Origin of the sequence: Alteromonas lipotrueae, from assembly GCF_019249255.1 — a bacterium.
Lineage (GTDB): Bacteria > Pseudomonadota > Gammaproteobacteria > Enterobacterales > Alteromonadaceae > Alteromonas > Alteromonas lipotrueae.
In genome coordinates, this window is the sequence record NZ_JAESDJ010000001.1 from 692,059 (window position 1) to 749,729 (window position 57,671).

Here is a 57,671-nt window from a genome sequence, read left to right on the forward strand (position 1 = left end):
AGGCGACAGGATTTTTCCTACTTCATCCATCAACAACGTAGCTTCTGGATTAACGTTTGATACTAATTGCCAAATGGTTTGCGCACCAAAGTCAGACTCGGTTGCCAAAACATGGTTTTTTAAGTTTGCATCATGCTGTTTAGCATAGGCGAATGCCCCAAGTAGACCTACTTCTTCTGCACCAAACATCACCACACGAATTGTGCGCTTGGGGCGAGTTGGTAAGTTAGCAATTAAGGCGGCAGCTGCGGTTGTGATGGCAATACCTGCACCATCGTCAACTGCGCCAGTACCTAAATCCCAACTGTCTAAATGGCCTCCAATAAGTACGATTTCTTCAGGTTTTTCACTTCCAACTAAATCAAGAATAACGTTCCCGCTTTTTACTTCGCCTTTCCACTTTGATTCTGAGTGCAATGAAATACTCATAGGCTTGCTTAAATTATGTAAGCGGCGAAGATGGTCAGCATCAGGATTTGAAATAGCGATAACAGGAATGTTCGCCCAGTTATCACCATCGCTACTCATCATTCCAGTGTGTGGAAACCGATGTGAGTCTGAACCAACAGAGCGAACAACCAATGCGCTAGCGCCTGCACGTTGCGCATGTTGCCAACCAATTCTACGACGTTGATTAGCTTGGCCATAGCCCGCGCCCGTTTGGCTTTTAACCATTTTGTCGCCATCGACAAAAGCAACCTTTCCACTCAGACTTCCATCCTTAACACCTGATAACGCGTGAATGTCTCTAAAATACACAACATCGGCATTTATATTTTCTTTTGTCGGTGCTCCGCCGCCTAACGCTGTGCCGTATAAATCTTGTTGGTAAGGTGAGGTTAACGAAATATGTAAGTGGCCTCTATCCCAAAAAGGCATTGTAAACGGCTCAATACGAACTTCATCGAAGCCTAAACGTTCTCCCAGTTTTACGCCCCAGTCTCTGGCACGCTCTTCCGCTTCAGAGCCGCCCAATCGAGGGCCTATCTCTGTCGTCAGCGAGGTTACGATTTCCATGCCTAAGTTACTTTCAAGTGCCGTTTCTATCAGGTCGTTAGCCGTTTGTTTTTGTTCGTTTGTTATAACGTTAGAAGCCGCCAGTATCGGAAAACTGAAAAAAACCACCACAGCGCTAAAAGTGAGATGTTTAAGTTGATGCATGTGTTCTCCATCAAGGATGTAGTTAGGTATATGACGGTGTTTACACCAATTGTCACTCTGTCAAACGAATGATAAAGGTAGATCGCTTTCTTTTTTGCTGCGAGTTCAATTAGCCAATAATACCGACATTGAGGCTTAATTGTGAATGTTAAACGCCAGACAGAAGAAGAAAGCCCTTACAGCGTCTTGTGCCTAAAGAATATGAAATTCACCTTATAAATACTACTTTTCGAATAAAATATAAGGTGTATATACAATTATTTACGCTATGTTAATGCATACAATGCTAATTTTATTTATCGAATTAAAACAATAAGAGCACACGCGCCATGAATAAGAAATATTTAACCAAGTCGGCTTTAACACTGGTAATAAGTACACTATTTACCACTCATTCAGCGTTTGCAGACGAAGCGGCAAGTAGTACTTTGTCTTTAAATGACGTATTTAATCTTGAGTACGCTGCTAACCCTGTAGTGACGCCTGATGGTAAACATGTTGTTTACGAGCGTCGCAGCATGGATATTATGACTGATTCAATGCGGCGCAATCTATGGTCAATAGCCTTAGATGGTAGTGCTCATTTACCTATTCTTTCTGACAGTAAAAATCACTTTAGCCCTGTGTTTTCACCTGACGGCGCTAAAATGGCTTATCTTTCAAGCAAAGAAGGTAAGGTTCAAGTTTATTTGAAAGATTTAGCATCAAGCAGCACAACCCGTGTAACCGACGTTGCAATGCGCCCTAGCAGCATGAGTTTTTCACCCGACGGTAAATATCTAGCTTTTGCTATGTTCACACCCACTAAAGCCAAACCGTTATTTAATTTAGATTTTAAACCTAAAGGGGCCAAGTGGGCCGAAAACCCTCAGTATATTGACCAAACCAATTTCCAACGAGATGGCATGGGAATGAAACGTCCCGGCAACATGCAAATATATGTTGTGCCAACCATTGGCGGTACACCAAGGCAAATTACTTCAGGTGAACACGATCACGCAGGTACCATTGCATGGTCTAAAAGCGGCCAACAGATAATCATCTCAGCAAACACAAGAGATGAAGCGGAATTCGATATGCTTAATAGCGATTTGTTTAGCATTGATATAAACACGTCAAAAGTGACAAATTTAACCGATATGAGTGGCCCTGAGCGCAGCCCTCATTTGAGTCCTAACGGTAAGAGAATCGCCTTTGTTGGTAATGAAGATAATGGCAAGTCAAATCAGCTAAGCCAGTTATACGTAATGAATCCAGATGGCACGAACATTACAAACCTAACAAGCAAGTTAGACCGCTCTGTCGGTGCCATTAAATGGGCAGATAACGGTAAGGGGTTATATTTTAGTTATGACGATATGGGTAAGAAAAATGTGGGCTATGTTAGTTTGTCAGGTGAAATATCCACAAAAACGGGTAGCGTAGGTGGCACTAGCTTAGGTAGGCCGTACACATCGGGCGATTATGATGTAACGTCTAAAGGCAGTGTTGTTTATACCGCGTCGCTAGGAAATCGCCCCGCTGAACTTGCGATAGTGACCAGTAAGGGAAAAGTTAAACAACTGACTGACTTAAATGGGGATGTGTTCGACCATAAAACAGTGAATAAGCCAGAATTGATGGCGCTAAAAAGCAGTGTAGATAATAGAGATTTACAGGCTTGGGTAGTCACCCCTCCCAATTTTGATCCTGCAAAAAAATACCCATTAATTTTAGAAATACACGGCGGCCCGCACACCGCGTATGGCCCAAGCTTTTCAACAGAAATACAGTTAATGGCAGCTGCTGGCTATGTGGTTTTATATGGCAACCCGCGAGGCTCTACATCTCAAGGTGAAGAGTTTGCTAATTTAATCGATAAAAATTATCCATCACAAGATTATGACGACCTTATGGATATGGTTGATGCTGCTATTGCCAAAGGTTATGTGGATGAGACGAACTTGTTTGTTACGGGAGGTTCTGGCGGCGGTACGCTGACCTCTTGGATCATCGGTAAAACGGATCGTTTTAAAGCCTCCGTAGTAGCAAAACCAGTTATAAACTGGACAAGCATGATTGGTACCTCTGATATCTATGCTTATATGAGCAAGTATTGGTTTACAGACTTACCTTGGAATGATTACGAGCAATATTGGAGCCGTTCGCCGTTATCATTAGTTGGGAATGTAACAACGCCAACCATGGTACTTACCGGTGAACTAGACGTACGTACGCCGATGTCTGAAAGCGAACAGTATTATGGCGCATTACGTCTACAGGGCGTCGATAGCGCACTGGTACGTATTCAAGGGGCTTATCATGGTATCGCTGCCAAACCTTCGAACCTTGCACGTAAAGTTGGCTACATTTTAGCGTGGTTTGATAAGTACAAAGACGACAAAAAGAGTGAAGAGAAAGAAGATTAGAAGTTTGTTTTATTAAAATATAGAAAAAAACTTAGCCCTATTTGCTGTTTGAGTAATAGGGCTTTTTACTTTTTTAACTTACCAAAACAGGTGTTCCAGATAACCCACTTCTAACAAACCCTTTTATTGCTTATTCAAAAATTCCAAAATATCTTTAGACACACGCTTCACATCTTCAACCATGGGCATGTGACCAAGATCTTCATAAATAAGGGTGTTTGAATTGAGCATCATTTTCCAGTGGGTGAAATCGTCTACCGGCAACAACTTATCGTTAAGACCCCATATCAGCATCGACTGAGAGTAATCGAATCGATAATCACGAGAATAAAAATCGCGTAAGTTGAAAAATTGAGTAAACATGTGCGTGTATTGCTCACGCTTATTAATAAATTCCCATGCCAGTGCACGTAAAATAATCCTTGGCACAAATGGCGGTTTTGCCATGATTACATCGTAAAAATTAAAAAAATCCTGTTCATTATTGTGTTCAAAAGGGTTTATATTGTTATTTATCATGTTTTGCGCGAACGGTGACTTAGCGCCAGCAGGATCGATTAAAACTGCTTTTTCAATACGGTCAGGCATTTCATCGAATAGTTTAGCTGCCATCATTCCGCCCATAGAATTACCCACTATGCTAAAACGCGTAATGTTCAATTGCGCTAATAGCGCCAATAACATCCGGCATTGGCTGGGTACAGAATAATCATCAGTGGGGCTGTAAGCCGTTTGGCCATGGCCTTTAAGATCCGGAATAATTAATTGATATTGAGAAGAGAACCTTTTGGCAAAGCGATTCCACACATACTTATCAGCACTGAATCCGTGTAAAAGCACCAGCGCAGGCTTATCATTAGAAAAGTGTTTCGTGTTGCTATGATAGAACACGTCTAGCCCATAAATAGAACGGCTTTCACAATGCAATCTAGCGAGTTTTGCTTCTACTTGATTAACAAAATCAAAAATTAATCGACTAATTAATATACGACGTCGCTTAGTCGATAAAATAATCATCAATCCTACAATGACAGCAGTAATCAATACAAAGATGATAAATAATTCCTAATGATTTATATATTTGCTTACAACCATGTGCAGATTTTTACTTTTAAATAGGAGTTTAATCGGAATCTAAAGCGTTGACTAGTAACACTATTCGGACGGAGAGTTTTCTAACAGGCGGGTAGCATTATGTTTAACTTCAATGTTTTTAGCCATGGTCGATTTAGTGCGGTTCTAGTACTCGAAAATAAGCGTGTCTACAGCAGTGTTAAGCTGGGCAAATGCTAATAAATCTATAACATAAATAACCTCAGAGATTAGTATCCGGCGTTTCTAGCCTCCGGGGTATTATCTTGAAGCATTGCGACTATCATTTTGACCGTGATTAGTAGGTTATTAACACCAATGACATTAGTCTCTACATAATCTTTTTGCCGCATCAAGTCTTGTTCGTCATACACCGCGCCATCATAAATGACCATCTTGATACTCTTGGTATTTTGGATGTCAGCCAAAGGATTTTTATCAAGCAAAATAACATCACCCATTTTGCCTATATCTACACTTCCCATTTTTAGCTGCCTTTGAAAATAGGTTGCTGGCAAAATTGTTGCTGATGCGAGTGCTTCGGCATTTGATAAGCCGGCTTTTGTCAATTGTTCTAATTCAGTATGAAGCGAAAAGCCCGGAAATGAGTAAGGATCATAGGTGTCTGTCCCTACGAGTATCTTAACCCCTTGTCGATGGGCTTGCCCCGTTAACTCAAGACCTCTACGGTAATATTGACTGAGTGTGTCTGCAGAGTACGCTTTCATGCCTTGGGCATCATCTGCCCAAAGATTTTGAACCATAAATGGAATATATTTGAGTTTTCCATCTGATAGGAATTCATTGTCGTGGCTAAATGCCTCATATCGTTTAGTAATGTGAGTTGGCACAAAATACGTGTTGTTTTGCACCATTGCGGCAACCAGTAAGTTAAATTTCTGCTGTTCGAATGTATCAAGAATTTCTATCTTCGTCGGTCGGCGAGTCTTTGCTACGCCGTTATTTGAGAATGTTTCGCTGTAATATTGACGCAAGAGGGGGGCCTTTGTGGACGCGTTATCAATGAATAAATGCGCGTGTTCAAAACTCCGTTGACCAGCATTGGATGCCAAAATTGGATCAATACTTAACGGATAGTGACCTGCAAATTGGACATCATGTCGCTCTGCCAATCCCGCTAGTTTGAGAAAACGAGGTTCTTTTATCTGACTGTATATTTTTATAAAGGCATTCGTACTTTCTGATGTTTTTAATACCACTTTTTCGACATCGCGACGGTCATAATTATCGCCTACGATATGATCAGCGGAACCGACAATTCTGGGGCCGAGTAATTCGTGATTATTGATTGATTCAGCCCATCGTCTTCTCTTTTCGACAATATTCATAATGCCTTGCATATCGCGCAAGTGCAGAACGCCATTGGCTATGTAAAGGGGCATTGTTATTTGTGGCGCTTCGTTAAAAGCAAGATGGGAATGCATGTCCCACAAGCCCGGCATCAAATACTGGTTATTACCAGCCACGATATAGCCATTGTCTTTTGGAAAACGAGACTCTGCTTCTCGAATGTTTGTAATGATCCCTGTTTCGATGATGACTTGTTTATGTTTCAGTATCGTTCCGCCAATCACATCGACGATATTGACGTTATCGATAATGATTAAATCTTGCTTTTCGTTTTGAACAAGTGGTGGCGCTAATGGGGTGAAATACAGAGCGGTAATCACCAATACACCGGTTACCAATATCGCAATAATTCCCAGGCTGATGCGTATAAATACAGAAGACAACGAGTTAACCAAGTAGTAAGTAATTGATATTTACAAACCTAAAACAGAACATTTTTCAGCACAAGATATTGAACAGTTTAAATGTTACAAAATATAATATTAGTTAGTCGACTTTGACTTCCTACATTCCGGAAAAGCCCTACCGATATCCGGAACCTTCATTAAACAACTTGAATCGAATACGATTAAATATTGTTCAGGCTATGTAAAGTGTATCTGACGCTTTTTAATAAGCGTTGGCTAGTAACGCTATTCGGACGAGAGGTTTTCTACCAGGCGGGCAGCATTGCGATAGACGTTTTTGGCAGGTAACTTATTACAATATCTCAGCTAGCTCTCTACTCACTCTCAGCGAGTTGTCTGACAGGTTAAGATCCTTGTGTAAGCTACTCAGCATATTCAGTTTTATCTTTAAACTCGCATAAGTCTTCAATAATACAAGCGCCACAGCGCGGCTTACGGGCTACACAAGTATAACGACCGTGCAGAATGAGCCAGTGGTGCACATCGACTTTAAATTCTTTAGGAACCACTTTTAGCAGCTTTTCTTCAACTTTCTCAACGGTTTTACCCATAGCCAATTTAGTGCGGTTACTTACGCGATAGATGTGGGTGTCTACAGCGATGGTAGGCCAGCCAAAGTATACGGATGCTAGATGAGGGAGAAGTGAACAAGCAAGCTTCAGTCAGGCGCTATGCTGACAAAGAAACCAGTAACATAGAGGTTTTAGATTTCGTGCATTCATTTATCGTAACCTTGAATGATCTAATGAGTTCATGGTTAAGTTCAATTGTCGACAATATCGTTGGTAATTTCTTTTAATTGCCTCTCTATTTAATTTATTCTTGTTTATTGTCGACAGTGTGTGTTTTAATTGTGTCACTTTAATTTGGGAGGTAGTTATGGGGGCTTATAATTTTTTTGGCACTGTTAATACGCTATTTATTTTCATAAGCCTATTTGGCGTTTTGTCACAAGTGAATATGATTTGGCTAAGAAAGCAGTATGTTTCAAGTGGCGGAGCAACAGAATTACTATCGATTAATCAATTCACCGTCAGTTACTTAGCTTATTTTTCATTCTTTATTTATGGTTACTCGATCGAGCCGTTTAATCACTATATTGTTTGGCCTCGATTGATCGCGACACTACTAGTGGGAACTATTTTGTATGAAATTTGGCTGGATAGAAAAACAAAATCATCTTTTTATGTGCTCTTGGTAGCTTTGCTCTTCTTATGTTTTGGCATTATTGGACTCTTTTGGGGTGAAACAATTGCAGATGAAGGTCGATATGTGTCGACAACTCTCATACTGACAATTTCATTATTAATGGCTCAAGGTTACTACCATCAAATAAAGTTAATTGTACAGTCTGGTAGTACCGGAGCCATAGATTTAAAAATGAGCCAGTTTATCTTTATGATGGATATTTCAACTATTGCTTTCGCTTTAACGATGGGCCTTAAAATGGGTTGGCCGTTAATGGTTCTTGCGATTACCAGTGGAATAACAAAAGTAGTAATAATGTATTTATTTAGGTGGGTGCAATTTAGTCCGCAGGCTCTAACTCGCCGAAAGGAATACAACAATGAGCCTAGCTAATCTAAAGTTTTACCTCTGTTCACTCAGTGTATTTAAGATAAGGTTTTCTAGAGGCATTACTTTGTCTATTAAGTGTTTTCATGGCATCTCGCAGTGAGCAAACTTTGCTTAATGTGCGTTACTCGGTCTTATCATTCAGGTATTGAGTTTACATTAGACACTGACATCCCTGTATTGAAAAAGATGGAACTAGCAAGAAGTGTGAAACAAAAAGTTTATAATACTCTACATTAACTTTATGAGAGCTAATGTTCGTTTTTCTTTTATACTAAAAACTAAAAAAAACTTATTCTGATTTATCCTTAAACTCACACAAATCTTCAATGATACAAGAGCCACAACGAGGCTTTCGCGCAACACAAGTATATCGCCCATGCAAAATAAGCCAGTGATGCACATCGACTTTAAACTCAGCAGGAACCACTTTTAGCAGCTTTTCTTCAACTTTCTCAACGGTTTTACCCATAGCCAATTTAGTGCGGTTACTTACGCGATAGATGTGGGTGTCTACAGCGATGGTAGGCCAGCCAAACGCGGTATTCAGTACTACGTTAGCCGTTTTACGGCCAACGCCTGGCAGAGCTTCTAAGGCTTCTCGGCTTTCGGGTACTTCACCATTATATTTTTCGACCAGAATTTCACTTAAGCGATGTACATTTTTGGCTTTTGAGTTGAATAAACCAATGGTTTTTATGTACTCCTTTAACCCATCTTCACCAAGAGCAGAGATAGCCTGAGCGGTATTGGCAATCGGAAAAAGTTTGTCAGTAGCTTTGTTTACGCCAACATCGGTAGATTGCGCCGACAAGGTGACCGCGACCAACAGCTCAAAGGGCGTGGAGAAATTAAGCTCAGTAGTAGGGTGGGGGTTATCGTCCCGAAGTCGGGTTAAGATTTCACGTCTTTTTGTGTTATTCATTTTTATTTAGCTCGTTCTTTTTCCACTCGGGCTTTTCCATTCAGGCTTTGCTATTCAGGCTTAGTCATATTCTCTGCAACTAGCCGCTTAGCATTTGTTATGCGTCGGCGGTAACACGTGCGCGAGTGGCTTTTTCTTTTACCGTAGTCTCGCGGGCCGCTATTCGAGCATCAATCATATTCTTAAAGGCAATTAACAGTCCCATGCCTAAGAACGCGCCGGGAGGCAAAATTGCAAGCAAGAAAGGAGAATCGGTTTCAAATAAGGTGAGTGTCCAGTTACTGGCAATGCTGCCGAATAGCCTGTCGGCACCTGCGAACAAGGTTCCAGCACCTAAAATTTCTCGCATACCGCCAAGCACAACAAGTACGAAGGTGAACCCTAATCCCATCACTAGGCCATCATACGCTGATGCGCCCGCACTGTTTTTAGAGGCAAAAGCTTCCGCTCTGCCGATGATGGCGCAGTTAGTAACAATCAATGGAATGAATATGCCCAGCGCAAGGTATAACTCGTAGGTAAAGGCGTTCATTAAAAGCTGCACTATGGTAACAAAAGCGGCAATAATCATAACAAATACAGGAATGCGTATTTCGTTTCGAACAATATTACGTACCAATGAAACGGTAACGTTACTGCCAATCAATACTAGCGTGGTAGCTAAGCCTAACCCTAGTCCATTTATAAAGGTGGCGGTTACCGCCAGCAAAGGGCATAAGCCCAGAAGTTGCACTAGGGCAGGGTTGTTTTTCCAAATACCTTGGAGGGTAAGGTCGCGATAATCTGTCATTCGCTTAACACCTCATTGGTTGGTAATACGTCATTTTCAATGCCGCACAAATTAGGGGCTGAAAATAAAGTTTGTTGGTTATCTTGCACGTAAAGCAGTGCATTTTTAACCGCGCTAACCACCGCTCGCGGCGTTATTGTGGCACCAGTGAATTGATCGAACTCACCGCCGTCTTTTTTCACTTGCCATACAGGCAAGGCACTTACTGAAAAGTGTTTTCCGGTGAATGACGTTATCCAATCGCTGATCGCCAATTCTATTTTATCACCCAACCCTGGGGTTTCTTTGTGTTCCAACACGCGAACACCAAGCACATTCATTTGCGTATCTACCCCAATGACCAGCGCAATATCACCGCTATAACCATCTGGTGCGGTAGCTTCAATGGCTAGAGCTGTAGGTTCGCCGTTTATCCGTGCTCGATAAACCGTATGAGGATCTTGGGTGCCTAAATTGGAGCTTACCACCGCCGTGCAATCAGCATAAAGCTCATTGTCATGTAACTCATGCGGCACCACTTCATTTAATATACTAAGCAATTTTTGCTTTTGTTGTTGTGCAATACGTTCGGCTGTACCGTTATAGGTGAGGGCGATGAGCGCAGTACCAATTATCGCAAACGCACTTAGCATCAAACCATTTTTTACTAGCGTCTCTTTTACCATTTACTCTACTCGCCTTGCTTTCTTAGTAACCTGATGCCCGTATGTACGGGGGCGGGTATAGTAATCAATCAGCGGCACAACCATATTCATAATAATGACTGCAAAAGCAATCGCGTCTGGGTAACCGCCAAAAACTCGAATGATAACCACCCAAAAGCCAATGGCTGCGCCATAAATTATGCGCCCTTTTGGTGTGGTTGACGCAGATACCGGGTCGGTGGCAATAAAGAATGCGCCTACCATCACTGCACCGTTAATGAGATGAAACAGCGGCGATGCATAATGATCGGCATCAATCATATAAAGCAATAATGCAAAAACTGCCACTGACGCCAACATGCTGCCTGGAATATGCCAGCTAATCACTCTTAACTTCACAAGCCACAGGCCGCCAAGTAAATAACTTAAACTTACCCATCCCCAACCTGCACCAGCAGATTGAAATAGCCCCGTGGAAAAAATAGGTCTGAGCAATGATTCTGAGTACGTAATACCCAAGGTTAAGTCAGTTTTTAGGGTGTCGAGCGGTGTGGCCATTGTTACACCGTCTGCCACAGTCCGTAACTGGGTAACATCGTAACCTGTGGTCGAAAAGTCGGTAAAAATAAGTGCCGCAGAGTCTAAGAAGCTAGGTGTTAAGCTAGCTAGGTGCTGCGGGGGTAACCATAAACTCATGGCGGCCGGGAATGAAATTAACAGTACTACATAGCCAATCATCGCTGGATTGAAAATGTTAAACCCTAAGCCACCGTATACTTGTTTGGCGACGGCAATGGCGAAAAATACGCCTGTAATCGTCATCCACCATGGCAGAGTAGGCGGAATGCTAATAGCAATTAGCAGGCCGGTTAGTATGGCGGAGTAGTCGGTTAACGTACGCTCGATAGGGCGTTTACGTAACCAGAGGATAACCCCTTCAAAAACGAGGGCGCTGGCGACCGCTAAAAAGGCTTGAATGAGTGTACCCCATCCAAAAAATACGGTTTGAGCAATAATACCAGGCACCATGGCATAAATGACCAAGCGCATGACCTGGCCAGTATCGCGCTTCACTCTTTGATAGGGAGAACTAGATAAGGTTAATTTCATGATTGATTGTTCTCACTTTCTGCCGCTGCTTTTTTTGCTTTAGCCTTAGCGACGGCCGCTGCAATACGGCGTTTTTTCTCAAGAGCAGGATCGTTTGCTTCTTCAGATAGTACTGATTGTGGAGCGGTTTGCTCGGCTTCGCTTGTAGGGGGAGATAACTCGGCTTTCTCTGATACCTTTACCTGCTCAGGCTCAACATCTTGACTAGCAGTGCCTGAATCATCAGTTTGCGTTTTCTGAATTTCAGCTAAACGTTTTTTCGCTTTAGCTTTTGCTACCGCCGCAGCTATTCTGGCTTTCTTGTCATCCGCGGTGTTCGTGGTTTCGTTGTTTGGCTCTTTTTCGGCGTTGTCAGCACTACTGTTTGGCCTTTCAAGAAGCTTTTCGTGTTCTGTATCAATACGGCTAGCTTTGGCTTCAACAGTAGCTTCAGCATCATCTGACGCTGTTTTAGGCGTTTTTAAATCGCCACGGTTCTGCTGTTTTTGTAATTCTGCTTTTTTAGCTTTTGCTTTAGCAATTGCGGCGGCTACCCGGGCTTTTTTCTCATCTTGCAGTTGCGTTGATGAAGCTGATTCAGAAACTTCTTCCTTTGCCTGACTATGTGGTAAATCGCTTCTAATTACTTCAGTGCTGCTTTTGTCTTGTTGTTGGCGTGCTGCTTTTTTGGCTTTTGCTCGCGCGATGGCGGCGGCAACTTGCGCTTTCTTATCGTCGGCAGCCGTGCTTACATTTTCAGTTTGGTTTTCAACTTGGGTTTCAGTCGCTTGTTGATCTGTCTGTGCTGTCGATTGAAATTCTGAAAAAACTTCATCAGCTTTAGCTGCTTCAGACGCCGATTCTTTATGCTTCTGGGCTTTTTTAGCTTTAGCGCGTGCTATGGCGGCGGCAACTTGCGCTTTTTTATCATCAGCGGGTGAGCTTGCGGTAGTGCATGTGCTAGTTGTGGCTGCAGATTTTGCGTCAACTACGCTTGTTCCGTCAGAATTAGCGCTCTGAAGGGCTGCTTTTTTCGCTTTGGCTCTGGCTAATGCAGCCGCGACTTTATCTTTAGAGCTATTTTGCTCTGTAGAAGGGGCTGGTGATGCAGATTGGCTATCGGAATTACTCTTTGCAGCAAGTCGTGCTTCTTTAGCGCGGCGGTGTTTCGCTTCACGCTCTTCTTTTTCCCGTTCCAGGCGCTCATTTCGCGCTTCAAAACGTTGTTTCGCTTTTTCTGCTTTATTCTTTTCGTCTCGCTGCAGTCGAATTTCCGATTTAGCTTGGCGATAATAATGTACTAAGGGTATTTCACTTGGGCATACATACGCACAAGCGCCACATTCGATACAGTCGAAAAGATCATACTCTTCAGCTTTGTCGTACTCTTTCGCTTTGGCGTGCCAAAACATTTGTTGTGGTAATAACGAAGCTGGGCATGCATCAGCACACGCACTACAACGAATGCACGGGCGTTCGGCGTTATCGTCTACTAGTTCTTTTTTGCTAGGTACTAACAAACAGTTGGTAGTTTTTACTACGGGTATGGTGGCATCCGCTAAGGCAAAGCCCATCATAGGGCCGCCCATAATGACTTTAGGCGACGTTTGCTTTTTAATTTGGTAATTGGCTTCGTCGAGCAAGTGTTTTACTGGTGTGCCAAGTAACGTACGAAAATTAGCGGGATTAGATACGGCGTCTCCGGTTACCGTGACAATACGTTCAATAAGTGGCTTACCATGTAAGATGGCGTCGGCAATGGCAAAGCAAGTCCCGACGTTAAACATCATTACGCCAATGTCTGCCGGAAGACCATTACGGGGCACTTCGCGGCCCGTAATAACTTGAATTAATTGTTTCTCACCGCCTGCAGGGTATTTTGTTTCAATCGGTACTACCCGATACGCGTCTTTGTCTTGGCAGGCAATATTAAGTGCTTGAATTGCTTCAGGCTTGTTATCTTCAACAGCAATAACAATCGCTTTAGGTTCGATAATGTGCGCTAGAATATCTAAGCCCTGGCGAATCTGCCACGCGTGTTCACGCATGAGGCGGTCATCTGCGGTAATGTATGGTTCGCACTCCACGCCATTTAGCACTAAGAACTCAACGGGTTTGCTCGTTGCGGTTTTAATATGGGTAGGAAAGCCAGCGCCCCCCATGCCTGAAATACCGGCTTGGCAAATGGCATCTACAATCGTATTTTTATTTACTGCGGTATAATCAGCTAACGGTGTAAGCTCGCCCCAGGTATCTTTACCATCGGGTTTAATGCTAACGCACATTTCCGTAAGGCCACTGGGATGGGCTACCACGTGAGGTGCTATAGCAACAATGTGCCCCGAAGTGGGTGCATGAACTGGCACAGCATAAGGTGTTGTAGCATTGGATAGCGGTTGGCCTTTGTAAACATAGTCACCTACGTTTACGCAGCATATGCCTTCTGAACCCACATGTTGACGTATAGGTAATGTAAGCAGGTCTGTCATTGATGGTTGCACAATGGCAGCTTTATTCGACAATCGCTTTTTATCATCAGGGTGCACGCCGCCAGGGAAAGAAAATAGTTTCCCGGAATTTAGGCGTTCAATAATGTTATCAAAATCTGGATAGTTCAACGCTTACGACACCATTTTAATTGGAATGTCACCTTTGGGTGATGAGGAAAAATCCCACTTCCATGTTGCTGTGGTTGGTGTAACAGGCACCATATCGATACAGTCTACGGGGCAGGGATCTACACATAAATCGCAGCCCGTACATTCTTCAACAATTACCGTATGCATATGCTTTGCTGCACCTAATATGGCGTCAACGGGGCATGCTTGAATACACTTGGTACAACCAATACATTCGTCTTCTCGAATGAAGGCGACTTTTTTTGTATCTTCTTCGCCGTGAGCCGCATCTAAAGGTTTTGGTTCTACCCCCATTAAATCGGCAAGTTTTTTTATTGTCGACTCACCACCAGGGGGGCATTTGTTAATTTCATCACCATTAGCAATGGCTTCTGCATAGGGTTTGCAGCCAGGGTAGCCACATTGGCCACATTGAGTTTGGGGCAATATTTCGTCAATTTGATCAACCAGTGGGTCGCCTTCCACCTTAAATCGAATACTGGCGTAACCTAGAATGAGACCGAACAGAAGTGCAAGCGCGCCTAAAGCGATGATGGCGTATGTCATGGTCATTATACTTTCACCAAACCGCTGAAGCCCATAAACGCCAGTGACATAAGGCCCGCCGTTATCATAGCAATTGACGCCCCTTTAAATGAAACGGGTACATCGGCGGCAGCTAAACGTTCTCGCATGGCCGCAAATAGAACAAGTACCAAGGAAAAACCAACAGCCGCACCAAAGCCATAAATAAGGCTTTCCATAAAGTTATGCTGCTCGGTAAGGTTCAGTAAAGCAACACCAAGCACAGCGCAATTGGTGGTAATAAGAGGAAGGAAAATACCTAATAAGCGGTAAAGGGTAGGGCTGGTTTTATGCACTACCATCTCCGTGAACTGAACCACAACAGCAATCACTAGAATAAACGCTAATGTTCGTAAGTAGCCAATACCTAAAGGCGCAAGTAGATAAGTCTCTACTAAGTAGCTTGTGGCCGAGGCTAGTGTTAATACAAACGTGGTGGCCATAGACATGCCCATGGCGGTTTCGAGTTTGCTCGACACACCCATAAAAGGGCATAAGCCAAGAAACTTCACCAGCACGAAGTTATTAACTAATACGGTACCAATTAATAGTAATAAAAATTCAGTCATGAAAATCGCAATTCCTACCAGGAATTAGTTGAGTCTTGGCTTAATGGCCGTACTCGAAATTGAAACAGGAATAATTTGTCTATTATCGCTTTTTAGGCGCAGATTAACAACTTGATTGAATTAGGGTTATTTAATGAATATATAAGCGGTATTAGAAAGAAAAACGTATGAGAGAGTAAAAAGAGGATAAAGCGGTAATGAGCCAACCAAGTGGCTCCCCCTCCCCGATTCGAACGGGGGACCTGCGGATTAACAGTCCGTCGCTCTAACCAACTGAGCTAAGGGGGAATTGCACTTAAAGTTGTCGATGAAAAGTTGGCTCCCCTTCCCCGATTCGAACGGGGGACCTGCGGATTAACAGTCCGTCGCTCTAACCAACTGAGCTAAAGGGGACCTGCTTTTCAACGGGGCGGAATATTAAAGAGCATCTGGGTTTCTGTCAACAACCTTAATGAATTTTTTATGCTAAGTGGTCAAAAAATAGCTTTTCAGGGGTTTTGTGTTCAAATTTGCACCAAAAGCGAGAAAGTAGTGCTTAATTACTGAGCGAGTATTCGTATCGACGTATTTAACTGCATTATCAAAGGAATGAATTTTTAAGAATAGTGACTGATGTTATGCAGTAGCGAAATACGAAACCTATATAATAAAAAAGAATAAAAAATGTTTTGTATACTGATATTATGTACAGTGTTTAATAAATATGTAACCTAGCGCTTAGTATCTCAAGGTTAGTCTTCACTTACATAATTAGGAAGGGGTTACCCAGCATAAGGCGTAATTGCTGGGGTAGAGCTAGTTATCCACTAATTCTGTGGATAACTATGTTGATAGTTATTAGCGTGAAGACAAATTGGTAAGATCATCGTGGTCATGATCGTGAACTCGCCCTAGCTGTTTTTACTTAAAAAACTTATATTTCAAGCGGTTATTTGTTATTGCGGGATCTCTGATTAAGATCTTAATAGATCAATTGGACAAAAAATATCTTGTGTGTTAATTCGTCGACTATCAGTTACTTTTTCGACGATATAACAGTCAGAAATGAATGGTTTACATAAATTTTACATTTTTTGTTTGGTTTAGCTTCAACGCTTATCCACGGTTAATCAACCGATAGACTGTCTTAAAAGCGCAATCTAGCCGTAATGAAATTGTCATTACACTAAATTGGCTTATTTCATAAACTAAACTGACAACGCGTGAAACTTTAACTATTAAAAAACTGAGTTCAGCGACATCTGCGCAAATGTCCGCTTAAAACGTGTAAATTAGTCATTAGTATTAAATTGAAAATGTGGTTAGGTGGGAAAACCGACACCTGAGCTAGCGTAAACTTAGCTTGGTCGATTTAACATAGCCAATGTGGTCAGTCTCACATAGACTACTGTCAGCTTCTTGTTGCAAGGCAAGTTTAGTTATATACAAAAGTCAGTAATTTATTAGCGCCAGTTATTTCTACCAATCAACTATTGTGAGGGTTTGTGAAAACAGACGAGTCCCCGAGCCGAGCAGCGAATCTTTTAAACGGTGATATTCCTTCTACCCTAAAACGCATGACTATACCTATGATACTGGGCATGGTCATGATGATGAGCTTCGGGTTAATTGATACCTTTTTTGTTAGTTTACTAGGCACTGAACCTCTTGCTGCCATTAGTTTTACCTTTCCCGTCACCTTTACCGTCATTAGTTTAAATATTGGTTTGGGAATTGGTACGTCAGCTATTATTGGTAAACTGCAGGGCAGTGGCGAATTAAGTGAGTCAAAAAATTACGCGACAGGCTCCCTTATGCTTTCTGCCATTTTGGTGGGGACGTTAGCGTTAATTGGTTACTTCACTATTGAACCCATTTTTACGCTGTTGAACGCTTCGCCAACCTTGTTACCTTATATAAGAGATTATATGGCATTGTGGTATGCATCTAGTATTTTTCTTTCGCTGCCAATGGTGGGCAATAGTGTATTAAGGGCGTGTGGCGACACCCGTACCCCAAGCATTGTAATGGCAACCGTAGGTGGCTTAAATGCCTTACTCGACCCTTTGTTTATTTTCGGCGCAGGTCCGGTTCCCGCGATGGGTATCAAAGGCGCTGCACTGGCTACGTTATTAGCGTGGATGGTGGGCGCAGCTTGGATACTTTATTTATTGGCGGTTAAACGAAACCTTATTCTACCTCGACTTCTTTCATTGCTAGAACTAAAAGCAATTAGCGGGGATATTTTAAAAATAGGCCTGCCAGCAGCTGGGGCTAATATGCTTACGCCGATAGCCGGTGGCGTAATGACCGCAGTGGTGGCCAGTTATGGTGCTGAAGCCGTAGCGGCTTGGGGAGTAGGAAGTAGAATGGAGTCCATTGCTAGCATTGTGGTACTTGCCCTTTCTATGACGTTACCCCCATTTATTAGCCAAAACGTTGGTGCAAATAGATTCGATAGAGTACATAGCGCTTATATGGTGTCGCTAAAATTTGTGCTTTTTTGGCAGTTATTCGTATTCGTTGTTATGTGGGTTTGTTCGGGCTGGATTGCCGTTGCCTTTACCAGTGAACCCGAGGTTAGCCGCCTTATTCAATTGTTTTTGATGATCGTGCCTTTAGGCTATGGCATGCAGGGTATTATAATTCTAACGAATTCTTCGTTAAACGCGATGCACCACCCCTTGAGTGCATTGGCGTTGAGTGTAATTAGATTGTTTGTATTTTTTGTGCCAATAAGTATCGCGGGAAGTTACTTTTTCGGTTTAACCGGATTGTATTGGGGAACGGTAGTGGCAAACATTGCCATGGCGACCGTGTCTTTTGTCGTATTCAAAAATACGCTCTCGGTATTTAAACAGGAACAACATGCTACCTAGGTGGCAAGGTAAATAAGGTATTTAATAAATGAGTAAAGGTTTCGAACTTCATTCAAGCTACAAGCCAGCGGGCGATCAACCCGCAGCCATAGAAACCTTGGTTGATGGGTTAGAAAGTGGCTTAGCAGCACAAACCCTTTTAGGGGTTACCGGTTCTGGTAAAACTTTTACCATGGCGAATGTTATTAACGAAGTTCAAAGGCCAACGCTCATTCTGGCTCATAACAAAACACTAGCTGCACAGTTATACGGAGAAATGAAAGACTTTTTCCCTAACAATGCGGTTGAATATTTTGTTTCCTATTATGATTATTATCAGCCAGAAGCATACGTACCTAGTACCGATACTTTTATTGAGAAAGATGCATCGATAAACGATCATATCGAGCAAATGCGCTTGTCTGCGACAAAGGCATTGATGGAGCGCCGAGATGTTGTGATTGTTGCCAGTGTTTCTGCTATTTATGGTTTGGGTGACCCCGAGTCGTATATGAAAATGCTCTTGCATTTGCGACAGGGCGATACCATGGATCAGCGAGATATTTTGCGCAGACTTGCCGAGCTTCAATACAAGCGCAACGATTTAGCCTTCGAACGGGGTACATTCCGTGTGCGCGGCGATGTGATTGACATCTTCCCTGCAGACTCAGAAAAACAAGCGGTGCGTGTTGAGCTGTTTGACGATGAGATAGATAAAATTAGTTTGTTCGATCCACTGACAGGTGCAGTCGACAAGTCTGTTGTACGGGCAACGGTGTTTCCGAAAACCCATTATGTAACCCCAAGAGAAAAAATCCTTGATGCCATCGATCACATAAAAGGGGAATTGAAGTCTAGAAAGGCGCAGCTGCTAGAAATTAACAAGTTAATAGAAGAGCAGCGAATTTCTCAGCGTACTCAATTTGATATTGAGATGATGATGGAGCTTGGTTATTGCTCGGGTATAGAAAACTACTCACGTTACCTCTCTGGCCGAGCGCCTGGCGAGCCGCCGCCAACGTTATTAGATTACTTTCCTGCTGATGGCCTCATGTTCATTGATGAATCCCATGTCACGGTTTCTCAAATTGGTGCCATGTACAAAGGCGATCGTTCTAGAAAAGAAACTTTGGTGGAATACGGGTTCCGTTTACCTTCAGCGCTTGATAACCGTCCACTTAAATTTGAAGAATTTGAGCAAATTTGTCCACAGACGGTCTATGTGTCGGCTACACCCGGTGAGTACGAACTTAAAAAGACTCATGGTGACATTGTAGAACAAGTGGTGCGCCCTACAGGGTTATTAGACCCCATCATTGAAGTGCGCCCAGTAGCTACCCAAGTGGATGATGTATTATCAGAAATTCACAAGCGAGTGGCCCTTGATGAAAGGGTACTTATTACTACGCTCACTAAGCGAATGGCCGAAGATTTAAGTGAATACTTAAATGAGCACGGCGTTAAAGTACGGTATTTGCATTCAGATATCGACACGGTAGAACGCATTGAGATTATTCGCGACTTGCGTATTGGTAAGTTCGATGTGCTGGTGGGTATTAACCTACTTCGTGAAGGTCTAGATATGCCAGAGGTTTCATTGGTAGCGATTCTTGATGCCGATAAAGAAGGCTTTTTACGCGCAGAACGCTCGCTTATTCAGACTATCGGTCGGGCGGCACGTCACATCAATGGCCGAGCCATTTTATATGGCGATAAAATTACCAAGTCTATGAAAAAAGCCATGGACGAAACTGAACGTCGCCGTGAAAAGCAAGTTGAATACAACAAGGCTAATAATATAACACCAATGCGCTTGAACAAGCCGATTACCGATATTATGGATTTGGGGGAAGGGGCTCATCCTGCGTCCGGTAAAGTGAGGCTTCGCAAAGTAGAAGAGAAGAAGAAACAGAAGAAAGCGGCAAGTGCGACAGAGTTAATGGATCAAATTGCCGAGCTTGAAAAGCAGATGTTTGAATATGCCAGAGAGCTTGAATTCGAAAAGGCGGCTTCGTTGAGAGATGATGTAGAAGCACTTCGTAAACAGGTTGTTGCATTATCTTGATGAACTGATTGAGCGTTATTGAAGGTAAAGCAAACGCAGCGTTTTTATTTTAGTTGTTTATAACATTGTGTTTATTGCAGAAATTCGCCTGAAATTGTCGTTGTAATCGGGGCGACAGTTGCATATAGTTGATACTTAAGTATCTATAACTATACCTATAATGGTGCCTTTATGCTGAATCGTCTTCAAGAGTCGGATATTAAATTGTTACGCGTGTTTTACGCGGTGGCAAGTTGTAATGGTTTCACTGCTGCAGAACCCGTGTTGCGTATGCAACGTCCGAATATCAGTGCTGCAATTAAGAAGCTTGAAGAACGACTTGATTTGGTATTATGCCACCGCGGTCGTGGTGGCTTTCAAATGACAAAAGAAGGCGAAGTGGTTTTCCAAGAAACCAAGCGTATTTTCAACGCCTTCGATAATTTTGTGTTTAATTTGAAATCATTGCACGATGACTACTCAGGTCACATTACGCTCGTGCTTATGGCAGGCCTGCCGCTTTCTATGCATTTAGCGGTGAGTAAAGCCGTTAAAAGCACGATGAAAAAATTTGATGATATCCACGTTAATATCCAAACACGTTTATACAATGAAGTAGAGCATGTTGCCTTATCTGGTGAATGCCATTTGGTGGTATCGACCTACGATATGGTAAAACCCGAATCTGTCACTTTTCATCCTATCGGGATCACAACAGACGGGCGTTTATATTGCTCACCTACACACCCGTTAGCCAAATATCGTGATACTGCACTGCCTGAAAATATAAAAATTGAAGATTTTCCGGCCATTGGTATCTCTGGTTTATCTTCGGCAAACTACATCGATAATGAGTCTCGTCTTGCTATTCAAACCTTTTCAGACTCCTTCGACGCTGCAATGTCAGCCATCATGACAGGTGAGTATATTGGTTTGTTACCCGATTACATGGCTAAAGAGCAAGGCGCAGCGCTAGGGCTAGTACCTATCGCCAATGGCAGCTTGTATAATTTTAGCCACGATCTATTTGTAATGAATGGCAAGAACACACGATTGAACCCAGTGTTACGACACTGCATAAAAGAACTCACTTACTTTATAGCTGAAAGTCAAAAGTAAGTTAGGTACAAAAATAAAGTATGAAAACGCCTTGTGAAAACAGGGCGTTTTTCGTTTCAACCAAAAAGGAATGGTTTATCTTCTTCTTAGTTAAATTAGTGTCGTTCTTTTTCGGAACGTATTTGTGCTTTTCACTGCATCATTATTTTGACGTACCTGTGGTGTTGGCTGCCGCTTTTACGGGTTTAGTAGGCAGTTTTTGGCATTGGCCTAATAAATATGGCAACCACCCTCAAGCGGCGATTTATGCGGGAGCCTTCGCGGGTATGTGCTCAAGTGCAATTATTACTGGGTGGGAAGCGCTATTATTTATTTCTGTGGTAGGGGCAGGCGTCTATACCTTAACCCGTAATATTTTCGAAGGCTTTGGGGGGCGGCTAGGGGCTATTGCATTTACCGCAGTCAGTAGCCTTATTCTTCTAAGGGCGTTGTTTTGACGGAACTACTAGTTGTTATAGCTACCCTTGCCGGAGCATTCGCCACCTACCGGTTAGCGAAACTGCCAAGGTTTAATGTAATTCGAGCATCCAGTTTACTCACTATTTTATTTTACTTTTCAGTGCTACTTCTCCAGAACGTGCTAGTGAGCGAAAGTCGCTCATCAGAAACAGCAGAATGTTGGGCAACGGTGTTTTTCGGAGGTAGTTTTGTAGGTATGAGCGCACCACATCGTTTTTCGTATTACTTGCTAACTATTTCGTCGTTATGTTTTGCCGTCATTTTTATGGTGTTGCTGCCATTGCTAGATGGAATTGGTGGTGCACTGGGGTGTAGTGCTTTTATTTCAGTGGCCATAAGCCACTCACTTCGCATAACGGTGAATAAGCTAAAAGGCGCCTGAGTAGGCGCCAAATCGATTATTCGTAGCTAAGGGGGTCAGTACAGTGATTCTCTCTGAACGCCTCTAAGCGCTCTTCACAGGCCCCGCATTTGCCGCAAGCTTTCTCTCTTCCGTTATAACACGTCCACGTTTCGCCGTAGTCTAAGCCCATTTTCAACCCGTCGGTTAAAATCGCTGTTTTGCTGTCTTTAATATAAGGCGTCACAATCTCTACCGGGGTGTAGTTGGCAATGCGACAAACATCACTCATCTTTTCCACAAACTCAGGACGGCAGTCTGGGTAAATAGCATGATCGCCCGAATGCGCGCCATAATACACTTCGTTTGCTTCTAAACTTACGGCATAGCCCACGGCTAAAGACAGCAAAATCATATTACGATTAGGCACGACCGTTTGCTTCATGCTAGGTTCTTCGTAATGTCCTTCTGGTACATCGATATCAGAGGTTAGCGATGAGCCACCTATTAAGCTATTAATAGCACTGATATCCACAATTTTGTGAGGCACGTTTAACGATTTACACACCGCTGCCGCATAATCTAATTCTTTCTTGTGGCGCTGACCATAATCAAAAGAGAGGGCGTGAACGGTCTTACCATCACGTAAAGCTTTGTGTAAAACAGTGAATGAGTCCATTCCACCTGAATAGATAACAACGACGTTTTCTGACATAGTTTTAAAGTTTTGAGAAATTATGCCCGAATTTTATGTGATCCTTGGTAAAATCGAAACATACAATCGTTAAAGGGTGACATTTTGTCGAAATTAACCACGCTGAATATAAATGAAATGTTCGAAACCATCCAAGGAGAAGGGGCACATACCGGTATTCCGTCTATATTTGTTCGCTTACAGGGATGCCCTGTGGGTTGCCCATGGTGCGATACCAAACATACTTGGACGCTGGACAACGCCTTGGTAACGACAGCACAACAGGTTATTGATAAGACCAACGAGTCTGAGCATTTTTTTGAAATCGATGAAAACAAGTTATTGTCGCTGTTTTCTGAACAAGGTTATGTGGCAAAGCATGTGGTTATCACCGGTGGTGAACCTTGTATGTATGACTTGCGCCCGCTTACCACGTTGTTACATGACAACGGCTTTTCCACTCAAATAGAAACAAGTGGCACTTATGAAGTGTTGTGTGATGATAGGACTTACGTGACGGTATCACCAAAAATTAATATGAAAGGGGGCATGCCGGTTTTGCTGAGTGCCCTTGAGCGTGCGAATGAAATAAAACACCCTATTGCCATGCAAAAACATATTGATGAGTTAGATGCGCTACTAGCAGATGTAACTTCGTTAGCAGGTAAGCAGGTTTGTCTACAGCCGATAAGTCAGCAACCACGGGCCACCCAACTTGCAGTACAAACCTGCATAGCCCGTAATTGGCGACTATCCTTACAAACACATAAATATATTGGTATAGAATAAATTACTTAAGCGTGAGCAAAGGAGTTCGATAATGGCGTTGAAGTATGTAAAAACGGTACTGCATTTGTGTGCGTTGCTTATATCAACACAAAGTGCCGCGGCATTGTGGACAATTAACTACCCCAAACCGCTAGATGACTCTGACGCTCGCGCCGAATACCCCATTGCCTTGCTCAAACTTGCCCTTGATAAAACAGGTGTAAATTACGAGTTATTACCTTCAGATCGCATTCTTCTGTCTGGAAAGGCACTGCGTCAACTGCGTGAAAATCGTGAGGTGAATGTGGTGTGGAGTATGACGGATAGTCAACGCGAAAAAGACCTTCTCCCCATTCGAATCCCGATTGCGAAAGGGCTCATTGGCCTGCGGGTATTTGTTATCAATGTAGATAGGGAAGCTGAATTTGCGCGGGTTTCATCAAAAAACGAATTAATGAACTTCACGCCATTGCAGGGTGAAGAATGGCCAGACACTAAAATACTGCAAGCCAACGGCTTTAATGTCGCCACGGTACCTAATTTCAAAGATGCTTATTCATTGTTACTTCAAAACAAGGGGGATTTCTTTCCTCGCTCTGTCATTGAGGTATCAGCTGAACTTGAAGGGCGATCGGCATCACTTAAGTTAGAACCCGAGATGGCAGTTTATTACCCTACCGCCATGTATTATTTCGTCAATAAGAGTAATCCAACGTTAGCACGGTTAATTGAAACAGGATTGAATCGCGCTATTGAAGACGGCTCTTTCGAAGCACTATTTAAATCTTCAAATGAAGCCATTTTAGAGCAGCTAGATATTAAGAACAGACGAATCTATACACTTGATAACCCCTTATTACCGTCTGAAACGCCGTTAGCCGATGAGCGGCTTTGGTACGTTATTGATAAACAGCGGCAATAACAAGACGTCACCCTCATAAAAAAACGCGGCTTTAGCCGCGTTTTTTTACTTAAAAATTCAGGTGCTCAGAACTAGTCAGAAGCACCAGAGTGCACGTCTTTCATTGAACGACCTGAAGGATCGGCATTGTTCTTAAAGCTTTCATCCCATTCAAGTGCTTCAACCGTACTACAAGCGATAGATTTGCCACTAGGTACACATCGAGCCGCGCTTTCTTGCGGGAAGTAACCTTCAAAGATGGTGCGGTAGTAGTAACCTTCTTTAGTATCTGGCGTGTTCACAGGGAAGCGGAACTCGGCAGAAGCAAATTGTTGGTCAGATACTTCGTTCTCTACGAAATCACGGATAGAGTCAATCCAAGAGTAGCCTACGCCATCGCCGAACTGTTCTTTTTGACGCCATAGCACTTCAGCAGGCAAGGTATCACCGTTGTCGAAAGCTTTGCGTAAAATCCATTTTTCCATTTTGCCATCAAGACACATTTTATCTTGAGGGTTTAAGCGCATGGCCACGTCGATAAAGTTTTTATCTAAAAATGGTACACGGGCTTCAACACCCCATGCTGATGTTGCCTTGTTTGCACGAGCACAATCGAACAAGTGAAGGCGATCTAGTTTACGTACCGTTTCTTCGTGGAACTCTTTTGCATTCGGCGCTTTGTGGAAGTACAAGTACCCACCAAAAATCTCATCGGCGCCTTCACCAGACAATACCATTTTAATACCCATGGCTTTAATCTTACGGGTCATTAGGTACATTGGCGTTGCCGCACGAATAGTGGTGGTGTCATAAGTTTCTAGGTGGAAAATCACGTCACGAATGGCATCAAGCCCTTCTTGAATGGTGAAGTGAATTTCGTGGTGTACCGTACCAATCATATCAGCCACTTTCTTAGCAGCTTTCAAATCGGGTGCACCTTCAAGACCTACCGCGAAGCTGTGCAGGCGAGGCCACCATGCTTCTGTTTTATCTTCGTCTTCAACACGTTTAGCAACATACTTTGCCGCAATGGCAGAGACTAACGATGAGTCAAGACCACCCGATAACAATACCGCATAAGGTACGTCAGACATCATGTGAGACTTCACTGATTTTTCAAACGCTACACGTAAATCGTCAAGGTTAGTGGTGTTGTCTTTTACTGCATCGTATTCCATCCAATCACGTTTGTAGTACTTCGTGATCTGTCCGTCTTTACTCCATAGGTAATGCCCAGGAGGAAATTCGCTAATGGTTTTACAAATAGGCGCCAACGCTTTCATTTCTGAAGCAACGTAGAAGTTGCCATGCTCATCGTAACCTGTGTATAGAGGAATAATACCCATATGGTCGCGAGCAATTAAATAAGCATCCTGTTCATCATCATAAAGGACAAATGAGAACATGCCTTCTAATTCATCAACAAAGCTCACACCTTTTTGCTGATAAAGCGGAAGAATAACCTCGCAATCTGAGCGAGTTTTAAAAGGATAAGGTTCTGCTAAATCGTCAGCGAGTTGCTTGTGATTATAAATTTCGCCATTGACGGCTAAAACTTGTTTGCCATTTTGGCTGATAAGCGGCTGAGCGCCGGTGTCCACATCAACAATAGCCAATCTTTCGTGACAAAGAATGGTATTGTCATTATTCCAGATTCCCGACCAGTCAGGGCCACGGTGGCGCAATAATTTTGTTAATTCGAGGGCTTGGGTTCTGAGTTCAGACACATCGGTTTTGATATCAAGGATACCGAAAATACCACACATAAAACGGATTCTCTCTGTTCACTTGTTGAAAAATAATTGAGGTTTTTTCTGTCGGGTACTCGCGAACGAGTTGGCGAAGGTATTGTTGTTTTTTTTAATCGCGCTTTCGCATGCCTTGAATGTGCCAGTCTGACAGGAAATTGCAAGTACAATATGATGAGAAAATGGAAATTGTTATTCCAAAACACTATGTTCTTTGGTGAAAGCGTCACTGCTCTTAGAGGCGATAGATAATATGTCGCACAAATACTAGGCAGGATACAAGTTTTACTCACTGTGCTTATATCGAAAATCATTTTATAACCTTATGATTTAAAATGATTTATATTTGTATCTCTTTGCGTTCTTTGGGTGCATAATCTGCCGGTTTTTTCAACACCTGGTAAAGGGTATGCAATTTTCAAACGACCGAGTTTCGGTTTATGTTATTCCTGATGTAGATAGCCTTCAATTGGACACGAGTGTTCAGGGGGCGCGCTATCGTGATGCAATGCACATTGAAGTGACAGGCGGTGAAGCTTGGCTTTTTGAGTACGGCGTAGTGGTTTTTTGGGGCGTAGTAGAAGAAGAGCGTGTTGCCTTGCTAAATAGGTTACAGGTTAGCCCTAAGTTATTGTCTGGTATTCACCAAGAGCATCTGCAATTTGCATTTACAAGCGATGTGCTTAGGCTGCAACGGGACTTAATTACGCTTTCGATTGACGATCCATTACTTCGGCTATCAATTAGCCATGGATTAGCGCAATCAATTAAGCTCAATGAATATGAGTACAAAGCGCAAGATACTATTACTCGCTATGCGTATTTGCCGAAAGCGTTGGCCGAAACGGGCAAAATAACATTGCGTCGCCCTGCTTTGGCAAAGATACGTGGGCATTTGTTTAGTACAAAGAGTGACATCTTTTTGCATTATGGGTTGCTTGATACACCAGAGTTCTTTTGGGAATACCCAGAATATGAACATGCTTATAATGCCACGGCGCGGTACTTGGATATTCGTCCAAGGGTAGATGTGCTTTCAAACAAGCTGAATGTTATTCATGAGTTGTTCGAGATGTTAGCTGAAGAGCTAAATCATAAACATTCATCGTTTTTGGAATGGATAATTATTATCTTGATTGCGTTTGAAATAGCGACGTTTGGCGCTGAAGAACTCAAAGGGTTGTTCATGTAAAAAAGCTCACTACAAAAAAGCCCTGTATTAACAGGGCTTTTTTAGCTTAAATTGTTTGTGTTAAATAAGGGTCAACGATAGAAATTAGTCTTCACGTTGAAACTCACTGGTTTCCTTCCACGAAGGCCATTGTTCAGCGTTAGCTACGTTAAAACCTACATCAAACAACAGTTGGGTGTCTTGCACTATGCCGCTTAAATCCCAATCGTCACGGTATTGATCGCATACCTGGTGATAACAGCCCGTCACAATCACATTCATCCGTTTACGATATTTAGCAGTTGTTTCGTCAGCAGGTTCGTTACCACCTTCTGCATAAAGCGCAGGTACGCCTTTTTTTGCAAAGCTGAAGTGGTCAGAGCGATAGTAATAACCTGCTTCTGGACGGTCTTCCTGAGTAAGGGTTCTGCCTTGTTTATCGGCAGCAGTTTTAAGGTAATCTTCTAAGTCTGATTTACCCATACCTACCACGGCCACGTTCTTGGTTTTGCCTAACACGTTCATGGCATCCATATTAATATTGGCCACCGTATCTTCCAGCGGAATGACGGCGTTGTCTGCGTAGTATTTACTGCCCAGCAAACCTTGTTCCTCAGCAGTGACTATCAAAAAAGATACAGAACGCTTCGGCGCAATATCTAAGTTGGCGTAGGCTTTTGCCATAGCCAAAATAGCAGCACTACCCGTGGCGTTATCGTGGGCACCATTGTAGATATTATCGCCTTCTTTAGATTCATCTTTTCCTAGATGATCCCAGTGCGCGGTGTAAATAACGTGCTCGTTGGGTAACTCTGAGCCAGGTAGTGTGGCAATAACATTGTGGCTTTGAGATTTTTTAAATGTATTTCGCACGGTTACCGAAGCATTAATATCCATCGCTTTATGATAAGGCCCAAGCTTGGCTTGATTCTTTTCTTCTTGAAAATTAAAGCCTGCATCAGCAAATACTTTTTCTGCAGCACTTAAGGTTAGCCAACCTTCAATGGCAACACGGCTAGCGCCTTTGTCTTTTGATACTAATCCATACTGAGGGCCGCTCCAGCTATTCGCCACTACTGACCAACCGTAAGAGGCTGGAGCCGTTTCGTGAACAATTAATGCGCCGGCAGCGCCTTGGCGGCTAGCTTCTTCGTATTTGTAACTCCAGCGACCATAGTAGGTCATCGTTGTGCCTTGGAATTTCCCGCTCTCAGGGTTTTCGAAGCCTGGGTCGTTCACCAATATCACGACGGTTTTGCCAGTAACATCTAGGCCTTCATAATCGTTCCAATCGTATTCGGGAGCGTTAACGCCGTAGCCCACAAATACCAGTTCTGAGTTTTCAAGTGATACGGTTTCTTGCTCACGTTTAGATGAAGCAACCATGCCTTCTTTATACGCAAAGCTATTATCGCCAATTGTCATGGTCATTTCAGGGTTAGCGGTCATTTCCATTAACGCGACTTTTTGAAGGTAGCTGTCACCATTACCCGGTGACAATCCCGCTTTTTCAAACTCACGGGTGAGATAATCCAGTGTTTTGGTTTCACCAATGGTGGTGGGCAAGCGACCTTCAAATTCATCAGATGACAATATTTTTAATGGTTCTCGAATATCTGCATCTGAAATGCTGGCGTAAACTGCGTCGAAATTAGTCGCGATATTCTTTTTTTGAGTTTGGATTTGAGTTTGGGGTTCAGGCTGCGTCGAGCCGTTTTCAGGCGCGTTATTGGGGCTGCAAGCACTTACCGCTGATACGGCAGTTACCAGCAAGGGCAAAAACATTTTTTTCATTGTTAGTCTCTGTTTGCTCTACAATACCGCCCAGTATAGAGAAAACCTTAAGACGAACCAATATTAAGTATGCCAATACCTGTTACTCCTTGGTGTAAACACCATATTCAAGATAATGCGTCTTTACCCGTACATACGCTGTTGAAAGAGTTTATGTTATTAGACGACACTGACTTTCCTAGTGCTGCAAAACTCAATCGTTTACGTGAAGTATTTCAGCCGCAATGGCAGGGCCCTGTGTTTATAGCACAAGGGGATCTTAACAAGATAAGTGATAACAGCTGTGATACAAACAGCAGTGAAAACGATAGCCGTTACTATGAAGAAATTATCGCGAGTGATAACTGCGTACCTACGCGGGAAAATAGCTGGCATGATTTGTTCAATGCACTTATTTGGATACAATTTCCCGCTACAAAAGCGTTACTGAATACGCTACACATGCAAGATATTGCGCACCATGGCACACACCCAAGAACCGAGCGACGAAACCGCATTACGCATTTTGACGAATGCGGCGTAGTACTGGCGCTTGAGGAAGGGGATGCCAGTAAATCCAACATGTTGCTGAATACGTTAGCCCAACATCAATGGCAGGATAGCTTTGTTATTCATAGACATGAGTGGGGATCCCACATGACCCCCTTTATTTTTGGGCATGCAAACCTTGAGATGATGCTCTCGCCTTTTATCGGACTTACGGGGAAGTGGTTGGCAGTGAATGTGCCTAAAGGGTTTAGCGAGATGAATAAATGGGAACAGCGCCGAGAGGTAGACAAATCGTTGGTGAAACGTATTACTGAGCTTGATGCGTTTAACAAAGCTCCGCTACTAAAGCCTATTCCTTTGCTTGGCGTACCAGGGTGGTACGAAAACCAAGATGAAGCTTTTTATAACAATAGTGAATACTTTAGGCCCCTTAGGGCGGGGGCGAAACCTTCTATTCAGTTACCGCTTTTCGACATAACGACGTTTTGATAATAGATTGATGAGGGCATACTGGCGACGATCCCCTTAAACCAACACCCTTCAATCAAAATCGTCAATTCAGCACAGTAAGTTCAATACAAGGTCTCACACTTTTTGTGTTAGTACCTGCAACGCGCTTCTTACCCCAAGCTTAGGTGTAAGAAGCGCGTTGTAAGTGGTATAGCATACTAGATAAGCGCGAACACACCCCAAATACCGTAAATCACTACGTATGGAGCAGAAGCAATAATTGCCGCCTTTTTCGTAGAAAATGAGGTCCATTGGGTAATACCTACCATGGTGAGATAGATAGTCCAAAATAACTCAACACGAATAGCTTGAGCAAATGCAAACCATGGTGATGTCATTTCGACACCGAGTAGGTAAGAAAGTGACAGTGGAGCAAGTATTGCCGGTGATATTTGATGATCGCTCGCAAACATAATTAGTGTCGCCGCGATAAGGCCTGTTACTACGTAAGGCATAGATACCCACCACGTAAAGCCATACCAGTCTGTAAAACCAAAAACGTGACTGTCATCACTGCGTGTCGTTAAATTCAAATAAACGGCAAAAATAGCGTTAACCACAGTAAGTGCAAAGAATGCGCCTAGTAATTGGGTCAGCATTAGGGTGTTTCTGGTGAAAAAGGCGCGCATTTGGTCTTCTTCTGCGGGACTCATTGCATCTTGGGCGGCAATATTAATATTCGCAAACCATTCAATATCAACGAAGTTAACGTATAGATATTGAGACGCCAACGTCATCATCATAACAATAAGAAAAGGAAACCAACTCCAATTGTTTTTTTCGCCAACCGCTTTAAATACGCCATTGGGCCGAAAGAATATATCGTTACACGCTTGAAAGGGGTTTGATACTGACTGCATCCGTTGCTCCGAGATAAAATATTATATTCGTTTGGGTTAGGTTACTGATATAGCGAAGCTAAGTACAGGAGCTGTTTAAAGAACTGTACCTGTTTTTAGTAAAAACTTGTGTCGAGAGCCTAGTTGAGAAACTTAACCGTGCTCACAGCAATGCCACAAACGTAAAAAGGCCAGTATTAAATACTGGCCTTTTGATAACATCGTCTATTGCGTAACTGATACTTCGTAAAGGGGGTATCGTTTAATGACTTAAATACGTTAAGTTCAATAAGCAGAGCACGATTGCGCTATACAGTAGCGAGATAGGTAACCCTATTCGGATAAAATGGCTAAATTTATAATTAGCCGCATTAAACACTAACAGGTTAGTTTGGTATCCAAACGGCGATATAAAGCTAGCACTCGCTGCAAAAGCAACCGATAACGCAAACGGCATAAGTGGGGCACCGATGATTTCAACCAGCCCATATGCAAAGGGGAACATGAGCGCAGCTGCTGCGTTATTGGTCACAAATTCGGTTAACAGTAGGGTAGTAAAATACACCACGATTAACGCAATAAACCAATCGGTGTCGGCTAAGTAGGGAATTAACTGCGCAGTCGAAATGGCAATAACGCCCGACGACTCTAATGAGGTGGCTAAGCTTAACGCCCCAACAATCACAATAATAAGGTTCAGCGGTAAATTACGCTTCATCTCACCGTTGTTTGTTACCTTAGAGCCAATCAATACAGCCGCCAAAAACAACAAACCCATCGCAAGTGAAATAATATCTGCCGCGGCTAACGTCACTACAGTTAGAAATCCACCAAGGGTTATCCATTCCTGTCGATTGGTTAGCGGGCGAGAGATTTTCTGCTCAGACAATATAAAGAAGTTTTTACTTAAATTTTGTCGCGTATTGAAATCTGGCCCAGCCGCAAGCAACAGAAAATCACCCGCTTTAAGCTTAATTTCACCGAGCTTACCTGATAGTTGCTCGCCGTCACGGCGAATAGCCACTACGGCCGAATCGAACAATGCCCTAAAACCGAGGTTTTTAATGGTTTGCCCAATAATTTGTGCGCGGTTTGCCACAACCACTTCCGTTAAGCTTTCACGCAAAATACCATCGGTTTCGGCAAAGGTGGTTAACCCTTTTATGTGGCTTAAGTTATCAAGCTTTTGAACATTGCCGGTAAAGATAAGTTTATCGTTTTCTGCAATCACTAAGTCGGGGCCCACGGGAGAAATAAGGTTTCCGTCGCGAACCACTTCAACCAAAAATAATTCAGGTAAGTTACGAAGGTGGTTTTGTTCAACGGTTTTGCCAATGAGCTCTGAACCCGTATTTACTTTAGCTTCCACCATGTACTCTTGGTAGTTGTCATTCTTGTTCGCAATATTAGGCAGTAACGGTGTAAGCACAAACATCAGTACGCCGCAGCTTAAACCGGCCACTAGCCCGTATAATGTGAAGTCGAAAAAGTTAAAGCCAGGGTGTCCATGCTCTTGTAAAAAGCTATCGACAATCAGGTTGGTTGAAGTACCAATTAAGGTAACGGTTCCACCTAAAATAGCGGCATAAGAAAGCGGAATAAGTAAACGCGAAGCAGGGTGATATTGGTTTTGCTTAATAGGGCCTATAAGGCTGGCCACAATAGCGGTATTGTTTAACAGCGCTGATGAAATGAAGGTGAGTGAAAACAACTTCCAATACGACTTAGAGAAGCTCGTACTCACTAGTTTTCTACCAATACGCTTTATTAACGCAGTTTTATCTATTGCACTGCTGACGAGCAACAGCAAGACAAGGGTAATCAGCCCTTTGTTGGTTAGGTTCAACAAAATGTCATCAAGTGACAATTGTTGTGAAACCAATAGTAATAACACGGCGCCTGAAAAAACAGTAGACGGGCGCTGATTTGAAAAAATCAGCGCAAAAATCGTGCTGGCGAAAATCGCCAGCACGATAAACTGGTTAATATCCATATATTTTCCAGTCCTGCTTTTACAGCTTGCTAATGTCCACAGCGCTCCAATGAGGGAAGTGCTTACGTACTAGCGCATTAAACTCTAATTCAAACTCTGAGAAGTCTGGAGAAGCGTGTTGTGCATCTTTAGCAAGTTCATCAATGATCATACCTGCGCCAACAGTACTGTTAGTCATGCGATCAATAACGATGAAAGAACCAGTAGGGCGATTACGCTTGTACGGGTCGCACGCGACGGATTGGGTAAATTTCACATCTACCACACCAATTTCATTCAAGTTAAGGTGCATCGCGTCTTTTTCTTCAAGGGTGTTCACATCAATTTGGTTATCGATATGAGACACAACACCTGTTGTTGACTTGGTCGCAAACTTAAACAAGAACTGCTTGTTTGGCATAAGTGGCTCTTCGTCCATCCATACCAAATGTGTTTTAAATTGAGTAGAAAGTAGCGGTAAGTTACCTGACTTAACAATCATGTCGCCACGTGAAATATCAATTTCATCTTCCAGCGTAAGGGTAACCGCTTGAGGTACGTAAGCACGCTCTTGGTCGCCTTCAAAAGTCACAATTGATTTTACTTTCGACGTTTTACCAGAAGGAAGTGCAGTTACTTCGTCGCCTGGTTCAATTTGACCAGATACCACCGTACCTGCAAAGCCACGAAAATCTAGGTTAGGGCGGTTAACGTATTGAACAGGGAAGCGAAAATCATCGTGATTATCGTCTTCACCAATTTTCGTGTTCTCTAGCATCTGCATAAGCGGAATACCATCGAACCATGGTGTGTGTTCGCTCACGTTTACTACGTTGTCACCTTCAAGTGCAGAAAGCGGTACGAACTGAATATCTGGAATATCCAATTGCTCTGCAAATTTCAGATAGTCTTGCTGAATCTGGTTGTACACTTCTTCAGAGTAATCCATTAAGTCCATTTTGTTGATAGCAACAATAACGTGCTTAATACCTAACAAAGATACGAGGAAAGAGTGACGTTTAGTTTGCACTTTTACGCCGCCACGAGCATCAACAAGTATGATGGCAAGGTCGCAAGTAGATGCGCCAGTTACCATGTTACGCGTGTACTGTTCGTGCCCCGGAGTATCGGCAATAATAAACTTACGCTTGTCGGTAGAGAAGTAGCGGTAGGCTACGTCAATCGTAATACCTTGCTCACGTTCTGACTGAAGGCCATCAACCAATAAGGCTAAATCGACTTTCTCGCCAGTCGTACCTGACTTTTTGCTGTCTTTAGTAATGGCAGCAAGTTGGTCTTCATAAATCATTTTTGAGTCATGAAGTAGGCGACCGATTAGGGTACTTTTACCGTCATCTACACTTCCGCATGTAAGGAAACGTAGCATGTCTTTTTGTTCGTGTTGCTCAAGGTAAGACAGTATGTCTTGCTTTAATAAATTGTTTTCGTTGTTCATGTTATGCGCTCACAAGGAAAAAGGGGTTTAACACAGACTCTTTTTGGTTGTAAGTAAGAGCGTCGGCGTTGTCATTTAACGGATCGTTTGGGTCTAGCACAGTTACATTGGCACCTGCGGCTAGGGCTACAGCATGGGCTGCACCTGTGTCCCACTCAGATGTTGGGCCTAAGCGAGGATAAAGGTGAGCTTCACCTTCAGCCACTAGGCATAACTTTAATGAACTACCCATGGCCACTAATTCAGTTTCACCCTCTAGTTGAGACAGTAAATTTTGAATTTCGGGGCTTTGGTGAGAGCGACTTCCTACAATCTTCCATACTTCAGCACCATCGTGTTTACGTGCAGAAATAGCAGTAAATTCGCCATCTATTTCAGTCCATGCGCCTTCACCCACAATGCCTACATAACTTTTGTTAAGTGCTGGTGCGTACACCACACCCATGGTAGGTTTGCCGTCTTCAATCAACGCAATGTTCACCGTGAATTCACCATTCTTTTTAATGAATTCTTTCGTGCCGTCAAGCGGATCAACAAGCCAGTAAGACTGCCATTGTTTGCGCTCATCCCATGAAATATCTGCCGATTCTTCGGATAAAATAGGAAGGTCGGATTCTTTTCCAAGGGCATCAACAATTACGTTGTGCGCCGCCAAGTCAGCTTCGGTTAGCGGGCTAGTATCTTGTTTTTCGTAAATGGCGAAATCTTTATCGTAAATCGCCATTATCTTATCGCCTGCTTCTTTAGCAATGCGAAGAATGGTTTGTGCCAGTGTATTAGTCATTGTATTAGCCTGGGCCATTACACAAGTCCTTTTTCTTGCAGTAACGCATATAAGCGTTCAGCAGTTTGCTCTGCAGGTTCATCTTGATACGTTAAATGTATCTCAGGCTTTTCCGGTGCTTCATAAGCAGAGTCGATACCAGTGAAATCTTTAATCTCACCGCTACGCGCTTTTTTATAAAGCCCTTTCGGGTCGCGCTTTTCACACACTTCGATAGGTGTGTCGATAAACACTTCAACGAACTCACCGTCTTCTAAAAGGCCACGGCAATAGTCGCGATCCGCTTTAAAAGGAGAGATGAACGCTGTTAATACCAGCGTGCCAGAATCTACAAACAGTTTTGCAACTTCACTAATTCTGCGAATATTTTCCACGCGGTCTTTATCGCTAAAGCCTAAGTCGCCACACAAGCCATGACGCACGTTGTCACCATCTAATAGGTAAGTGTGCTTATCTTGCTCGTGAAGTTTCTTCTCAAGCAAGTTGGCCAACGTCGACTTGCCAGAACCACTTAGGCCGGTAAGCCAGAACACGCGAGGCGATTGATTCAGCTTTGCAGCGCGGGTGGTTTTATTCACCTCATGCTTGTGCCAAACAACGTTGTCGGTGGCCATTAGAAATACCCTTCCATTTTCTTCTTCTCCATAGAGCCAGAACTATCGTGATCGATCACGCGGCCTTGACGCTCGGAAGTCTTAGTAAGTAGCATTTCTTGAATTACTTCTGGCAAGGTAGCCGCAGTAGATTCAACCGCACCAGTTAATGGGTAACAACCCAGTGTACGGAAGCGTACTGAACGCATTTCAGGCGTTTCGCCTTCGTTCATTGGCATACGTTCGTCATCAACCATAATCAATACACCATCACGCTCTACAACAGGGCGAGGTTTCGACAAGTAAAGCTGAGGAATGTCGATGTTTTCTAAGTAAATGTATTGCCAGATATCAAGCTCAGTCCAGTTAGACATAGGGAATACACGGATGCTTTCACCTGGGTTAACTTGCGAGTTGTAGATGTTCCAAAGCTCAGGACGTTGGTTTTTAGGATCCCAACGGTGGTTGCTATCACGGAATGAGTAAACACGCTCTTTCGCGCGAGATTTTTCTTCGTCACGACGCGCCCCACCAAAGGCAGCATCAAACTTATATTTGTTTAAGGCTTGCTTAAGCGCAGCAGTTTTCATGATATCAGTGTGCTTTGCTGAACCATGTGAGAACGGGCCTACGCCTTGTTCAACGCCTTCTTCATTAATGTGTACTAGCAAATCGAAACCATGTTTCTTGGCTTGCTGGTCACGAAACTCAATCATTTCTTGGAATTTCCACGTAGTGTCAACGTGAAGCAATGGAAATGGAATTTTACCAGGAGCAAAAGCTTTGCGCGCTAAATGCAACAACACCGAAGAGTCTTTTCCAACAGAATAAAGCATTACCGGATTATCAAACTCCGCAGCAACTTCACGGAAAATTTGAATACTCTCGGCTTCGAGTTGTTTCAGATGCGTAACAGACGGGATACTTGCAGTCATTTTCGAGTCCGATTTATGTTATATAAGATTAAGTTATATGCGAGTTATTTTTATGCATAGAACAATAACACATTTAATTCTCAATGTAGTATGCGATTTTGCTATTTAAAATAGCTGGCTTATACCAAGAAATAAAAGTGTCATATAAATTGGGCATAAGCGCGGTCTTATCTGTCGGCCAAGACGCATAATCAGTAGCTACTGCAGTGAGAAAAGGGCGCTTAATACAGTTTGAGGAATGTATAAAAAAGCCCCGTTGTACGGGGCTTTTGGCGATGTTATTGACTAGCTAATTAAAAGGTTTAAGCGAGTTACCGATGAGATTCAAGTTTCTTCTGAAAAGCATCGAAGGTTTCAAGTACCCCTTCTCGAGGCGTCCCTGATTTGCTCAATATTAAAATGGTCAGACTAGATAGAATGAACCCAGGTACAATTTCGTACATCCAGCTTCCTAACGATTCTCCATTAATTGTCACTGGTAGGTAAATCCATAATAATACGGTCACTGCACCTACAACCATACCGCCAAGGGCTGCACGACGGGTCATTTCACGTTTAAACAAGCTGAATAATACTAGCGGGCCAAATGCAGCACCAAAGCCTGCCCATGCATTACTCACCAAATCTAGAATACTGCTGTCTCTGTCATAAGCGAGAAATATAGCGACCAAGGCAACAGCTACCACACTGCCGCGCCCAGCAATTACTAACTCTTTATCGGACGCATCACGTCTGATAAACGCTTGGTAAAAGTCACTCGTCAGAGAACTTGATGTCACTAATAACTGTGAAGAAATAGTACTCATAATGGCCGCTAAAATAGCCGCAAGTAGGAATCCACCAATAAGTGGGTGGAACAGGATTTGTGAAAGGTAGATAAAAATGGTTTCAGGGTCGATACTATTTCCATTACCAGTAACGTAGGCCAGCCCAAACAAGCCTGTCATGAGCGCACCAATAATAGAAACTATCATCCAACTCATGCCGATTCTACGTGCGGTGGGAATGTCTTCAACAGAACGGATTGCCATAAAACGTACAATAATGTGTGGTTGTCCGAAATAACCAAAACCCCAAGACATCAGGGATATGATACCAATAACCGAGATGGCCTCATTAGTAGACGCATCCATAAAGGCATTGAAGAGGGCTGGACTGATACTATCCAGGGCGTTAATAGAAGCGCCTATACCACCAAGTTCAGTGATGACCACTGCAGGCACGAGTATCAATGATATGAACATGATACAGCCTTGCACGAAATCGGTCATGCTCACCGCCATAAAGCCGCCTACTAGTGTGTAAGCAACTACTACGCCTGCAGTTACATATAAGCCAACTTCGTAGGAAAGACCGAATGAGGTCTCAAATAGCTTTCCGCCAGCGACTACGCCCGACGAAGTATAAAGGGTAAAGAAAATAACAATAACCACAGAGGCAATAACACGAAGTAATCGAGAGTTGTCAGCAAAACGGTTTTCAAAATAATCAGGAAGGGTAATCGAATTATTAGCAACCTCGGTGTAAACCCTCAAACGAGGCGCAACTAAAATGTAATTGGCTAATGCACCAAGTACAAGGCCAACGGCTATCCACGCAGCGGAAAGACCTGAAACGTACATCGCACCGGGAAGACCCATGAGCATCCATCCGCTCATGTCTGATGCACCAGCTGATAGCGCAGTAACCGCAGGGCCGAGTTGCCGGCCACCTAACATGTAGCCTTCTACATTCGTATCTGTTTGCCGGTAAGCGAAAAGACCGATACCCAGCATGACAGCAAAATAGAGTCCCAATGAAATGATCGTACCCGTAGCCATATAAATTCCCTATGTTTTTTCATGCAATGCTACCATCAATAGCAAAGACTCTCTACGTAAGTCATTAACCTTGAATATCTTGAGTACGTATAAACCCCAATAAAGTTTGCTAAATTCAGAAAGCTGACAGATTCAAAATGGGAGTGAATGTTATAAATTCTCGTTCAAATAAGCGGGGAACGACATGGTTTCTATCTTACCTCTACCGGCACTTTTGGCGCGGTAGAGCAAGTTATCGCATGCCTTTATAATCTTATTGATATTTCGCTCACTTTTTACCTGAATGACACCGGCCGAGAAGCTGGCACTGAAAGTCGCCTCAGTTGTTGACCAATCTTGATGGCTCTCTATCGAAATTTTTACGTCTTCTAGCAAGGCTTTCGCGTTTTCTTCTGTTGTATCGTGTAGATACAATAAGAATTCTTCCCCGCCATAGCGGCAGAACTTATCTGTCTTTCTAATTCGTTGGCGGACAACTTTCCCAAATTTTGTTAGTACTTCATCACCTACCACATGACCGTACCTGTCATTTACTTTTTTGAAATGGTCTAAGTCGAGAAGCACTAAACAAGATGTCACCTTGCTAGACATAGGTTTCGCAATTGCCTTAAACATGGCCCTCCTGACAAGAGCACCAGTCAAATCATCAATTTCACTAGCTTGAGCACGGGAGCGCTGTCTACGCCAAAACCAGAATAGTAAAAACGTCGACATCACGGCAACTAACGCAAAAGTGAGAGCTTGGAATCGCTCCGCTTTTAACTTTAAGGTTTGTTTGTCTTTTAATCGTGCCATTTCTTGCAACTTGTTAATGGTAATGTCTCGTTGCAACGGTGAATCGATGTTTATTTCATCCAAGTGTTTAACTGATCTATTTGGCTGGTTTCTAAGAAAATCGTATCGATGTTGATGGAAAAGCGCTTTTTTGAAATTTCCCCTTAATCTATGTAGATCCCTAAGATGGGCGTGCTTGGTTAGCAAAATTGACGAACTGTAAGAAGAATTCTTGGCTTGTAAATCAAAATCCGACGTTAACGCATCCATAGCCATTTCAAATTCAGTGCCACTGCCTTTAAGTGCCAAGTGCGTTGCTTGAAGAGAAGATAACACGGGCAATAGATTTATGTCTGTGGGAAGTGTAACACCCTCAAAATGAGATAAGTTTTCAGTTAGCGCCGCTATTTTCTCACGATCGCCCTGTTTATCTCGGTGAAGGTAAACACTGACTCTTAACCATAAACTGAATAGCGTTTGTTGAACACTTCGATTTTCGATAGAAACTAGCTCTGATTCGTCCACCATTGTGAAAGCATCGTCAAATCTTTGTAAGTGGTTTAGACTATTGATTAATCCGACATAAACGTATGACGTCGCAATATCATGTTCCTTGCTATCTTCTATGACGAATTTCTGGTGAGCGACAGCGCGACTATAAATATTTAGATTGGTGTAAGCATCGGCGAGCCATGAATGCGCCATTCTTTTATTAAGTGCAGTCTCTAGGTTGTACTCTTTATCGAAATGTTTCAAAAAGGGCAGTGCATATTCAATTTCCACGACCGCTTTCATTTGGTTTATTTCGGAGTATTCCATAGCAAGCCAGATGCTAGTAATGGCGACCGCATGATGATCTGTGGTTTTTAAGGCTTCTTGTTTGAGCGAATAGAGTAGGGGAATACTATATTCTAAACGTTCACTAGTTTCTAAATGCGCATTCGCAGTTTTATACATAATAAAGACTGCTTTTAAAGCAAAATACCGACTTGCATTAATGTTCTTGAGATACGTCCAATCATCTGGCGATGCTTCGTCAACCAAATCTAAGGGAAGCTTCGAGCCTGATGTAGATAAAGAAGCGTCTAAGTGGTAAAGAACGGTTTTGATTACCTTTCCAATCGCTGATGAGTCCTGTTGAATTTCGCTCGCTATGATTAATTGAGTAATCTCATCATTATTCAGCCCAGGAGGGCTATTCCACATATACATGACGGTGTTAACAAGATTGCCTAATTTGCGAAATTTCTCTTCTTCGCTAAGAAAGTTGTTTGCAACAGCATTAACGGAGGTAAGAGAGACTATTACTACGAAAAGACAGAAGCGGGTCTTCTGAAAAAAGAAGTGAAATAGAGGTGAAGCCGCACGGCTAAAGCGTATATTCATAGGGTAATACTCGTTTTCTTACTACCGCTAGGATTAGCTCTATAGCAGCGAAAACGAAACCAGATGTTATTCTTATTAGTCGATAGTATAAAGTAAGCTGCTCAGTGTTGAAATATCCGACGTCATGTAAATATAGCTAATCATATACACAGGTATAAAAAATCGGCCGCTAGGGCCGATAAAAAATGGGTTTACTGAATACCGTTAAACTATTCAATCTTAGCTAAAACAGCCAAAGCTAATACAGAATAGGCTAGGCAGAAAAGTGAATCTTGTCGGTAACGGCTTTTTTCATTTCAGTTAAGTCAGCACCTTTATTACCAACCACCATAATATTAGCGTGATGCATTTTTATGCTTTCGCCATGGTATTGCTTGTCTTCAAACTCAGCCGGTACTCTCACATCACCGCGCTCGGGCACGATAAACACTGACATTTTACCTTGCGGGGTATCAACAATAAGGTGCAAACTTCTTACTGTGCTTAAGTGACAGTAGTTTACCACTTCAACATCACCAATCATGTCTGTAAAGCTGCCACCAAAGCTGGCGAGTTTTGCATTTACTTGCTCTAAATCTACTGGCAATAATGAATGCGCCCGCTCAGTTTCTGCGTATTGCATATGCGCAAGTGCTTGCCCGCCAATACTAACCGGCTGGTGATACCACATGGTAAAACCTATTCCCACCGTAAAGGCAATACTGGCGGCCATGGCCACATACCAGCGACTTCTTTTCTGATAGCTTGCAAATTCATTTGCCGACTGCTGCCAGATGAGCTTATGCTTCAAGTCTTCAGGTACATCTACTTTTACCGCTTGTTTTAACTGCTTATCGAATTGCTTTTGTTCGTTCCAGAATTTACGTTTGCTTTCATCAGCTTTCGCTGCGGCGATAACATCACTGTCAGTGGTTTCTGGATCGGCGTAAATTCGACGCCTAAATTCTAATTCATCCATTTGCCTGACCTCTCTGTTCATTTTGCCTTTCTAATGCCTCTCTCAATTGGTTTCTTGCACGGAATAATCGTGTCATCACGGTATTTTTATTCAAATTCAGTTGCTGTGATATTTCATCACCGCTAAAACCAAATATAAGCTGCAAGACCAGAGGCTCGCGGTATTCGTCACTTAGCCCACCCAATAAACGGTGTAGCTCTCGGTCTTGAACATCGCCTTCTGCATCTTGAGTTTCATCATGCACCGACACATCATCGATATCGACAGTATCGAATTGTTTGCGCTCAAAGCGTCGCGCATTCTCGCGGCGCAATATGGTAATTAACCATGACTTGGCCGCTTTTTCATCATTGAGTGAGTCGAGTGAGCGCCATGCTCTTAAAAAGGTTTCTTGCACAATATCTTCCGCCACCGAGCGGTCTTTAACCAGCCAGTACGCGTAGCGAAATATATCTGCATGAAACGCATTGACGAGCGCTTCGTATCGTTTGTGTTTTGCTTTCATGTTGGATAAGACCCGACTACTTCCAGATCTATTTCGTGCAAACATAAAAAATCCGCTATTTTTTATTTTTTTTATTATGGCATAAAAAAAGCAGCCATAAGGCTTATCCTAAAGGCTGCTTTAATTCTCACTAATCCTAGTTATTAAATCGCCTAGCGCACCGATTTAATACAAAGGCGTTTAAAAATATATTACAGATTTAGCCTACTTTCTTACTGGCTATCCAAGCATCGATGTTTTCTTCTAAGATTGAAAGCGGAACAGGCCCATGCTTAAGTACTTCATCATGGAATCCGGCCCAGTCGAAATTATCACCTAGCTCAGCCATCGCTTTTTCTCTAAGTTCCATAATTTTAAGCTTGCCAATCATGTAGGCTGTTGCTTGACCTGGCATGGCGATATAGCGCTCAATCGCTTTTTGTGCATCGTATTCTGGGTTAGGCGTATTTTCAACTAAGTAGGTTACCGCTTCTTCGCGACTCCACTTTTTAGCATGAATACCGGTATCAACAACCAGTCGGCATGCACGCCATAATTCCATCGCAAGGCGGCCAAAGTCAGAGTAAGGGTCTTGGTAGAAGCCCATATCTCTAGCAAGCTCTTCGGAATAAAGCCCCCAACCTTCGGTGTAGGCCGTAAAGCTTAAGAATTTTTGGAACTGAGGCACACCCTCCAGCTCTTGTGCAATTGCGCGTTGCATATGGTGACCTGGAATACCTTCATGGTACGCCAATGCTTCTAGTTGATAGGTTGGCATTGCGCTCATGTCGTAAAGGTTTGCGTAATAAGTGCCTGGGCGGCTGCCATCTTGCGCAGGGCTTTGGTAAAACGCCTTACCGGCTGATTGCTCACGGAACGCTTCAACACGTTTAACCACCATTGGCGCTTTAGGAAGAATGCCAAAGTAATCTGGTAGTGCGTCGCGCATATCGTCAATGGCTTTTGTTGCGTCATCTAAATATTGTTGACGTCCGGCTTCAGTGGCAGGAAGATAAAATTGTTCATCTTCACGCATAAATACGAAGAACTCTTGCAACGTGCCTTCAAATTCCACCTTTTTCATAATATCGCGCATAGCTGTATGGATACGCTCAACATTATCAAGGCCTATTTGATGCACTTCATCGGCGGTTAAATCAGTGGTAGTAAACCAGTTTAAGCGGTTCTGATACCATTTATCGCCATCAGGCAAGCGCCATACACCATCACCTTCAGGGGTAATGGTTTTTTGATGTTCTAATTCTTGAATAAAGTCTTTGTAAGCCGGCATAACAGAAGTAACTAGCGCAGCTTTTGCTTCACCCAACAAGGTTGTTTTCTCTACATCATCAAGCTCAAGGTTATTAACCTTGGCATTAAAGTCTTCCCAAATAGTGGAAGGCGTATCGCTGGTATCAAAAGGGGCGCCTGTAACCACGTTTTGTGATGCAGCAATCATCTGATCATAAGCCCAAGCAGGGGGGAATACGCCAGCTTGCTCACGTAGCTTCATCTGACTAATGACTTGCTTGAAATACTCGCTCACATTGTCTAAACGGCTTATATAAGCTTGGGCGTCTTCTTTGCTTTTTACGCCGTGTATATTAATTAAGAAACTAGGCACCTGCGTATGTGCGGCACGAAATTGATGTACTACATAGGTATGATGGCGGAACTCATCGTTGGCTAAATCGCGTTCGATACCTAACTTGTATAATCGTAGGCTCAACTTCTCTTGCTCGCTCAGCGTACTAGTATCAAAACTTTCAATGGTTTCTAGGCGATTTTTTGCTTTCGCTATGTTCTTTTCTTTTTGCTCCTCCGAAACATCATTCCACTTGTCGTAGTCCCACTTAATGCCTAGGTAGCTTTGAAACATTGGCGAGCTTTTAAGGTCTTCTTCGAAAGTACGCTCAAAAAAAGCATTAACCCGTGCGGAGTCAGTTTGAGTTTCAGTTTCTATTGCTGGGGCCGGTTGCTTGGTGGTTTGGTTTGTTTCAGGCGCGGGTGAACATGCCATTAGCCCAAGCATTGCAATAGCAATGGGGGATAGCGATAACAGTGGTGCTTTCATGAGTTCTCCTGGTTAGGTGGTCGCGGTAGTATTGCTACCGTCTATTTTTTAGCTTTATCTTAAAATTCGTAACCCTTGGCACGAGTTAATGCCTATTATTAAGCCACTCGTGCCTAGCAGTCCAAGTAAAGCGCCTTTCCTTTGCGCAGTATCTAGGTAGAGGGGTACAAATTAATTAAGGTATTTTTACCAGATTTCTTGTTTTTTAACCAAGAATCTCTGGCGTTTTTAATTGCGCTTTGCATTGATTCGGGTTTCCAATCGCTTTTCGACTGACTAAACCGTGTTTGCTGCAATGCATTCAAATGAGACTGAATCTCGCTAGTTGCGCCGTGGTCGGATGGATTTATAAATCCTCTTTGATTGGGGTATAAACACTTCAACCAGGCTTGCAATGCTGGTGTAATTGCCGATGTATTACTCGCTTTTACTGACGCCATTAACGACTTAAATGCCGCCGCTTCATCACCTGAATTCGCTACTGAAAAAGTATTAGCGGAAGCGGCCGTATAATTTGTTTTTTGTCTTCTTTGCATTAGATAAGTCACTATCCAAGCGATAGCCGTGATCACCCAGAGGGCTGCAAATAGCCAAGTTAAGTAATGGGGAGTTTGCGCTTCGCCATTATTGGCTACTGAATGTTGTGATTCACTATTTAGCCCGCTATCACTTTCAGTTGCTCCGGCTCGATTAGCGGTAATTGAAGTCGCGTTACTAGCCGGTTGATTATCAAAACCTGACTGTGTAGGCATAGTAGGTGACGTTGCCCCAGCATCTGGTTGAACGTTGGCTGCTTGAACAGTGACTGTGCGGGCAGGGATGGTCGCATACTCTGTTTGCTCGGTTAAGGTATTAAACCAAGGAATAGTCACTTCCGGTAATACAAAACTGCCTGCTTGAGTTGGGATCACCGCCAGTGAGCTTTTGCGCTGTGCAATCAGTGTACTGTCTTTTTCTACCGTGGTAGTGGAGGATTGATCTGGATACAACTTAAAGTGGGGAGGGTAAAACTCCGGTATTTCTGGTAACTGTTCTTCCACCACGCCTAGGGCCGTAAGCGTGACCACGCGAGTAATAGGCTCGCCAACTACAAAGGCATCGCCTTGAGGCCACTCTTCATCAACCCGCGCCATTTCAGAGGGTAACCAGGGGTAATCAATACCCGCGGGGATCGGTTTAATATTTACCGTAATGTCGGGTCCAACACGGTTAACTTGCTGAGTTCGATTGAATAGACCGAAACGTTGATTGGTATTAGCGGCAGCCACTTCTGCAGTGAAAACTGGCCCTCTAATGGTAAATTCACCTGATGCTTGGGGCACAATGGCAAACTGGCGTTCAATAATTTGGTAACGTCTACCATTTACAATGTCGGTATATTGTTTGTCATCACCTAACTGCTTTATTTCGGCGTTTTGCATGGTGGGTGATTGCAGACTACCGCGCTCAATATTCGTCGCCAAATGCAGTTTTATGGTATAGAAAAGCTGTTGGTTTAAAAAGGCTTCTTTTAAATCAATATCGGTAGTTACAAAGTAATCGCGCGCGACATTATCAGACTGTTGAACCGGAATAACATTCACCGACATAGGCGCTGTTTTTTTACCTTCTATGCTTATAGGCGGTATGGTGAACGTACCTTCTTTACGCGGAAAGAGGGTGGTAGTCCAGGTCGTTGTTTTCTTGGTATCAAAGTTCACAATAGATGTTTGACTGCTCACGGATGTTCTACCAACAACGAAGTCTTTTAGTAATATTGAGCTATCAAAAGACTCCCGATCTGCGCCGCCATTTGCCACAACGGTTAACCGAATAGCCTCATCAAGCATAACCGGATTTTTATCGATGGTGGCTTCAACCGAAGTCACATCTGCCAGCACAACCATGCTGCGTAAAAGTAAGAAAAGGGTTGTAGTGAATAAAATTGCTTTCATCTACCAATCACTCCGATTTGAAGGCATGCGTTGTCTTTGGCGCTTCTGCGCTTCTAATTGCATTTTTCGTTTTAATAAGAACGCGGGGTCATCTGGTACTCTGCGCATTAAATTTTCAAGACGTTGCTGTTGTTCTTTTTCAGCATCTGTCATCTCACCAGCTTGAGCCATAGCTGCATCGGTTTCTTGCTGGGTTTCATCGGTACCTTCTTCATTTCCAGTATTTTGAGGGGCGCCTGAGTCTTCTTTGTCGTTTTCTTCACCGTTGGCACCATTTTGCGCGTCCGACTCATTTGGGTTCTGGGTATCATCTTGTTCACCCCCTTCATTTTGTGAAGATTGGGGATCATTTGGGCTATCATTTTCATCGTTAGCATTCTGATTATCAGCCGCGTTCTGCTCGCTATTTTCGTCAGATGAGTCTTCACTGTTTGAACCATCATTACTTTGGCTATCTTGGCTACTATCGTCGCTACCTTCTTGATTTTCACCTTCACCAGAATTTTGTTGGTTGTCACCCTCATTCGATTGCTGATTTTCTTGATTTTGCTGTTCTTGTTCTTCTTGTTGCTGCTTCAACTGTTCCAATAATGCTTTATTTTCTGCAGCGTCTTGATAATTAGCATCTAGTGATAACACTTCATCATATTTGGCGATGGCCTCATCTAGCTTGCCTAACCGAGCCAATGCATTGCCTTGGTTGTATAAACCTTCAATACCGCCTTGTTGTTGATAAGCGACAAGTGCCTGTTCGTAGTCGCCGGCCTTGTAATGTGCCGCGCCTTGCCAAGCAGGGTCTTCAAAAGTAGATGCTGCTTCATTAAATGCGTTATCAGCGTAGTTTGCTAACCCTTCTTGATTGGCATTTAAAAAAGGTTTTTTCCACCACGACACAGAAGGGGAAGTCGAATTCTCTGACGGTGGTTCTTGGGCGACAGATTGCGCCATTACTGATTCACTGCTCATCGGCATGTAGATGGCTGCTATGACTGCAAACACTAATCCGCGCCTAAACCCAAGGGCTATTAAGGGAAGTAAACCCAATAATAGATAGGGGCCAAACTCGCGCCATTGGTCGCCTTCAGTATCACTCGCATCTTCCTCAGATTCGCTGTCTCTATTGAGTAACGACAAGGAAGCGAGTGAAGTAATATCGTCATCATTAGTGGTGATTTCACTAAATTTACCGCCGCTAGCACGGACAATAGCATTGACTGCACTGCTATTAAGTTTAGGGATCACAATAGCGCCACTTCTATCTTTAAGTAACTCACCTGTTATCTGCCTTATAGGGGCACCGTCATCTGTACCTACAGCAAGTGCATTTAAGGTGAAAGATAAGTCGGCAACGTATTCTTGAAGCTCCTGTTGCTGGCGTAAATCAATACCATCGGTTATCCAGTAAATCATACCCTTGCTGTAGCCCGCGTTCGTCAATAACTCAGCAGCGGTTTCAACGCCTAACAAAGGGTCGCTGCCAGGAACGGGCATGATTTCCGGTGACAAGCTCGGAAGTAGGGTGGTGATGTTAGCTGCATCTTGAGTGAGTGGGCTCACTACAAACGCGTCGCCTGCATAGGCCACTAATCCCATTTCACCCTCACCAATCTGGTTTACAAGATCAATGGCTTTATATTTAGCGCGGGTAAGTCTATCTGGGGTAATGTCGGTAGCGCGCATCGACAACGACATATCCATTACGATGACATGCCCCATTTTCAGTTGGTAAACCGGTTGCGGTAGCCGTTCCCATGTAGGGCCTGCTAAGGCAACAACGGCAAGCAACCATCCTAATGCAAGCAGCCAGAATGGGGGCTTCTGTCCTTTCGTAAATTTCCCTACCACCATATGCTGATAGAGATGTGACGGAATAACCGACTGCCAGCCCGACTTTTTCGACGTATTTCGCTTAAGGGCTATATAGAGAATAAGCGCGGGAATAAGCGCTATAAACCACTCGGGTCGCAAAAAATGGACATTGTTAGTAAAGTCTTCCATTACACACTTTCCTTTTTATCGCTAGATGTAATAGGTGTGCGTGACAGTGATTTAATCAATGTACTTCCAATCATTATTAATGCCCATAAGGCAGATAAAGCAAAGGCTACCGCCAATGGAAAGTAGAAGAGGGCTGTTAGCGGTCGCATTTTCCTCGCTTCACCTTGGATAGGTTCTAGCGCGTCTAATTTTGCATAAATGGCTTCTAGCTCTTTTACGTCTCTAGCACGGAAGTATTGACCACCAGTTGAGGTAGCAAGGTCACTTAACATGTCTTCATCTAACTCTTGAGAGGGATTCACCTGTCGGCTACCAAAGAAACTTTGAATAAGCATTTTATCTGCGCCTACGCCAATGGTGTAAACCTTCACTTTTTTATTTACTGCCAACTCTTTTGCTTGCTCAGGGGTAATGAAACCTGCGGTATTTTGCCCATCGGTAAGCAAAATAAGCACATTGTTCGATTCGTCTTTTGCATCAAACCGTTTAACAGCCAAACCGATAGCATCGCCAATAGCGGTTTGTTCTCCCACCAAACCAATCACGGATTCGCTCAGTAAAGTAGAAACAGTGTCTCTGTCATAAGTAAGTGGCGCTTGAAGATAAGCGGTATCAGCAAACAATATTAAGCCTAAACGGTCACCCACGCGGCGCTGGATAAAATCGTACAGCACAGACTTTGTCATGGTCAGACGATTCACTTGCCTGCCATTTAATTCCATGTCGTCAATTTTCATACTGCCGGATAAATCTACCGCCAACATCATCTCTCGGCCTTCACTTGGAATGCTAATTGGCTCACCTAGCCATTGAGGACGTGCTGCTGCGATAACCACGCAGAGCCAAATTAGCGATGCAATAACGACCGGGATTTTGCTACTTTTAAGCGGTGATGGCGTTTCTTGAATACCCGGCCTTAAAGCAGGCACTTGTAGGGCAGCCATTACGTGCTGGGGTTTTGCCGGCACTAGGTATCGAACAAGTAAAGGAAGGGGGAGTAGGAACAAAGCCCACCACCATGCGAACTCAAGCATGGGTTGCCTCCTTACCTTTTTGCTGTTCAAACGATGATGGCTGTTGTGAAGCGCGCAATCTCTTATTATTCGAAGGCGAGGTGACTTTAAAGTGTTTCACCCACGCATTTGCAGCTTTACTACATTCGTTAAAATGTTTGTTATCGCATTTGGGCACGTACTGCTGCGAATGCAGCGTTGATAGTGAATCGCTCATCGTATTTTTGCGTCTGTCTGGCAGCGTTTTCAATAGAAACTCATGCCAACTGTTACCATAAAGCCCTGCAACTTGTTGGGGCGTAAAATACGTCACGGCGGTACGTTTTAATACATTGTTGATTTGCATAGGCCAGTTTTCATCTGAAGATGAGATACTTCCAAGCAGTTTTAGTGCATCGCGACGGGGCTTGTTAAATTTATGCTTTTTGACGAGATAAACAATGAGGCTTATTGCCCCCGCTAAAAATAACGCAATTAAGCACCACCAGCCCCAGTCCAGAGGCCAGACGTCTACATTGTCAGGAACATGTATATCTTTAAGCTGTGCAAGAGGATCGGTTTGCGGCATACCTTGGGCTGATTGCATCAAAAGCGCTCCTGTTGCATGCCTTGAATTTGGGTATCAATAGGCAGACCCGCAGAAATATGGTAACGAGAAATATTAGCTTGTTTAAGTGATTGTTCCATTACACTGTTTTGTTGTTCACGCCAACGTTGATAGGTATCTTCTTCTTTTCTGTCACCTAATAACCATCGCTGTTGGTTAATGCCATCGGAAACACTTACCCGTTGAATGGAGCGAGTTTGAGGCAGTGTATGCTCAATAGGATCGTCAACTATAATGGCTCTCACTTCGCAATGGCGTGAAAGCTGACTTAAATGTTGCTGAGCCGCACTGCCTAAATGCTGAAAATCAGACAGTAGATACACTAAGCTACCTGGGCGAGCCAAACGACGAAGTCGAGCACAGGCATCGGCAAAGGATTGGGTATCGGCTTCTTTATTCGCCAACTGTTCATGGCTGGTGGCGTGCAAGTCCATCAATTCGTGACAAATATGCAAAACAGCCCGTTTACGAGCAAGGGGCTTCACTTCTTTGTGCTGGCTTTGGTTAAATAGTAATGCGCCTACTTTGTCGCCGTGAGCAGCTGCAGACCAACTTATTAACGAACAGATATGGGCAACCTGCATAGACTTAGTCAGTAACCGTGTGCCAAACATCATTGAAGGGGAGAAGTCGCAAAACAAAAATACAGGGCGTTCTCGCTCTTCACGATATATTTTGGTGTGGGTTTTACCGGTGCGGGCGGTAACACGCCAGTCGATTGCACGAATGTCGTCACCTGGTTGGTAATGTCTAGCCTCGTCAAACTCCATGCCTCGACCTTTGTGCTTGGTCAAATAGCTGCCTGCAAGACGAGCTTGTGGCGATCGCTTAGGAGAAAGACTAAATAGTTTTGCCAACTGCTGATACCGCAATAGTTCAGCAGTAGACAAATTAACCCCGTTGGTTTGCAGTAACGCTAACTGCGAATGAACATCACTCATCGTTTATGGAACAGCTACGGTAGTAACAATTTGGTTAAGCACATCATTCATAGTAATGCCTTGTGCTTCTGCGTGATAAGACAAAATAATGCGATGGCGAAGTACATTATGTACCACCGCTTGAATATCATCAGGGCCAACAAAATCTCTGCCACTCAACCAAGCGTGTGCACGTGCGCATCTGTCTAAACTGATGGTGGCACGAGGGCTAGTGCCCATCGCAATCCATTCGGCAAGATTTGCATCAAACTTAGCTGGCTGTCTGGTAGCCATCACCAATTGCACTAAATACTGCTCAAGTTCGGGCGCCATATGTAGTGCTAGCGCTTCATTACGTGAAGAGAAGATATCTTGCTGGGTTAATTTAGGCGGCGTTACCGGCGGAACTGATAATGCTTCTCCGCGGGTCAAACGCAAAATCTCTAACTCTGTTTCGGCATCTGGATAATCAATATCGACGTGCATTAAAAAGCGATCGAGCTGAGCTTCTGGTAATGGGTAAGTCCCTTCTTGTTCTAGAGGGTTCTGTGTCGCCATTACCAAGAATAAAGGGGGAAGCGGGTAGGTCTTGCTGCCTACCGTTATTTGGCGCTCAGCCATAGCTTCTAGCAGCGCCGACTGTACTTTAGCTGGAGCACGGTTTATTTCATCAGCCAATACTAAGTTGTGAAATAGTGGGCCTTTTTGAAAAACAAATTCACCGGTTTCAGGGCGATAAATATCAGTGCCGGTTAAATCAGCAGGCAGTAAATCAGGGGTAAACTGAACGCGATGAAAATCACCGTCGATACCATTAGCAAGCGCGTTAATTGCTCTGGTTTTTGCTAGACCTGGAGGCCCTTCTACTAAAAGGTGCCCATCAGCTAAAAGCGCAATAAGGAGGCTTTTGGTAAGTGCACTTTGACCAATGATTTGCTGATCTAAATACTTCTGCAGTTGCTGAAATTGTTCCGCTGCCATAATGCAATTATTCCGTTGAAATTCTAGTTATCAGGAAAAGTAAACCAATTAACTCGCCCAAATGTATGTTACGAGTAGATAAATTGGCATAAAACAGACTATGTTTTTCTTATATGGTTCCCTTGTCGTCTAGTTCAAGTCGTTAAAAACATCTAATTTTCAGATAGGCGACGATTATTCGACACAAATAGGCTGAAAACTGTCCGTGAACGTTGATAATTTGCTATTTTGTTCATTGTTTGTAAAAATTGGGTTTATTACAGGTCAGACCACTTATTTCCCGTGGTCCTTAATTTAGGTGCATTATGTCAACAAGACAATCTGTTACTACCCGCGAGGGTGATCGTATCGCCATTGTGGCGGGGTTACGTACTCCGTTTGCAAAAATGGCGACATACTTCCACGGTGTTCCCGCTGTCGATTTAGGTAAAATGGTCGTAAACGAACTGCTCGTTCGCCATGGCATTCAAAAAGAATGGGTTGATCAGGTTGTCTATGGTCAGGTTGTTCAAATGCCTGAAGCGCCGAATATCGCCCGTGAAATCGTATTGGGTACTGGCATGAATGTGCATACTGATGCTTACAGCGTCTCTCGTGCATGTGCAACCAGCTTCCAGTCTACCGTTAATATTGCCGAAAGTATGATGGCTGGCCACGTTCAGGTAGGTATTGCTGGTGGTGCTGACTCTACGTCTGTATCGCCAATTGGTGTATCTAAAAACCTAGCGCGCGCATTGGTCGATCTTCAAAAAACCAAAACTTTGGGTCAGAAGTTTAATATCTTTAAGCGTTTAGGCCTTAAAGATTTAGCGCCTGTGCCGCCAGCGGTTGCAGAATACTCAACAGGTTTGTCTATGGGACAAACTGCTGAGCAAATGGCGAAATCCCACCATATCTCACGTGAAGAACAAGACGCACTTGCGCATCGTTCACACAGTTTTGCCGCGCAAAGCTGGGAAGAGGGTAAATTAGACAGTGAAGTAATGACCGCTTACGCAGAACCGTACAAAGGTGCGTTATCTCGCGACAACAACGTACGTTTCGATTCTAAGCTTGAAGGCTATGCCAAGCTTCGCCCTGTTTTTGATAAAAAATACGGTACAGTAACTGCGGCTAACGCTACCCCGCTAACTGATGGTGCTTCAGCTGTTATTATGATGACGGAAAGCCGTGCTAAAGAATTGGGCTATAAGCCATTAGGTTATCTTAAGAGTTATGCTTTCTCTGCCATTGATGTATGGGAAGACATGTTGATGGGGCCATCTTACGCCACGCCAATTGCGCTAGATCGCGCAGGCATGACATTAAACGATATTACGCTTATCGAAATGCATGAAGCTTTTGCCGCGCAGACACTTTCGAACGTAAAAATGTTCGCCAGCGATAAATTTGCCCAAGAAAAACTTGGTCGTGCAAAAGCTACCGGTGAAATCGACATGGACAAATTTAACGTTATGGGAAGTTCTATTGCTTACGGTCACCCGTTTGCGGCAACAGGCACGCGAATGATTACCCAAATGCTTAACGAACTTAACCGTCGCGGTGGTGGTACTGGTCTACTAACCGCTTGTGCAGCGGGTGGTTTAGGTGCAGCTATGATTGTGGAGACAGAATAATATGAGTCAGGACACAACAATGACAAATGACGTTCAAGCAACATCTGGTGCATTTACGTTAACCAAGCAAGACAATGGCGTTGCCATACTCACCATGGATGTACCTGGTGAGTCTATGAATACGCTAAAAGCCGCTTTTGGCGATGAAATATCTGCCATGCTGGATGACATTGATACTGATACCAGTATTAAAGGTGTTGTGCTGGTAAGTGGTAAAGCAAATTCGTTTGTAGCCGGTGCCGATATTAGCATGCTAGCTGCTTGTAATACTGCAGAAGATGCCACCACCATCGCGGCTGGCGGCCAAGCTATTTTTGAGCGTATCGAACGCATGAAAGCAACCTTTGTTGCAGCCATAAATGGCCCAGCACTTGGCGGTGGTTTAGAACTAGCCCTAGCGTGTCATTATCGAATTTGTACCGACTCTCCCAGCACTCAGGTAGGGCTTCCTGAAGTTCAACTTGGCTTATTGCCTGGAAGTGGTGGAACACAGCGACTACCTCGTTTAATTGGTATTCAGCAAGCCATGAAAATGATGCTTACTGGTGCACCAGCACGGGCAAAGCAAGCGAAAAAGTACGGCATTGTTGATGATGTAGTACCGCAAAGCGTGTTGCTAAAAGTGGCTGAGCAGTTCGCCCTTAAACGTAAGCCTGAGCGCGAAGCGCCGCAAAAAAGCGTGATGGACAAAATGCTTGAAAATACCGGCCCAGGCCGCGGCATGATGTTCAAAAAAGCGCGCGAAGCAACGTTTGCTAAAACTAAAGGTAACTATCCTGCGCCAGGTTACATTATTGATGTCATCGAAACTGGCATGCGTGATGGCGTTGAAGCTGGCCTTAAAGCTGAAGCGGAAGCATTCGGTAAGTTAGTGATGACACCTGAATCTTTTCAATTGCGTCAGATTTTCTTCGCGACTACCGACATGAAGAAAGAAAACGGTATTGAAGGCGTAGCGCCAGAGAAGATGAAAAAAGTTGGCGTACTAGGCGGCGGATTAATGGGCGGGGGTATTGCGTTTGTAACCTCTACTAAAGCCGGCGTACCTGTTCGTATTAAAGATGTTCGCCCTGAAGGCATTGCTAACGCGATGAAGTACAGCTACGACATTTTGAATAAGAAAGTGAAGAAGCGCTTCATGCGTAGTAGCGAAATGCAAAAGCAACTGTCGCTTATCACTGGCACCTTAGATTATAGCGGCTACCAAGATACCGATATTGTGGTTGAAGCGGTATTTGAAGATTTAGATCTTAAGCAAAAAATGGTTGCGGATATTGAAGAAAACTGCAAAGAGAACACCATCTTTGCCTCTAACACTTCTTCTATTCCAATTACCCAAATTGCTGCTAAAGCAGCTCGCCCTGAAAACGTGATTGGTCTTCATTACTTTTCACCTGTAGATAAAATGCCATTAGCCGAAGTTATCGCTCATGAAACTACGTCGGATCAGGTTATTTCATCTACCGTTGAATTTGCGAAAAAGCAGGGCAAAACCCCCGTCGTTGTTAAAGACGGCGCAGGCTTTTATGTTAACCGTATTTTAGCCCCTTACATGAATGAAGCGGCTAGCTTAATTCTTGCTGGTGAGCCTATAGAGCACATCGACAAGTCCCTCGTTAAGTTTGGCTTCCCCGTTGGGCCTGTGAAGTTACTTGATGAAGTAGGCATTGATGTTGGTACTAAGATCATTCCTTTCCTAGTAGAAAGCTTTGGAGAGCGTTTTACGGCGCCTTCAGCTTTCGATAAAGTACTGGCTGATGGTCGTAAAGGTAAAAAGAACCAAAAAGGTTTTTACAGCTATGAAGGTAAGAAGCCAGGTAAAGAAGTAGATGAAAGTATTTACTCACTCCTGGGTTTAACACCGTCAACGAAATTAAGTGAAAAAGAAGTGGCTGAACGCTGCGTTCTTATGATGCTTAATGAAGCTGCTCGTTGTTTAGATGAGAGTGTTATTCGCAATGCCCGTGATGGCGACATTGGTGCTATCTTTGGTATCGGATTTCCACCTTTCCTAGGCGGTCCTTTCCGTTATATGGACACGTTAGGAATCAAACATGTTGTTGAGCGTTTGAATCATTACGCTAGCTCCGTAGGTGATAAATTCGCACCTGCAGATGTATTGGTGAAAATGGCTGAAGAGAACTGCACCTTTTACTAGTATGTAAGCGACATATAAAAAGCCGGGAGCCTGAAACGTAAAGGTTCCCGGCTTTTTTTGTGTGTAATGAGTAATTTGGCTGGTTTGCTAGCCAATTTTCAGTACAATCCGGCAGTTTCGAAAAAATACAAGTCAAAATTTTGGCGTTGTATTTAATAGAGTTTTTCAATCCCCTTAAATAGTGAGCTAAGTAGGAGTGCTTCTTGTTTGTTTTAATATCGATAAGCCTATTAAGTAGTGTTTTCTTTTATGTAGAGGCTGTGAAGTGGGGAATGAATGCTAAGTATTGGGCAGTGCTTGCTTTAGTGATAGGGCCTTTTGTATTCCCTATATTTGGTATTGCCAGACACATACATTGGCGAAGGGCAGCAGGCTTTAATAATCTAATGGTAGAAGCGTAAACGACAACAGAACGACTAGACAATGTCTAGAGCTAAGCCCTGGCGAGTTTAAAGCGGGTCAGCCCTCTCTAATTCCCAGTAAATCTATACATTAAGCGCACAGCTGAATTACAGGTATAAAAAAAGAGAGTCTATGCTCTCTTTTTTGGAATTCTTTCAAGCTCTTATAAGCCTACACCGTAGCCATTGCCCGTTTTTGGGCGGTAGTTTTGGGGCTGAGTAACAGACTCTTTTTGCTGTTCAGGGGCTTGTTTAGCGCCTTCTTGGTTATCAGCAGCAACAGGGGTAGCGGTAGATAGTACTAATGCAACAGCATACTCTTTTAACATATTAATATTCCTCTGACTTTTTATTTTAAGAACGAACAAACAAAACCGATAGAAAGGATGTTTACCGGTTACAGAAGATATTGCGAGAGATGTGCCAACTTTTTAAGTCATTGATTTTAAGTGGTTAAAGTTGTATTTGGTGCGTTTTTTGACACTTGGGTTAGTCAAAAGTAGTAAGCGCCAAAAAAAAGTCAGATGTTTGAATGGCCAAGCAGGTTATGAAGCTTTTGGTTTTCAGTAAGTAGTTTTTCAAATCGCTCGGCATTAAGCGGGCGGCTGTATAAAAAGCCCTGTAGCATCTCGCAATCATAGCGACGCAAGATATTAAGCTGCTCTTCTTCTTCAACCCCTTCAGCCACTACCTTTAGGCCTAGGTTATGGGCAATGTTAATTATTGCTGCTGCCATATGACGGTCAACGCTACTTTTCGCGATATCGTCAATAAACGCTTTATCTATTTTAAGGGTATTGAGCGGGAATCGCTTCAAATAGGCTAAGGAAGAGTACCCAGTACCAAAGTCATCAAGGGCAAGGTGTATGCCTCGTTCTCTTAATCTACTCATCATACGAAGGCCATTTTCAGGGTCTTCCATTAACGTCCCTTCGGTAATTTCACACTCTAGGTGCAGTGGGGATAGGCCTACTTCGCTTAAAATTCGATTAATTCTGTCGTCTAAATCTGGAAGTTCGAATTGTTTAACAGAGATATTCACGGCTACCCGGCCGGTAAACAAGCCTTGAGATACCCAGCGTTTGGTATCGATACAGGCTTTACGTAATACCTGCTCACCAATTTCAATAATCTGGCCTGTTTGCTCAGCAAGGGGAATAAATTGCCCTGGGCTTACAATGCCTTTCTGCGGGTGTTCAAAACGCACTAACGCTTCCATACTGACCAGTTTACCAGAGGCGATATCAACTTTTGGTTGGTAGTAAACCGTAAATAGGTCGTCTTTAATTCCGTGGCGAATTAAGTTTTCAATTTGCAACTGACGAACCGCATTTTGATTCATTTCACCGCTGAAGAATTGATAGCTGTTGCCACCATTATTTTTCGCAAAGTACATGGCGGTGTCGGCATTTTTTAGCATTTCTTGTGGCGTATTACCGTCGTCAGGGAAAAAGGCTATGCCTAAGCTTGCGCCCAATACAAACTCTTGCTTATTGATGATGAAAGGGCGAGCGAGTGTATCAAGTAAGTTTTGTGCGTAATGGGTGACCGTATGAATATCTGCGCTATCTTCCATTAAGACACTGAACTCATCGCCACCAAGGCGATAACAAGTGGCATTTTTACCTGTAATACGTTGTAAGCGTTTGGCAATTTGTTTAATTAATATGTCACCAGTTTGGTGGCCTAGCGAGTCATTTATTTTCTTGAAGTTGTCCATGTCCAAACACAACAAGGTGTGTGGCGAGCCCTTACGGACTAAATTTTGATGACTAGCTTGGTAAAACGAGCGATTAGGCAGTTCAGTTAAAGGGTCGACATTGGCCAGTTTAAGTAATTCTTTTTCGGTACTCTTACGAG

General features: G+C 43.3%; 47 protein-coding genes, 2 tRNA genes and 1 pseudogene (2 of these 50 only partly in view). 15 read left to right on the plus strand and 35 right to left on the minus strand.

Annotation, left to right across the window (positions count from 1 at the left end):
* A protein-coding gene (locus tag KYS23_RS02950) for a M20/M25/M40 family metallo-hydrolase (RefSeq protein WP_218395439.1) crosses the window boundary here: on the minus strand, nucleotides 1-1,161 show its 5' portion. It extends 240 nt beyond the left edge of the window; the window shows 1,161 of its 1,401 coding nt (coding positions 1-1,161); it begins with the start codon at nucleotides 1,159-1,161; its stop codon lies off the left edge, out of view.
* 329 nt (nucleotides 1,162-1,490) lie between these two features.
* On the opposite strand from KYS23_RS02950, the gene KYS23_RS02955 reads away from it, so the two are divergent.
* The gene (locus tag KYS23_RS02955) at nucleotides 1,491-3,569 is read left to right on the plus strand and encodes a S9 family peptidase (protein WP_218418016.1); all 2,079 of its coding nucleotides are present in this window, start codon (nucleotides 1,491-1,493) and stop codon (nucleotides 3,567-3,569) included.
* A 123-nt stretch (nucleotides 3,570-3,692) separates the two neighbouring features.
* On the opposite strand, the gene KYS23_RS02960 is transcribed toward KYS23_RS02955, so the two are convergent.
* The 3 genes and pseudogenes from KYS23_RS02960 to KYS23_RS02970 all read right to left on the minus strand — a co-directional run.
* Nucleotides 3,693-4,586 (minus strand): alpha/beta fold hydrolase, encoded by an 894-nt coding sequence (locus KYS23_RS02960; protein WP_218418017.1) that lies wholly within the window; start codon nucleotides 4,584-4,586, stop codon nucleotides 3,693-3,695.
* A 305-nt stretch (nucleotides 4,587-4,891) separates the two neighbouring features.
* Nucleotides 4,892-6,415, minus strand: a complete 1,524-nt coding sequence (locus KYS23_RS02965; protein ID WP_218418018.1) for an amidohydrolase family protein — start codon at nucleotides 6,413-6,415, stop codon at nucleotides 4,892-4,894.
* Between the two features lie 386 nt (nucleotides 6,416-6,801).
* A pseudogene (locus KYS23_RS02970) lies at nucleotides 6,802-7,056 on the minus strand (endonuclease III); the annotation flags it as partial.
* A gap of 8 nt (nucleotides 7,057-7,064) precedes the next feature.
* Here KYS23_RS02970 and KYS23_RS02975 point away from each other — a divergent pair.
* Both KYS23_RS02975 and KYS23_RS02980 read left to right on the plus strand, forming a co-directional pair.
* A complete protein-coding gene (locus KYS23_RS02975; RefSeq protein WP_159529616.1) occupies nucleotides 7,065-7,238 on the plus strand; it encodes a hypothetical protein in 174 nt (57 codons plus the stop codon).
* Nucleotides 7,239-7,318: 80 nt separating this feature from the next.
* A complete protein-coding gene (locus KYS23_RS02980) occupies nucleotides 7,319-8,020 on the plus strand; it encodes a hypothetical protein (RefSeq protein ID WP_218418019.1) in 702 nt (233 codons plus the stop codon).
* A 286-nt stretch (nucleotides 8,021-8,306) separates the two neighbouring features.
* On the opposite strand, the gene nth is transcribed toward KYS23_RS02980, so the two are convergent.
* The 9 genes from nth to KYS23_RS03025 form a co-directional block, all read right to left on the minus strand.
* Entirely contained in the window at nucleotides 8,307-8,939 is a 633-nt protein-coding gene (gene nth / locus KYS23_RS02985) for an endonuclease III (RefSeq protein ID WP_218418020.1), read from the minus strand.
* Between the two features lie 97 nt (nucleotides 8,940-9,036).
* A complete protein-coding gene (locus KYS23_RS02990; protein WP_159529623.1) occupies nucleotides 9,037-9,729 on the minus strand; it encodes an electron transport complex subunit E in 693 nt (230 codons plus the stop codon).
* Nucleotides 9,726-10,394 (minus strand): electron transport complex subunit RsxG, encoded by a 669-nt coding sequence (gene rsxG, locus KYS23_RS02995; RefSeq protein WP_218418021.1) that lies wholly within the window; start codon nucleotides 10,392-10,394, stop codon nucleotides 9,726-9,728. Before rsxG ends, KYS23_RS02990 begins: the two co-directional genes overlap by 4 nt.
* Complete coding sequence (gene rsxD / locus KYS23_RS03000; RefSeq protein WP_129737259.1) at nucleotides 10,395-11,483, minus strand: electron transport complex subunit RsxD; 1,089 nt, start codon at nucleotides 11,481-11,483, stop codon at nucleotides 10,395-10,397.
* Complete coding sequence (gene rsxC / locus KYS23_RS03005) at nucleotides 11,480-14,080, minus strand: electron transport complex subunit RsxC (RefSeq protein WP_218418022.1); 2,601 nt, start codon at nucleotides 14,078-14,080, stop codon at nucleotides 11,480-11,482. Before rsxC ends, rsxD begins: the two co-directional genes overlap by 4 nt.
* Before the next feature lie 3 nt (nucleotides 14,081-14,083).
* Nucleotides 14,084-14,653: an electron transport complex subunit RsxB gene (rsxB, locus tag KYS23_RS03010; RefSeq protein ID WP_013784954.1), complete on the minus strand. Its 570-nt coding sequence runs from the start codon at nucleotides 14,651-14,653 to the stop codon at nucleotides 14,084-14,086.
* Nucleotides 14,653-15,234, minus strand: a complete 582-nt coding sequence (rsxA, locus tag KYS23_RS03015) for an electron transport complex subunit RsxA (protein WP_013784953.1) — start codon at nucleotides 15,232-15,234, stop codon at nucleotides 14,653-14,655. The genes rsxB and rsxA overlap by 1 nt, the downstream gene beginning before the upstream one ends.
* A gap of 211 nt (nucleotides 15,235-15,445) precedes the next feature.
* Nucleotides 15,446-15,522, minus strand: a tRNA-Asn gene (locus tag KYS23_RS03020).
* Nucleotides 15,523-15,550: 28 nt separating this feature from the next.
* Nucleotides 15,551-15,627, minus strand: a tRNA-Asn gene (locus KYS23_RS03025).
* Nucleotides 15,628-16,718: 1,091 nt separating this feature from the next.
* Between KYS23_RS03025 and KYS23_RS03030 the strand changes: the two genes are divergently transcribed.
* From KYS23_RS03030 to KYS23_RS03050, 5 genes are all read left to right on the plus strand, one after another.
* A complete protein-coding gene (locus KYS23_RS03030) occupies nucleotides 16,719-18,092 on the plus strand; it encodes an MATE family efflux transporter (protein ID WP_201299240.1) in 1,374 nt (457 codons plus the stop codon).
* A 28-nt stretch (nucleotides 18,093-18,120) separates the two neighbouring features.
* The gene (gene uvrB, locus KYS23_RS03035) at nucleotides 18,121-20,136 is read left to right on the plus strand and encodes an excinuclease ABC subunit UvrB (RefSeq protein ID WP_159529631.1); all 2,016 of its coding nucleotides are present in this window, start codon (nucleotides 18,121-18,123) and stop codon (nucleotides 20,134-20,136) included.
* 171 nt (nucleotides 20,137-20,307) lie between these two features.
* Nucleotides 20,308-21,234, plus strand: coding sequence for a LysR family transcriptional regulator (locus KYS23_RS03040; RefSeq protein WP_159529633.1), 927 nt, complete (start codon nucleotides 20,308-20,310; stop codon nucleotides 21,232-21,234).
* 20 nt (nucleotides 21,235-21,254) lie between these two features.
* A complete protein-coding gene (locus KYS23_RS03045) occupies nucleotides 21,255-21,671 on the plus strand; it encodes a hypothetical protein (RefSeq protein ID WP_309475307.1) in 417 nt (138 codons plus the stop codon).
* The gene (locus KYS23_RS03050; RefSeq protein WP_218418023.1) at nucleotides 21,668-22,075 is read left to right on the plus strand and encodes a hypothetical protein; all 408 of its coding nucleotides are present in this window, start codon (nucleotides 21,668-21,670) and stop codon (nucleotides 22,073-22,075) included. The genes KYS23_RS03045 and KYS23_RS03050 overlap by 4 nt, the downstream gene beginning before the upstream one ends.
* Nucleotides 22,076-22,091: 16 nt before the next feature.
* Here KYS23_RS03050 and queC read toward each other — a convergent pair whose 3' ends face one another.
* Complete coding sequence (queC, locus tag KYS23_RS03055) at nucleotides 22,092-22,748, minus strand: 7-cyano-7-deazaguanine synthase QueC (protein ID WP_013784947.1); 657 nt, start codon at nucleotides 22,746-22,748, stop codon at nucleotides 22,092-22,094.
* A 117-nt stretch (nucleotides 22,749-22,865) separates the two neighbouring features.
* On the opposite strand from queC, the gene queE reads away from it, so the two are divergent.
* Nucleotides 22,866-23,516 carry a 7-carboxy-7-deazaguanine synthase QueE gene (gene queE, locus KYS23_RS03060; RefSeq protein ID WP_159534429.1) on the plus strand — a complete coding sequence of 217 codons (651 nt, stop codon included), beginning with the start codon at nucleotides 22,866-22,868 and terminating at the stop codon, nucleotides 23,514-23,516.
* 31 nt (nucleotides 23,517-23,547) lie between these two features.
* Nucleotides 23,548-24,417, plus strand: coding sequence for a type 2 periplasmic-binding domain-containing protein (locus KYS23_RS03065; RefSeq protein ID WP_159529637.1), 870 nt, complete (start codon nucleotides 23,548-23,550; stop codon nucleotides 24,415-24,417).
* Between the two features lie 71 nt (nucleotides 24,418-24,488).
* On the opposite strand, the gene asnB is transcribed toward KYS23_RS03065, so the two are convergent.
* Nucleotides 24,489-26,162, minus strand: a complete 1,674-nt coding sequence (gene asnB, locus KYS23_RS03070) for an asparagine synthase B (RefSeq protein ID WP_159529639.1) — start codon at nucleotides 26,160-26,162, stop codon at nucleotides 24,489-24,491.
* Between the two features lie 391 nt (nucleotides 26,163-26,553).
* Here asnB and KYS23_RS03075 point away from each other — a divergent pair, with 391 nt between their 5' ends.
* Nucleotides 26,554-27,336: an RMD1 family protein gene (locus KYS23_RS03075; RefSeq protein WP_159529641.1), complete on the plus strand. Its 783-nt coding sequence runs from the start codon at nucleotides 26,554-26,556 to the stop codon at nucleotides 27,334-27,336.
* Between the two features lie 84 nt (nucleotides 27,337-27,420).
* On the opposite strand, the gene KYS23_RS03080 is transcribed toward KYS23_RS03075, so the two are convergent.
* Complete coding sequence (locus KYS23_RS03080) at nucleotides 27,421-29,109, minus strand: M28 family metallopeptidase (protein ID WP_218418024.1); 1,689 nt, start codon at nucleotides 29,107-29,109, stop codon at nucleotides 27,421-27,423.
* Between the two features lie 69 nt (nucleotides 29,110-29,178).
* Between KYS23_RS03080 and KYS23_RS03085 the strand changes: the two genes are divergently transcribed.
* Nucleotides 29,179-30,087 carry a DUF3025 domain-containing protein gene (locus KYS23_RS03085; protein ID WP_218418025.1) on the plus strand — a complete coding sequence of 303 codons (909 nt, stop codon included), beginning with the start codon at nucleotides 29,179-29,181 and terminating at the stop codon, nucleotides 30,085-30,087.
* 179 nt (nucleotides 30,088-30,266) lie between these two features.
* Here the strand turns inward: KYS23_RS03085 and KYS23_RS03090 are convergent, their stop codons facing one another.
* The 17 genes from KYS23_RS03090 to KYS23_RS03170 form a co-directional block, all read right to left on the minus strand.
* Complete coding sequence (locus tag KYS23_RS03090; RefSeq protein WP_159529647.1) at nucleotides 30,267-30,968, minus strand: YIP1 family protein; 702 nt, start codon at nucleotides 30,966-30,968, stop codon at nucleotides 30,267-30,269.
* A gap of 241 nt (nucleotides 30,969-31,209) precedes the next feature.
* Nucleotides 31,210-32,940 carry an SLC13 family permease gene (locus KYS23_RS03095; protein ID WP_159529649.1) on the minus strand — a complete coding sequence of 577 codons (1,731 nt, stop codon included), beginning with the start codon at nucleotides 32,938-32,940 and terminating at the stop codon, nucleotides 31,210-31,212.
* A 19-nt stretch (nucleotides 32,941-32,959) separates the two neighbouring features.
* Nucleotides 32,960-34,375 (minus strand): sulfate adenylyltransferase subunit CysN, encoded by a 1,416-nt coding sequence (cysN, locus tag KYS23_RS03100; protein WP_218395423.1) that lies wholly within the window; start codon nucleotides 34,373-34,375, stop codon nucleotides 32,960-32,962.
* A 1-nt stretch (nucleotide 34,376) separates the two neighbouring features.
* Nucleotides 34,377-35,159: a 3'(2'),5'-bisphosphate nucleotidase CysQ gene (cysQ, locus tag KYS23_RS03105; protein ID WP_129740574.1), complete on the minus strand. Its 783-nt coding sequence runs from the start codon at nucleotides 35,157-35,159 to the stop codon at nucleotides 34,377-34,379.
* Nucleotides 35,160-35,176: 17 nt separating this feature from the next.
* Complete coding sequence (cysC, locus tag KYS23_RS03110) at nucleotides 35,177-35,773, minus strand: adenylyl-sulfate kinase (RefSeq protein ID WP_159529653.1); 597 nt, start codon at nucleotides 35,771-35,773, stop codon at nucleotides 35,177-35,179.
* A complete protein-coding gene (gene cysD, locus KYS23_RS03115; RefSeq protein WP_013784935.1) occupies nucleotides 35,773-36,687 on the minus strand; it encodes a sulfate adenylyltransferase subunit CysD in 915 nt (304 codons plus the stop codon). Before cysD ends, cysC begins: the two co-directional genes overlap by 1 nt.
* A gap of 311 nt (nucleotides 36,688-36,998) precedes the next feature.
* Complete coding sequence (gene putP / locus KYS23_RS03120; protein WP_218418026.1) at nucleotides 36,999-38,507, minus strand: sodium/proline symporter PutP; 1,509 nt, start codon at nucleotides 38,505-38,507, stop codon at nucleotides 36,999-37,001.
* 150 nt (nucleotides 38,508-38,657) lie between these two features.
* Nucleotides 38,658-40,667 carry a GGDEF domain-containing protein gene (locus KYS23_RS03125; protein WP_218395415.1) on the minus strand — a complete coding sequence of 670 codons (2,010 nt, stop codon included), beginning with the start codon at nucleotides 40,665-40,667 and terminating at the stop codon, nucleotides 38,658-38,660.
* Between the two features lie 253 nt (nucleotides 40,668-40,920).
* On the minus strand, nucleotides 40,921-41,625 hold the full coding sequence (locus tag KYS23_RS03130; protein ID WP_159529659.1) for a DUF3379 family protein: 705 nt from the start codon (nucleotides 41,623-41,625) through the stop codon (nucleotides 40,921-40,923).
* The gene (locus KYS23_RS03135) at nucleotides 41,618-42,175 is read right to left on the minus strand and encodes a sigma-70 family RNA polymerase sigma factor (protein ID WP_129737289.1); all 558 of its coding nucleotides are present in this window, start codon (nucleotides 42,173-42,175) and stop codon (nucleotides 41,618-41,620) included. Before KYS23_RS03135 ends, KYS23_RS03130 begins: the two co-directional genes overlap by 8 nt.
* A gap of 154 nt (nucleotides 42,176-42,329) precedes the next feature.
* Nucleotides 42,330-44,183, minus strand: coding sequence for a DUF885 domain-containing protein (locus KYS23_RS03140; RefSeq protein WP_218418027.1), 1,854 nt, complete (start codon nucleotides 44,181-44,183; stop codon nucleotides 42,330-42,332).
* 152 nt (nucleotides 44,184-44,335) lie between these two features.
* Nucleotides 44,336-46,117 (minus strand): BatD family protein, encoded by a 1,782-nt coding sequence (locus KYS23_RS03145; protein WP_159529663.1) that lies wholly within the window; start codon nucleotides 46,115-46,117, stop codon nucleotides 44,336-44,338.
* Nucleotides 46,118-48,115: a vWA domain-containing protein gene (locus tag KYS23_RS03150; RefSeq protein ID WP_218418028.1), complete on the minus strand. Its 1,998-nt coding sequence runs from the start codon at nucleotides 48,113-48,115 to the stop codon at nucleotides 46,118-46,120. It lies immediately after the preceding gene.
* The gene (locus tag KYS23_RS03155; RefSeq protein WP_218418029.1) at nucleotides 48,115-49,149 is read right to left on the minus strand and encodes a vWA domain-containing protein; all 1,035 of its coding nucleotides are present in this window, start codon (nucleotides 49,147-49,149) and stop codon (nucleotides 48,115-48,117) included. The genes KYS23_RS03150 and KYS23_RS03155 overlap by 1 nt, the downstream gene beginning before the upstream one ends.
* Nucleotides 49,142-49,714 (minus strand): DUF4381 domain-containing protein, encoded by a 573-nt coding sequence (locus KYS23_RS03160; protein WP_159529669.1) that lies wholly within the window; start codon nucleotides 49,712-49,714, stop codon nucleotides 49,142-49,144. Before KYS23_RS03160 ends, KYS23_RS03155 begins: the two co-directional genes overlap by 8 nt.
* Nucleotides 49,714-50,676, minus strand: coding sequence for a DUF58 domain-containing protein (locus KYS23_RS03165; protein WP_159529671.1), 963 nt, complete (start codon nucleotides 50,674-50,676; stop codon nucleotides 49,714-49,716). Before KYS23_RS03165 ends, KYS23_RS03160 begins: the two co-directional genes overlap by 1 nt.
* 3 nt (nucleotides 50,677-50,679) lie before the next feature.
* Nucleotides 50,680-51,636, minus strand: coding sequence for an AAA family ATPase (locus KYS23_RS03170; RefSeq protein WP_218418030.1), 957 nt, complete (start codon nucleotides 51,634-51,636; stop codon nucleotides 50,680-50,682).
* A gap of 305 nt (nucleotides 51,637-51,941) precedes the next feature.
* On the opposite strand from KYS23_RS03170, the gene fadI reads away from it, so the two are divergent.
* From fadI to KYS23_RS03185, 3 genes are all read left to right on the plus strand, one after another.
* Nucleotides 51,942-53,252 carry an acetyl-CoA C-acyltransferase FadI gene (fadI, locus tag KYS23_RS03175; RefSeq protein WP_013784923.1) on the plus strand — a complete coding sequence of 437 codons (1,311 nt, stop codon included), beginning with the start codon at nucleotides 51,942-51,944 and terminating at the stop codon, nucleotides 53,250-53,252.
* Between the two features lie 19 nt (nucleotides 53,253-53,271).
* A complete protein-coding gene (gene fadJ, locus KYS23_RS03180; RefSeq protein ID WP_218395405.1) occupies nucleotides 53,272-55,410 on the plus strand; it encodes a fatty acid oxidation complex subunit alpha FadJ in 2,139 nt (712 codons plus the stop codon).
* Between the two features lie 203 nt (nucleotides 55,411-55,613).
* Entirely contained in the window at nucleotides 55,614-55,811 is a 198-nt protein-coding gene (locus tag KYS23_RS03185) for a hypothetical protein (protein ID WP_159529679.1), read from the plus strand.
* Between the two features lie 164 nt (nucleotides 55,812-55,975).
* On the opposite strand, the gene KYS23_RS03190 is transcribed toward KYS23_RS03185, so the two are convergent.
* Both KYS23_RS03190 and KYS23_RS03195 read right to left on the minus strand, forming a co-directional pair.
* On the minus strand, nucleotides 55,976-56,140 hold the full coding sequence (locus KYS23_RS03190; protein ID WP_167347518.1) for a hypothetical protein: 165 nt from the start codon (nucleotides 56,138-56,140) through the stop codon (nucleotides 55,976-55,978).
* Between the two features lie 191 nt (nucleotides 56,141-56,331).
* On the minus strand, nucleotides 56,332-57,671 hold the end of the coding sequence (locus KYS23_RS03195; protein WP_218395403.1) for an EAL domain-containing protein. Its footprint extends 3,205 nt past the window's final position; only the last 1,340 of its 4,545 coding nucleotides appear in the window; the start codon falls outside the window, past its right edge; it ends in the stop codon at nucleotides 56,332-56,334.

Excerpts from the sequence above, each read along its gene's own strand:
- fadI (WP_013784923.1), top strand. The coding sequence starts at position 51,942 with ATGTCAACAAGACAATCTGTTACTACCCGCGAGGGTGATCGTATCGCC.
- nth (WP_218418020.1), bottom strand. The coding sequence starts at position 8,939 with ATGAATAACACAAAAAGACGTGAAATCTTAACCCGACTTCGGGACGAT.
- KYS23_RS03040 (WP_159529633.1), top strand. The coding sequence starts at position 20,308 with ATGCTGAATCGTCTTCAAGAGTCGGATATTAAATTGTTACGCGTGTTT.
- cysD (WP_013784935.1), bottom strand. The coding sequence starts at position 36,687 with ATGACTGCAAGTATCCCGTCTGTTACGCATCTGAAACAACTCGAAGCC.
- KYS23_RS03170 (WP_218418030.1), bottom strand. The coding sequence starts at position 51,636 with ATGGCAGCGGAACAATTTCAGCAACTGCAGAAGTATTTAGATCAGCAA.
- KYS23_RS02990 (WP_159529623.1), bottom strand. The coding sequence starts at position 9,729 with ATGACAGATTATCGCGACCTTACCCTCCAAGGTATTTGGAAAAACAAC.
- KYS23_RS03160 (WP_159529669.1), bottom strand. The coding sequence starts at position 49,714 with ATGCAATCAGCCCAAGGTATGCCGCAAACCGATCCTCTTGCACAGCTT.
- queE (WP_159534429.1), top strand. The coding sequence starts at position 22,866 with ATGTTCGAAACCATCCAAGGAGAAGGGGCACATACCGGTATTCCGTCT.
- KYS23_RS03095 (WP_159529649.1), bottom strand. The coding sequence starts at position 32,940 with ATGGATATTAACCAGTTTATCGTGCTGGCGATTTTCGCCAGCACGATT.
- KYS23_RS02955 (WP_218418016.1), top strand. The coding sequence starts at position 1,491 with ATGAATAAGAAATATTTAACCAAGTCGGCTTTAACACTGGTAATAAGT.
- KYS23_RS03045 (WP_309475307.1), top strand. The coding sequence starts at position 21,255 with ATGAAAACGCCTTGTGAAAACAGGGCGTTTTTCGTTTCAACCAAAAAG.
- queC (WP_013784947.1), bottom strand. The coding sequence starts at position 22,748 with ATGTCAGAAAACGTCGTTGTTATCTATTCAGGTGGAATGGACTCATTC.
- KYS23_RS03125 (WP_218395415.1), bottom strand. The coding sequence starts at position 40,667 with ATGAATATACGCTTTAGCCGTGCGGCTTCACCTCTATTTCACTTCTTT.
- KYS23_RS03075 (WP_159529641.1), top strand. The coding sequence starts at position 26,554 with ATGCAATTTTCAAACGACCGAGTTTCGGTTTATGTTATTCCTGATGTA.
- KYS23_RS03155 (WP_218418029.1), bottom strand. The coding sequence starts at position 49,149 with ATGCTTGAGTTCGCATGGTGGTGGGCTTTGTTCCTACTCCCCCTTCCT.
- KYS23_RS03065 (WP_159529637.1), top strand. The coding sequence starts at position 23,548 with ATGGCGTTGAAGTATGTAAAAACGGTACTGCATTTGTGTGCGTTGCTT.
- KYS23_RS03150 (WP_218418028.1), bottom strand. The coding sequence starts at position 48,115 with ATGGAAGACTTTACTAACAATGTCCATTTTTTGCGACCCGAGTGGTTT.
- fadJ (WP_218395405.1), top strand. The coding sequence starts at position 53,272 with ATGACAAATGACGTTCAAGCAACATCTGGTGCATTTACGTTAACCAAG.
- rsxA (WP_013784953.1), bottom strand. The coding sequence starts at position 15,234 with ATGACTGAATTTTTATTACTATTAATTGGTACCGTATTAGTTAATAAC.
- KYS23_RS03140 (WP_218418027.1), bottom strand. The coding sequence starts at position 44,183 with ATGAAAGCACCACTGTTATCGCTATCCCCCATTGCTATTGCAATGCTT.
- cysC (WP_159529653.1), bottom strand. The coding sequence starts at position 35,773 with ATGGCCACCGACAACGTTGTTTGGCACAAGCATGAGGTGAATAAAACC.
- asnB (WP_159529639.1), bottom strand. The coding sequence starts at position 26,162 with ATGTGTGGTATTTTCGGTATCCTTGATATCAAAACCGATGTGTCTGAA.
- rsxG (WP_218418021.1), bottom strand. The coding sequence starts at position 10,394 with ATGGTAAAAGAGACGCTAGTAAAAAATGGTTTGATGCTAAGTGCGTTT.
- cysN (WP_218395423.1), bottom strand. The coding sequence starts at position 34,375 with ATGAACAACGAAAACAATTTATTAAAGCAAGACATACTGTCTTACCTT.
- KYS23_RS02960 (WP_218418017.1), bottom strand. The coding sequence starts at position 4,586 with ATGATTATTTTATCGACTAAGCGACGTCGTATATTAATTAGTCGATTA.
- KYS23_RS03090 (WP_159529647.1), bottom strand. The coding sequence starts at position 30,968 with ATGCAGTCAGTATCAAACCCCTTTCAAGCGTGTAACGATATATTCTTT.
- KYS23_RS03080 (WP_218418024.1), bottom strand. The coding sequence starts at position 29,109 with ATGAAAAAAATGTTTTTGCCCTTGCTGGTAACTGCCGTATCAGCGGTA.
- rsxB (WP_013784954.1), bottom strand. The coding sequence starts at position 14,653 with ATGACCATGACATACGCCATCATCGCTTTAGGCGCGCTTGCACTTCTG.
- KYS23_RS03145 (WP_159529663.1), bottom strand. The coding sequence starts at position 46,117 with ATGAAAGCAATTTTATTCACTACAACCCTTTTCTTACTTTTACGCAGC.
- KYS23_RS03165 (WP_159529671.1), bottom strand. The coding sequence starts at position 50,676 with ATGAGTGATGTTCATTCGCAGTTAGCGTTACTGCAAACCAACGGGGTT.
- uvrB (WP_159529631.1), top strand. The coding sequence starts at position 18,121 with ATGAGTAAAGGTTTCGAACTTCATTCAAGCTACAAGCCAGCGGGCGAT.
- cysQ (WP_129740574.1), bottom strand. The coding sequence starts at position 35,159 with ATGACTAATACACTGGCACAAACCATTCTTCGCATTGCTAAAGAAGCA.
- KYS23_RS03190 (WP_167347518.1), bottom strand. The coding sequence starts at position 56,140 with ATGTTAAAAGAGTATGCTGTTGCATTAGTACTATCTACCGCTACCCCT.
- putP (WP_218418026.1), bottom strand. The coding sequence starts at position 38,507 with ATGGCTACGGGTACGATCATTTCATTGGGACTCTATTTTGCTGTCATG.
- rsxD (WP_129737259.1), bottom strand. The coding sequence starts at position 11,483 with ATGAAATTAACCTTATCTAGTTCTCCCTATCAAAGAGTGAAGCGCGAT.
- KYS23_RS02980 (WP_218418019.1), top strand. The coding sequence starts at position 7,319 with ATGGGGGCTTATAATTTTTTTGGCACTGTTAATACGCTATTTATTTTC.
- KYS23_RS03135 (WP_129737289.1), bottom strand. The coding sequence starts at position 42,175 with ATGTTTGCACGAAATAGATCTGGAAGTAGTCGGGTCTTATCCAACATG.
- KYS23_RS02975 (WP_159529616.1), top strand. The coding sequence starts at position 7,065 with ATGCTAGATGAGGGAGAAGTGAACAAGCAAGCTTCAGTCAGGCGCTAT.
- KYS23_RS03130 (WP_159529659.1), bottom strand. The coding sequence starts at position 41,625 with ATGGATGAATTAGAATTTAGGCGTCGAATTTACGCCGATCCAGAAACC.
- KYS23_RS03085 (WP_218418025.1), top strand. The coding sequence starts at position 29,179 with ATGCCAATACCTGTTACTCCTTGGTGTAAACACCATATTCAAGATAAT.